A 55,400-nucleotide genomic window follows, 5' to 3' on the forward strand; every position below is an offset into this window, starting at 1 on the left:
CGGGCACCGGCAAGACCCGCGCGCTGACGACGCGGATCGCCCACCTTCTGACGCAGGGCCGCGCGACGCCGGGCCGCATTCTCGCCGTGACCTTCACCAACAAGGCCGCGCGCGAGATGAAGGACCGCGTGGCCCGCCTGCTGGGCGAGACGGTCGAGGGGATGCCGTGGCTCGGCACGTTCCATTCCATCAGCGTCAAGATCCTGCGCCGCCATGCGGAACTGGTCGGCGCGGGCGACCTGCACCTGAAGCCCGGCTTCACGATCCTCGACACGGACGACCAGCTCCGCCTGCTGAAGCAGCTGATCGCGGCCGAGAACATCGACGAGAAGCGCTGGCCCGCGCGGATGCTGGCGGGGCTGATCGACGGCTGGAAGAACCGCGCGCTCACGCCTTCGCGCGTGCCGGCGGGCGAATCGCAGGCCTATGACGGCCGCGGCGCGGCGCTCTACGAACAATACCAGCGGCGTCTGCTGGAGCTGAACGCGGCCGACTTCGGCGACCTGCTGCTGCATTGCGTGACGATCTTCCAGGCGCACCCGGATGTGCTGGCGCAGTGGCAGGACCGCTTCCGCTACATCCTCGTGGACGAATACCAGGATACGAACGTCGCGCAGTACCTGTGGCTGCGCCTGCTGGCGCAGGCGCACCGAAACATCTGCTGCGTGGGCGACGACGACCAGTCGATCTACGGCTGGCGCGGGGCCGAGGTCGGCAACATCCTGCGGTTCGAACAGGACTTCCCCGGCGCGCAGGTGATCCGGCTGGAACAGAACTACCGCTCCACCCCCCACATCCTCGCCGCGGCCTCGGGGCTGATCGCCGCGAACAAGGGCCGGCTCGGCAAGACGCTGTGGACCGAAGCGCAGGGTGGGGAGAAGGTGCGCCTGATCGGCCACTGGGACAGCGAGGCCGAGGCGCGCTGGATCGGGGAGGAGATCGAGGCGTTCCACGGGGGCCACCGCCATTCCGTCGGCAAGCGCAGCCTCAACGACATCGCGATCCTCGTCCGCGCCACCCACCAGATGCGCGCCTTCGAGGACCGCTTTCTCACCATTGGCCTGCCTTACCGCGTGATCGGCGGCCCCCGCTTCTACGAGCGGCAGGAAATCCGGGACGCGATGGCGTATTTCCGCCTCGCCGTCTCGCCGACCGACGACCTCGCCTTCGAGCGGATCGTGAACGTCCCCAAGCGCGGGGTGGGGGAGAAGGCGATCCAGACCATCCAGCGCGAGGCGCGGGCCGAGGGCCTGTCGCTGATCGAGGGCGCGGCGTCGGTCGTCGCAAGCGGCGCGCTCGGCGGCAAGGGCGGCGCCAACCTGCGCGCCTTCACCGCCCAGATGGGCCGCTGGCACGCCGACGCGCTCGACACGACCGTGAACCACGTCGAACTGGCCGAGAAGATGCTGGATGAATCCGGCTACACGGCGATGTGGCAGAACGACAAGTCGCCCGACGCGCCCGGGCGGCTGGAGAACCTCAAGGAACTGGTGAAGGCGCTCGAGGGGTTCGAGAACCTGCAGGGCTTTCTGGACCACGTGGCGCTGGTCATGGACGCGGCCGAGGGCGAGCAGGCCGAGGAGGTGTCGATCATGACGCTTCACGCCGCGAAGGGGATGGAATACCCCATCGTGTTCCTGCCGGGGTGGGAGGACGGGCTGTTCCCGTCCCAGCGCAGCATGGACGAATCCGGCCTGAAGGGGCTCGAGGAGGAACGGCGCCTCGCCTATGTCGGGATCACCCGCGCCGAGGAGCTGGCGACGATCACCTTTGCCGGCAACCGGCGGATGTACGGCCAGTGGCAGTCCTCGCTGCCCTCGCGCTTCATCGACGAGCTGCCCGAGGATCATGTTGAGGTCCTGACCCCGCCGGGGCTCTACGGCGGCGGCTTCGGGGCGGCAGCGCAGTCCTTCGGCCAGCCGTTCGCGCCCTCGATGATGCACGAACGGGCGGCAAGCGCAGACGTGTACAATTCGCCGGGGTGGAAGCGGATGCAGGAACGCGCGGGCGCGCGGCCCGCCCCGGTCCACCGCACGCCCGTCGTCATCGACGCCGAACCTGCGGCGCGGTTTTCCGTGGGCGACCGAGTCTTCCACCAGAAGTTCGGCACCGGCACCATCATGGGCATCGCCGAGGACACGCTGACGGTGGAGTTCCCGGCAGGGTTCAAGAACGTCAAGGCGTCCTACGTCCAGCCCGCCGCGGCTTCCGCCGACGACGTGCCGTTCTGACGCCGCCGGCCGCGCCGGATCAGCGGAACAGCGTGATGCCGGGCGCCATGCCCGTGTCCGTGCGGTGGCGGGTCAGCGCGAACAGGAACAGGATCACGCCCAGCCCCTCTGCCCCTTCCTCGAGGTTGACGAGCAGCCGGTACGGCCGCGCAAGGACGTCTTCGCCCGCGGCCAGCAGGACCTCGCCGCCGATCGCCTCGACGCCCAGGGCGCCGAACAGGAACACGCCCGCCGCCACCAGCATCATCAGCCGCACCCGCGGCCCGAGCTGCCGCAGAAACGGCACCGCCGCGGCGAGCCCTGCCGCGCAGATGATGGCGGCCGGCATCACCCAGGCGAAATGCAGCCCCCTGACCCCGGAAAGCCGCGTCGAGGCCGCTTCGTGAAAGCTCAGCGCCTCGTCGGCGGACAGCAGGAAGAAGATGCCGCCCAGCAGGACGAACTCGACGCCGGTCACCCGGCTCTGGCCCGCGGCCTTGACGCCCGTATCGACCAGCATGAGGCCGGTAAACGCCAGCAGCAGTTGCGAGAACCAGGTGTAGAAGCTGCGTTCGACGTCGACGTCGAGGAACCAGACGCGGGCCTCGTGATCCAGCCCCAGCGCGTCCTGGAACACGCTCGCCGCCAGAAGGATGCCCCACGCGGCGACAAGCACCGGCAGCCCGGGATGCGCGACGATGGACGGGATGCGCCCGGCATGCGGTCGGACAGGGGAACTCGGAAACAGAAACGCCAACTCGGCCTCCAGACACACGAATGTAACAGACGCATGACAGTAAGACATGGTTTGCGCCCGGACGAAAGCGTTCATTCCGGCAAGCCGCCGCGGATGCCGCCGCCCTGCCGCGCTTGACCGCCGCCGGGCGCCCGCTTATCTGCCCGGGTGCGCGGATGGCCGGATGACCGCGGGCGGCTGGTCCGTTCGAGGAAAGTCCGGGCTCCATGCAGGCACGGTGCCGGGTAACGCCCGGCGGGGGCAACCCCAGGGAAAGCGCCACAGAGAACAGACCGCCGCGCAGCCTATCGCGCGGCAAGGGTGAAACGGTGGGGTAAGAGCCCACCGCGGGACGGGCAACCGGACCGGCAAGGCAAGCCCCACCGGGAGCAATGCCGAATAGGGATCGCGCGCGGGGCTTCGGCCCCGCAGGGCCGCCTGCGCCCCAGCAGATCCGGGTTGGCAGCTAGATCCCGCCGGCAACGGCGGGGCCAGAGGAATGGTCATCCACGGGCAGTCCCGCAAGGGGCGGCCCCGGACAAAACCCGGCTTACAGGCCGTCCGCGCAAATCTCGCCTGCCTGTCCGGCCGAAATCGGGAACGATCCGCGAATGTTCGCGCCGGGGCTGTTGACTCTGTCCTGCGCTTGCGTAAAAGGCGGGCTTCACGGAATTACAGGGTGCCCGACGGATCATGACGGCCGCGCCCGAGCAGGAGCGACGACCATGGCGAAGCCGACCACCATCAAGATCCGCCTGAACTCCAGCGCGGGCACCGGCCACTTCTACGTGACCAAGAAGAACGCGCGCACGATGACCGAGAAGATGACGGTCAACAAGTACGACCCGGTCGTGCGCAAGCACGTCGAATACAAGGAAGGCAAGATCAAGTAAGGTCTGCCGTCCCAGCCGATCCGAAGGCCGCGCCCGGTGCGCGGCCTTCTGCATTTCCGGGCACCTGTCACGCAGCGTTCATCCTGCGGTCACGGGGACGTTGCGGCGGTACGGCATGCTGTCGCCACCGCAATGGACAGGAAGACGGCCATGGCGCTTCACGCCATCAACGCAGGCCAGCCCCTTACCCCCGCGATCCGCGCCGCCGCCGCGGGTCTCGCCCCCGGCGCCCCCGTCGTCGCCATGGTCCACGGCTTCCGCTTCTCGCCCGCCTCGACCCAGCACGACCCCCACCGCCACATCCTGTCGCTGACCCCCACCGCCGGCGAGCGCCGGGCGGTGTCCTGGCCCGCGGGGCTGGGCTTCACGGCCACGGGGGACGAGGGGCTTGCGCTCGCCTTCGGCTGGGAAGCGCGCGGCAAGCTGCGCCATGCCTATGCCCGCGCGGGCGGGGTGGGCGCGGATCTCGCGGCGCTGATCGACGGCGTGGCGGACATCGCCGGCCGCCCCGTCGCCGTGATCGGCCATTCGCTGGGGGCGCGGGTCGCGCTCAGCGCCATGGCGCAGGTGCGGCCGGGCAGCATGGGCCGGGTCGTCCTTCTGGCCGGGGCCGAGTTCCGCGACCGGGCCGAGGCGGCGCTCGCCGCGCCCGGCGGCACCCGGGCCGAGGTCATCAACGTCACCACGCGCGAGAACGACCCGTTCGACTTCGCGATGGAGTTGCTGCTGCGCGGCGGCCTTGGCGCGACGATCGGGCTGGGCCTGTCGGAGCGGGCGCGGAACTGGATCGACCTGCAGATCGACCAGCCCGAGGTGCTCGCGGGGCTTGCCGCGCTCGGCTTCGCCGTCTCGGCCAGGGGATCGCGCGCCTGCCACTGGTCGCCCTACCTGCGCGAGGGGATGTTCGATCTTTACCGCGCGGCGCTGTGCCATCCGTGGTCGCTTCCGCTGCCCCTGATCGCGCGGCACATCCCCGACCGGCAGGCCCCGCGATGGTCGCGGCTGCTGCGGCTCCGCCCGGCTCAGTCGCCGTCCTTGGGAAGGGCGTGACGGGAAAAGAGCCTGCTGTTCGCGATGAAGAACAGGAAGGTGGCGGCGGTCAGGCCGAAGGTCTTGAAGTTCACCCAGGCCTGGTCGGTCAGCACCAGCCCCATGAACCCGCCCGGATCGGTCGCGCGCCGCAGGACCTCGTTCAGCGCCGCCAGCGCGACGAAGAACCAGATCAGCCGGATGGTCAGCGTCCGCCAGCCCTCGTGCGTCAGCGGCAGCGCGCCGCCCATGACCAGTTCCAGCCAGTTGCGCCCGAGCGCGAGGCCGAGCGCCAGCAGCCCCGCGAAGATCGCGTAGATGATCGTGGGCTTCATCTTGAAGAAGCGCGGGTCGTTGAGCCAGATCGACAGCCCGCCGAACACCACCACCAGAACCAGCGTCAGCACCTGCATGACCGACAGCTTCCCCGTCAGCGCCCATTGCGCCAGCGTGCAGACGACCAGCACCGGCACGAACACGAGCGTTGCGCCGACGACGCCGCCATAGTCGTTCCCGCCGAGACTGATGGTGCGTTCCTTGAGCAGCAGGAAGGCCAGGAAGAAGACCACCAGCGGGCCGTATTCCAGCGCCGCCTTCAGGCCCGGATTGATGTTTCGCATCGCGTGTCCTTCCTCGGCCGCGTTCCTGGGGTCAGTCCGCGACCTTGTGGCCCGGACGGCGCGGGCCCGCAAGGCTGCGGCCCGCGGTCAGTCCAGCCGCACCGCGGCAAGGATGGGGCCGGGCAGGTCGCCCTTTCCGGGCAGCGCCTGCTGGGCGATGATCGCGTGCAGCGTGTCGGCGGGCATGTCACCGGCCTTGCCGCCGCCGGGCGACACGGTCAGGCGCAGCGGCGCATGCGCGTCCCAGCGGGTCAGTTCCTGGGTGCCCAGCACCACGTTGGCATAGACGACCGTGCGGCCGCGGTTCTCGCCCGCCCGCACCGTCACTTCGCGCCGCGGCGCATAGCGCACCAGCACGATGCGCACACCGCCCGGAATGGCAGCGCGCGGGGTGAGCTGGATCACGTGGCGGGCGCCGTCGCGGGTCGCCGTGACCATGACCTCTGCCGGGCGGCCCTGATGATCGCCGATCAGCGCCATCAGCTCGGCCGGCCGCACGCTCAGAAGCGTGTCCTGCCCGCCCACGATCATCTGCGGGGTGTAGACGCCCTGCTCGCCCACGGCGCGGGCATAGCCTTCCTGGCGTTCGGTGTTCTGGGGAAGGGCGAACTCGTCGGTCCAGCCCAGGTAATCCCAGTAATCGACGTGCCAGGACAGCGGCAGAACGTCGACGCGCCCGGACAGGTCGGCCAGCAGCCGGTCGGCGGGCGGGCAGGACGAACAGCCCTGCGCGGTGAACAGCTCGATCACCACCGGGTTGGCGTTGAGCGGGTCGGCGTTCAGCGGGTCGGTGTCCGGCTCGTCCAGGGGGCCGGACGGGGATCCCCCCGCAGCGCCGGCATTCGCGCCGTTGCCGAGCAGCGCGGCCGCGCCCCAGCCCTCGGGCGAGGCGCGCCGGGGCGCCGCCGCCGCGTCGCCCGACAGGATGCCGGCAAGGCCCGCGTCCGCGTCCCCGACTACGCCCTCGTCCATCAGCGACATCGCGGCCGCGTCGGAGCCCGACAGCATAGCCGCCCCCTCGGGCGCCTCGATCACGCCAAGATCGCCGTCGTCGGGCGCAACATCGTGGCCGGCGGCCAGCTCCGTCGCTGCGGACGCGTCCGCCGCGACCTCGCCGACCTGCGGCCCGGATGCGGCCAGGTCCTGCGCGAAGCCGGGGCCTGCTGCCAGGCAAGAGGCCAGCGCCGTTGCGGCAAGCGCGGCCTTGAAGCGCGCGGACAGGGCCCAGGCGCGATCCGAAGGAATGTAGGCGGGGTTCGATTGCATACCCACGGAAGTCGTGCCTTCGGGCGCGGATCGCAAATCAACGCTTCGTTAGGGCGCGGCCATCCGCCGGCCCCCGTGCGGCACCGCCACACCGGGGGCGGGCCGCCGCCGCGGGGCCGGGCGAGAACCCATGGTGGCCCGCCCCGCCCCCGGTTGCACCGCCGGACGGGCGGTTGTATACGACCGCATACATTCAGGCCCGACTTGCAGCACCCGGCGATTCCGGGCAATCCGTGGCCAGCGTCATACCAAGCCAGCCGCCAGCCTGCCGGCACCGCCAGAGGGAACAAGCATCATGCCCATTGTCACCGGTTCAGACACCGCCAGGACCCGCCGCGACCTGACCGTCGGCGGCAAGACCGTGTCCTACTATTCGATCCAGGCCGCGACCGAGGCGGGCCTCGGCGACTTCTCGCGGCTTCCCGCTTCGCTCAAGGTCGTTCTGGAGAACATGCTGCGGTTCGAGGATGACGGCCGGACGGTAAGCACCGACGACATCAGGGCCTTCGCCGAATGGGCCGCGAACGCCGGCAACTACCCGCGCGAGATCGCCTATCGGCCGGCGCGCGTGCTGATGCAGGACTTCACCGGCGTTCCGGCGGTGGTGGACCTTGCGGCGATGCGCGACGGGATCGTGGCGCTTGGCGGCGACGCGCAGAAGATCAACCCGCTGAACCCCGTGGACCTCGTGATCGACCACTCGGTCATGGTGGACGAGTTCGGCAACCCCCGCGCCTTCCAGCGCAACGTGGACCTGGAATACGCGCGCAACATGGAACGCTACCAGTTCCTGAAATGGGGCCAGGGCGCGTTCAACAACTTCCGCGTGGTGCCGCCCGGCACGGGCATCTGCCACCAGGTCAACCTTGAATACCTTGCCCAGACCGTCTGGACCGACACCGACCAGACCGGGGCCGAGGTCGCCTATCCCGACACGCTGGTCGGCACCGACAGCCACACGACCATGGTCAACGGCCTCGCCGTCCTCGGCTGGGGCGTCGGCGGGATCGAGGCCGAGGCCGCGATGCTGGGCCAGCCCATTTCCATGCTGATCCCGGAAGTCGTGGGCTTCAAGATCACCGGCGCGCTGCGCGAGGGCGTGACCGCGACCGACCTGGTGCTGAAGGTCGTCAAGATGCTGCGTGACCACAAGGTCGTCGGCAAGTTCGTGGAATTCTACGGCCAGGGCCTCGACAACATGCCGCTGGCCGACCGGGCGACGATCGCCAACATGGCCCCCGAATACGGCGCGACCTGCGGCTTCTTCCCGATCGACGACGAAACACTGCGCTACCTGCGCCAGACCGGCCGCGACGAGGACCGCATCGCGCTGGTCGAGGCTTACGCCAAGGCCAACGGCATGTGGCGCGATGCGGCCTACGAGCCGGTCTATACCTCGACGCTGTCGCTCGACCTGGGCGACGTGGTGCCGGCGATCTCGGGGCCGAAGCGGCCCCAGGACCACGTCGCGCTGGACGCCGCGGCCCAGACCTTCCGCGACTACATCGCCAGCCTGCCGCCCGCGCCGACCGCGCCGGCCGCGCAGAAGGCCAGGATGACGTCCGAGGGCGGCGCCCCCATGCCCGCGCCGGAAGACATTCCCGGTGGCGACCGCGACGGCATGCTGGGCCGCGCCGCCGTCGAGGGACGGGACTTCACCCTGCGCGACGGATCGGTCGTGATCGCGGCGATCACGTCCTGCACCAACACGTCGAACCCCTATGTGCTGATGGCGGCGGGGCTTGTGGCGAAGAAGGCCAACGAACTGGGACTGACCCGCAAGCCGTGGGTCAAGACTTCGCTCGCGCCCGGGTCGCAGGTCGTGGCCGAATACCTGGAAGCCGCGGGGCTGCAGAGCGAACTCGACGCGCTGGGCTTCAACCTCGTCGGCTTCGGCTGCACCACCTGCATCGGCAACTCCGGCCCGCTGGAGCCCGAAATCTCGAAGGCCATCAACGACAACGACCTGGTCGCCGTGTCGGTCCTGTCGGGCAACCGCAACTTCGAGGGCCGGATCTCGCCCGACGTGCGCGCGAACTATCTCGCCAGCCCGCCGCTGGTCGTGGCCTACGCGATCGCGGGCGACATGAACATCGACATCACGCGCGAGCCGATCGGCACGTCGAAGGACGGCAACCCGGTCTATCTGAAGGACATCTGGCCGTCTTCGCGCGAGGTGGCGGAACTGGTCGAGAAGATCGTCACCCGCGAGATGTTCCAGACCAAGTATGCCGACGTCTTCAAGGGCGACGAGCGCTGGCAGGCGGTGGGAACGACCGACAGCGAGACCTACGACTGGCCGGCGGCGTCGACCTATATCCAGAACCCGCCCTACTTCCAGGGCATGCCGCGCGAGGCGGGCGTCATCAGCGACATCAGGGACGCGCGCGTGCTGGCGATCCTCGGCGACATGATCACGACCGACCACATCAGCCCCGCAGGCTCGTTCAAGCCGACCACCCCGGCCGGGCAGTACCTGACCGAGCGCCAGGTCGCGCCCGCCGACTTCAACAGCTACGGCTCGCGCCGCGGCAACCACGAGGTCATGATGCGCGGCACCTTCGCCAACATCCGCATCAAGAACGAGATGCTGGACGGCGTCGAGGGCGGCTACACCAAGGGCCCGGACGGCGGCCAGACGTCGATCTACGACGCGGCGATGGCGTGGAAGGACATGGGCGTTCCGCTGGTCGTCGTGGGGGGCGTGGAATACGGCGCGGGGTCGAGCCGCGACTGGGCGGCCAAGGGCACGAACCTGCTGGGCGTCAAGGCCGTGATCGCGGAATCGTTCGAGCGCATCCACCGCTCGAACCTCGTCGGCATGGGCGTGATCCCGTTCGAGTTCACCGGCGGGGACAACCGCAAGTCGCTGGGGCTGACCGGCGACGAGGTGATCTCGATCGACGGGCTGGCGGGCGATTTCAAGCCGCTGTCGCTGGTCCCGGCGACGATCCGCTTCGCCGACGGCACCGTGAAGACGGTACAGCTGAAGGCCCGCGTCGATACCGAGGTCGAGATCGAATACCTGCAGAACGGCGGCGTGCTGCACTACGTGCTGCGCAACCTCGCCCGCGCCTGATCGGCAGGCCATCGGATCGGCCACCGGATCGGCAGGCTACCCGATCGGCAGGGCCCTGCATCGGCAGACCGTAGAAGAAACGAACCCCCGGCCTTTCGGCCGGGGGTTTTTCCTTGGGGCGGGGCGGGTCGCCTCAGCCGCCGATCGCGATCCCCTCGCGCCGGGGATCGGCGCCGCCTTCCAGCCCGTCGGGCGTGATGACGATGCCGTGGAGACCGGACGTCAGCGTCGCCTCGTCGACTTCGAAGCCCATGTCGGCCAGCGCGGCGGCGAGTTCCGGGGCGCGGCCCTCCTCCACCTCCATCGTGCCGAAGCGGTTGACGAGATGGGGCGCATCCAGCGCCTGCTGCACGTTCATGCCCCAGTCCAGCTGCGCGATCAGCGCGCGGGCGACGTAGCCGATGATCCGGCTGCCGCCCGGCGAGCCGATGGTCATCACGGGCTTGCCGTCCTTCAGCACGATGGTGGGCGACATCGACGACCGCGGGCGCTTGCCGGGCGCGACGGCGTTGGCGATGGCGTAGCCGTCGTTGTCATGCGTCTCGAACGAGAAGTCGGTGAGTTCGTTGTTGAGCAGGAACCCCGCCGCCATCATCCGCGACCCGAACCCGTTCTCGATCGTCGTCGTCATCGACATGACGTTGCCGTAACGGTCCACGATCGAGATGTGCGACGTCGAGGGCAGTTCGAGCGCGCTGTCCTGCCCCCAGTTCAGGGCGTGGGTCCAGCCCGGCGTGCCCGCGCTGACCTCGGGCAGGCTGTCGTCGCCGGCAAGAAGCTTGCCCCGCTCGGCCAGATAGCCGGGATCGACCAGCCCGGACGTCGGCACCGGGACGAAGTCCGGGTCGGCCATGTAGCGGCCCCGGTCGGCGAAGGCCAGGCGCGAGGCGTCCCCGATCAGCCGCCAGCTTTCCGGGTTCTCGGCCCCCAGCGACGCAAGATCGTAGCCGCCGAGCATCCCCAGGATCTGCCCCACCGTCAGCCCGCCGGACGACGGCGGCCCCATGCCGCAGACGTCGTGGGCGCGGTATTCGACGCAGACCGGCGCCCGCTCGATCACCCGGTAGCCCGCAAGGTCGTCCATCGACAGCGTGCCCGGGTTGTCGGTGGCGCCCCGCACCGCCGCGACGATCGCGCGGGCCGTGTCGCCGCGGTAGAACGCATCCGCGCCACCCTGCGCCAGCTGCCGCAGTGTCTCGGCATAGGCCGGGTTCTTCAGCTGCGATCCCGCGGCGATCGGCTGCCCGCCGGGGAAGAAATAGTCGGTGGTCGACGGATAGCGCTTGAGGTCGTCGCCTTCGTCCGCCACCAGCTTCGCGAGCTTGGGCGAGACGGTGAAGCCTTCGTCCGCCAGCCGGATCGGGTCATCGAACAGCGCGGCCCAGTTCATCCGGCCCCAGCGGCGATGCGCCTCCTCCATCAGGCGCGGCGTGCCGGGCGTGCCGACCGAGCGGCCGCCGACGACGGCGTCCATGAACTCCAGCGGCTCGCCCTTGTCGTCGAGGAAGAGCTGCGGCGTGGCCCCGCGCGGCGCGGTCTCGCGCGCGTCAAGCGTGGTCACCTGCCCGCTTTCCGCGTCGTACCAGACGACGAACGATCCGCCGCCGAGCCCCGAGCTTTCCGGCTCGACGAGGCCGAGGACGCTCTGCACCGCGACCATCGCGTCGGCGGCGCTGCCGCCCGCGCCCAGGATCTTCGCGCCCGCCTCGACCGCGAGCGGGTTTGCGGCGGCGACCATCCAGTCCTTGCCGGTGGAGGGGCGTCCCTCGGCCTTTGCGGTCATCGCGGCTTTCGCGGCATCCGACAGGGGACCGAACGCGTCGAGCGGCGGGGCAACGGTGGCGGCGTCGGCGACCGCGGGCGCGGGCGCGTCGCTCGCCGGTGCGGTTGCCGCGGGTTCGGACGTTGCCGGCGCGGGCGCTGCCGCCGATGCCGGCGGGGTTTCCGGCGCTGCCGTCGCCTCTGGCGCCACCGTCGCCTCTGGCGCCGTCGTCGTCTGGGCGAACGCCGCCGCGGTGCTTCCCAGCAGGATGGCGGTCATCAATCCGTAACGCATCCGGTCTTCCTCCTCTCGTGATCGAATGGGGAAACCATGCGGCCCCGCGCCCGGTCGCGCAACCGTTATCGCCGACCGCGCGACCGGCCGGGGCTCTAGCCAACCGCGCGGCCGCGGCTTACCTAGGCGTCCATCGCACGAACGGGGACGGCCGATGATCCATGACTCGGGACGGGACTGGCGCAACGCAAGCGCGCGCCGCGTCATGCTTTTCGGCATGTCGGGCCTCGGCAAGACCCACATCGCGTCGATGCTGCGGCGGTCGGGCGACTGGTTCCACTACAGCGTCGACTATCGCATCGGCACCCGCTACATGGGCGAGCTGATCGCCGACGACTTCATGCGCCACGCCATGCAGGTGCCGCTGCTGCGCGAGCTGCTGCTGACGGATTCGGTTCGGATCGAATCGAACATCACCTTCGACAACCTCGCGCCGCTCTCGACCTATCTGGGCAAGCCCGGCGACCCCGCGCGCGGGGGGCTTGAGTTCGACGACTACATGCGCCGGCAGAACCAGCACCGCGCGGCCGAGATCGCGGCGATGCTCGACAGCGCGCATTTCGTCGAGCGCGCGCAGGCGATCTATGGCTATCCGCATTTCGTCTGCGACACCTCCGGGTCGATCTGCGAGGTCGTGGACCCGGACGATCCCGCCGACCCGGTGATGACGGCGCTGTCGGGGCTGCTGCTGCCGGTGTGGATCGAGGGAAGCGCGGCGCACACGGCCGAGCTGGTGCGCCGTTTCGACCGCGCGCCGAAGCCGATGTACTACCAGCCCGCGTTTCTGCGCGCCGCCTGGGCCGACTACGGGCGCGAGCATCCCGGCCCCGTCGATCCCGATGGCTTCATCCGCTGGGTCTATGCGCGCGCGCTGGCGCACCGCCAGCCGCGCTATGCCGCGATGGCCCGGCACGGCGTCACCGTGGCCGCCGACGACATCGCGCGGGTGGAAACGCCCGGTGACTTCATCGACCTGATCGCCGACGCGATCGACGCGCGCGCCTGCGCCGCGCAACCGCTTCACCTGCAAGCCAAGGGAACCGCCTGATGCCGATCACCCTGCCCGAAGACCTGCCCGCCTACGACATCCTGTCGCGCGAGGGCGTCATGGTCATGTCGCCGGGGCGGGCGGCGACGCAGGACATCCGCCCGCTCCGGATCGCGCTTCTCAACCTGATGCCGAAGAAGATCCAGACCGAGAACCAGTTCGCCCGGCTGATCGGCGCGACGCCCCTGCAGATCGACCTGTCGCTGATCCGCATGTCGGACCATGAAAGCCGCAACACCGCGGCCGACCACCTCGCGTCGTTCTACCGGCCCTTCGCCGAGGTCGCGGCCTCGGGCGAGCGCTTCGACGGGCTGATCGTCACCGGCGCCCCGGTCGAGCACCTGCCGTTCGAGGAGGTCACCTACTGGGACGAGCTGCGCCGCGTCTTCGACTGGTCGCGCAGCCACGTCCATTCCAGCTTCGGCGTCTGCTGGGGCGGCATGGCGATGGGGTGGCATTTCCACGGGCTGCCCAAGCACATGCTGGACCGCAAGGCCTTCGGCTGCTTCCGGCACGACAACCTGCAGCCCGCCTCGCCCTTCGTGCGGGGCTTTTCCGACGAAGTGCTGGTGCCCGTGAGCCGCTGGACCGAGGTGCGCCAGTCCGACGTGGACGCGCGTCCCGAGCTCACGACGCTGCTGTCATCGCCCGCCGTGGGCCCGTGCCTGCTGGAAGATCGCGCGGCCCGGACGCTCTACATCTTCAACCACCTGGAATACGATTCCGGCACGCTGAAGGAGGAATACGACCGCGACGTCGAGGCGGGAAAGCAGATCGACGTGCCCGCGAACTACTACCCCGACGACGATCCGCGCCTGTGCCCGTCGAACCTGTGGCGCGCGCACGCGCACCTGCTTTACGGCAGCTGGATCAACGAGATCTACCAGACGACGCCCTTTGACCTGCGCGACATCGGCGCGCGCTGAGGCGGACGGCGGCGTCAGTAGGTCGAGAAGCTGACGCCCAGGAAGGTTTCCCTTTCGGTGGGTTTGTGCCCCAGCCGGATCGACAGGCCGGTCTTGCGGATGGGCGCGGACAGCATGACGGCGGGGACGGTGTCCCCCTCGTCGTCGTCATAGACCGACAGCTGCCCGCCGAGGCCCGTCTTCAGATGCGTCAGCCCGGCCACAGCGAGCCTGGCCTGCGCGATGCTGTTGTAGTCGGCCATCAGGTAAAGGCCCACGCGGTCATAGGACTTCCACCGCTCGGCCTGCAGCCGCACCCCCGCCCGAGCGGCCTTGCAGTCGTCCGCCATGTCGTCGCACCAGCGATAGCGGTAGTCCATGACCTCGTGGACGCCGATCTTCTCGACCTTGAGGCCCGTCCCGGCACGCAGCTTCCACGGCGCCCCCTCGTCGCCCACGGCCCAGGTCCGCAGCAGCGAGACGGCCAGCCACGCCTCGTCGCCGTCCTTGCCCGCGACCAGACCGTAGACCTGCCGCCCGCGCTCGGCGTTCGCGACCAGCAGCGCCCCGTCCTTCGACAGGTCGAACTGCGTCCACGTGCCGTCCCCCGCCGCAGCGCGAAGCGGCAGGATGAGAAGCGCGACAAGGATGAGGACGAGTTGACGCACGCGGAGCCCCGGCTTTCCTGCGCCCATCATGCCGGGCCAAGTCCTTAGAAATGGTTAACGCGGCCGAGAGATGGTTGCGGCCGGCGCGGCGCGCGATCGCGCTTGCCTCGGGCGTGACCCGGCCTAGGATCGCGCCGCATCAACAAGGGGGAAGACCATGGACCTGACGACGACCCGCGCAATCGTGACCGGCGGCGCATCCGGCCTTGGCGCAGCGACGGCGCAGCACTTCCGCGACATCGGGGCGCAGGTCACGATCCTGGACCGCGACCCGGCGGGCGAGGCGTTCGCCGACTCGATCGGGGCGGGCTTCGCGCAGACCGACGTGACCGATGAGGGCAGCGTCGCCGCCGCCGTCGCCCGCGCGGTGGATCAGATGGGCGGGATCGACGCCTGTGTGAACTGCGCGGGCATCGCCATCGGCGAAAAGACGGTGGGCCGCGACGGGCCGCACAAGCTCGACACCTTCCGCCGCGTGATCGACATCAACCTGGTCGGCAGCTTCAACGTGCTGCGGCTCGCCGCCGCGGAAATGGCGCGCAACGGGCGCGAGGAGAATGGCGTGATCGTCAACACCGCCTCGGTCGCCGCGTTCGACGGACAGGCCGGACAGGCGGCCTATGGCGCGTCCAAGGCGGGGATCGCCGGCATGACCCTGCCGATCGCGCGCGACCTTGCCCGGTCGGGGATCCGCGTCTGCGCCATCGCGCCCGGCATCTTCGGAACGCCCATGCTGCGCGGCCTGCCCCAGGACGTGCAGGACAGCCTGGCCGCCGAGGTGACCTTCCCAAAGCGGCTGGGCCAGCCCGAGGAATACGCCCGCCTCGCCGCCTTCATCGTCAGCTGCGGCTACCTGAACGGCGAGACGATACGGCTGGACGGCGCGCTGCGGATGCGCTGAGCGGCAGTTTCCGGTGGACAGGGATCGGGCAGGCGCACCCTGCCCGACGGGCCCTGGCCCGGTCCGGCCGGGTCACGCGAGAGCGGATTTGCAACAACCGAAAACGTGACGTAGCGTGGCGCGGATGCCTGAACTCCCACTCGGCGCGCCGACCGGCTGCTGACAGACAAGAGGTTCTCACGTGTTCAATCTTCGCACCCCCATCCTTGCCGGCTCGCTGCTGCTGGGCACCGCGCTCGCCGGATCGATGGCGCTGGCCGCCACGCCCCCCGACACGCTGGTCATCGCCACCTCGATCGACGACATGCTGTCGATGGATCCGGCGCAGAGCTTCGAAATCTCGGGCGGCGACCAGATCAACAACGTCTACGAGACGCTGGTGGACGTGGACCCGGTGAGCCTGCAGCCGATCCCGGGCCTCGCCAGCGAATGGTCGGTGTCCGAGGACGGCCGGACCTTCACCTTCAAGATGCAGGAAGGCCGCAAGTTCGCGTCGGGCAACCCCGTCCGCGCGCAGGACGCCGCCTGGTCGCTGCAGCGCGTGGTCAAGCTGGACCTGACGCCCGCGTTCATCATCACGCAGTTCGGCCTGACCAAGGAGAATGTCGACCAGAACGTGCGGGCCACCGACGACATGACGCTGGTGATCCAGACGGACCGCCCCTTCGCGCCGACCTTCCTGACCAACGCGCTGACCGCATCGGCGGGCTCGGTCGTGGACATGGAAACGGTCATGCAGCACGCCGAGGGCGAGGACCTCGGCAACAAGTGGCTCAGCCAGAACTCGGCCGGGTCCGGCGCCTACACGCTGCGGTCGTGGACCCCGAACGAGGCCATCATCCTCGAGGCGAACCCGAACTGGGACCGCGCCGCCGACCTGCAGATGAAGCGCGTCTTCGTGCGCCACGTGGCCGAACCCGCGACCCAGCGCCTGCTTCTGGAACAGGGCGACGTGGACATGGTCCGCAACCTGACCCCCACCGATATCGAGGCGATCTCGAACGTCGAGGGGCTGAAGGTGCAGGACAGCCTGCGCGGCCTGATCTACTATCTCGGCGCCAACCAGAACAACGAGATCCTGAAGAACCCGAAGGTGGTCGAGGCGATCAAGTACCTCGTGGACTACGAGGGGCTGACGAACACGCTGCTGAAGGGCCGCGACGTGGTCCACCAGTCGTTCCTGCCCCAAGGGTTCCTGGGCGAGATCAAGGACAATCCCTACAAGCTCGACGTGGAAAAGGCCAAGGCGCTGCTGGCCGAGGCCGGCTATCCCGACGGCTTCCCGATCGAGTTCCTGATGCGCAACGAGCAGGAGCGGATCGACATCGGGCAGGCGCTGCAGGGCACCATGGCGCAGGCCGGCATCACCCTGAACCTGCGCCCGGTCGTGGGGTCCGAGGCGCTGGAAATCTACCGCGCCCGCAACCACGAGCTGACGCTGCAGACCTGGGGCACCGACTATCCTGACCCGCACACCAACGCGTCGGTCTTTGCCTCGAACCCCGACAACTCGGCCGACGCGAAGCTGGTCGGCAATCTCGCGTGGCGCAACGCCTATGCCGCGGCCGAGACGACGCCGATGGTCGAGGCGGCGGTGGTCGAACAGGATGAGGCCAAGCGCCGCGCCATGTACGAGGAGATGCAGCGGGTCGCGCAGGCGACCTCGCCGCTGATCCCGCTGTTCCAGCAGATCGAGCAGACGGCGATGCAGGCGAACGTCAACGGCTTCCAGGCCGGCGGCGCGGTCGAGTCCGCCTATTACTGGCCGGTCACCAAGGCTGCGGCGCAGTAATCCCGGCCGATGACCTCAGCCAACATCGAAGATCCGCGCGGGCCGGGCCGCGCGCGGATCCCGTCGTCCCGAGGCCTGTCACGCGCGGCAAGGCGCGTCGCCAGCTTCGTCTTCTCGCTTGCCGTCACGCTGTTCGGGCTGCTGCTGGTGACGTTCCTGATCGCCCGCGTGGTGCCGCTCGACCCGGTGCTGGCGGTCGTGGGCGACCGCGCGACGCAGGCCCAGTACGAGGCGGCGCGGGTCGAGCTCGGCCTCGACCGGCCCCTGCCCGAGCAGTTCGTCCGCTACGTGGGCGACGTGCTGACGGGCGACCTGGGCACCGCGAACCTCACCGGGCAGCCGGTGCTGAGGGACATCCAGCGCACCTTCCCCAACACGCTCGAGCTTGCGACCTTCGCCACGATCCTGGGGATCGTGCTGGGCATCCCCGGCGGCGTGGTCGGCGCGGTTTTTCAGGGCAGGTGGCCCGACCAGGTGATCCGCGTCGTGGGCCTTCTGGGTTATTCCATGCCGGTGTTCTGGCTGGGGCTGGTCGCGCTTCTCATCTTCTACGGCATCCTCGGCTGGGCGCCGGGGCCCGGGCGGCTGGACGTGACGCAGCAGTTCACCTACGAGTTCGACGTCACGCGCTACACCGGATCGGTCATCCTCGACAGCGCGCTGTCGGGCGCGTGGGACGTGTTCCGCAACGCCGTCGCGCACCTGATCCTGCCGGCCGCGGTGCTGGGCTATTTCTCGATGGCCTACATCTCGCGCATGACGCGGTCGTTCATGCTGGAACAGCTGGGGCAGGAATACATCACCGCCGCCCGCGTGAAGGGCGTTCCCGAATGGCGCGTGATCTGGGTCCACGCGCTCGGCAACGCGATGGTGCCGCTGATCACCGTGATCGTGCTGTCCTACGCCTCGCTGCTGGAAGGATCGGTGCTTACAGAAACGGTGTTCGCGTGGCCCGGCCTCGGGCTTTACGTGACGCAGGCGCTGTTCGCGGCCGACTTCAACGCCGTCCTCGGCGGCACGCTGGTGATCGGGGCGATGTTCATCGTGCTGAACCTGCTGTCGGACATCCTGTACGCCATCGTCGATCCGAGGGCGCGATGAGCGGCGCGCCAACCCCGGCGGGCCTGCGCGCGTGGCTCGACACGGACACCCCGCAGTCGCGCCTGCAGGCGCGCAGCATCTCGGCGTGGAACGCGTGGCGGACGCTGTCGTCGAACGCGCTCGCGATGGTGGGGCTGGGGATCATCGTCGTGCTGATCCTCATGGCCATCTTCGCGCCGGTGATCGCGACGCACGCGCCCAACGCGCAGAACCTCGCCGGCCGGCTGAACCCGCCGGGGTGGGAGGGGCACATCCTCGGCACGGACGAGCTGGGGCGCGACATCTTCTCGCGCATCGTCCACGGCGCGCGGGTGACGCTGTACATCGTCGCGCTGGTGGCGGTGACGGCGCCGGTGTTCGGGCTGATCATCGGCACGGTCGCGGGCACGCTGGGCGGCTGGACGGACCGCATCCTGATGCGGATCACCGACATCTTCCTGGCCTTTCCGCGGCTGATCCTCGCGCTCGCGTTCGTGGCGGCGCTGGGACCGGGGATCGTGAACGCGGTCCTCGCGATCGCCCTGACCGCGTGGCCCGCCTATGCCCGCGTGGCCCGGGCCGAGACGCTGACGGTGCGCCGGTCCGACTACATCGCGGCGGCGCGGCTGCAGGGGGCGTCGACGCTTCGGATCATCACCGGCCACATCATGCCGATGTGCCTGTCGTCCGTCGTGGTGCGGGTGACACTGGACATGGCGGGGATCATCCTGACCGCGGCGGGCCTGGGCTTCCTGGGGCTCGGCGCGCAGCCGCCGCTGGCGGAATGGGGCGCGATGATCTCGACCGGGCGGCAGTATCTCCTGTCGCACTGGTGGGTGGCTACCGTCCCCGGCATCGCGATCCTGCTGGTCAGCCTCGGCTTCAACCTTCTGGGCGACGCGCTGCGCGACGTCCTCGACCCGCGGGCGGCATCGAAATGACCCACGCGCCGGAACGGGTGAAAGGCGAAACGCTGCTGTCGGTCCGCGACCTGTCGGTGACGTTCGACACCCGCCGCGGCCCATTCCAGGCCGTGCGCGGCACGTCGTTCGACGTGGGCCGCGAGCGGGTGGGGATCGTAGGTGAATCCGGGTCGGGCAAGTCGATGACGGGCCGCGCTATACTCGGCCTCGTCCGCCCGCCCGGGCGGGTCACGGCCAGCCGCCTGACCTTCGACGGGATCGACCTGCGCGCCCTGCCCGACCGGCAGATGCGCAGGATCCGCGGCCAGCGCGTGTCGATGGTGATGCAGGACCCGCGCTATTCGCTGAACCCGGTGATGACCGTGGGCCGCCAGATCGCCGAGGCGCTGCGCGTCCACGGCCGCCCCTCGCGCGAGGAAATCCGCCGCCGATCGCTCGACATGCTGACCGAGGTGCAGATCCGCGACCCCGAGCGCGTGCTGAAGGCCTATCCGCACGAGCTGTCGGGCGGCATGGGCCAGCGCGTCATGATCGCGATGATGCTGGTCACTGAACCCGAACTGCTGATCGCGGACGAGCCGACCAGCGCGCTTGACGTGACGGTGCAACTGGACGTGCTGCGGATTCTCGACGATCTCGTGCGCCGCCGCGGCATGGGGCTGATCTTCATCAGCCACGACCTGCGGCTGGTCTCGACCTTCTGCGACCGGGTGCTGGTGATGTATCGTGGCCGCATCGTCGAGGAGATCGAGGCGCGCCGCCTGCACGAGGCGAGGCACCCCTATACGCAGGGGCTGCTGAACTGCCTGCCCCGGATCGGCGGCGGCCACGGCGACCTGCCGACGCTGCAACGCCAGGAAGCCTGGAACGACGCATGACCAACGCACCCGCCCCCCGGATCGAGGTCCAGGACCTCACCGTCGTCTTCGGCGAGGACGAGCGCCGCGTCGTCGCGGTCGATGCCGTATCGTTCCGGGTCGAGCCGGGGTCGTCTTTCGGGCTGGTGGGCGAGTCGGGATCGGGGAAATCCACGGTGCTCCGCGCGATCTGCGGCCTCGCGCCGGTCGCGGGCGGGCGGATCCTGATCGACGGAAAGCCCCTGACCCTGCGGCGCGACAAGGCGTTCACGCGGCAGGTGCAGATGGTTTTCCAGGACCCCTACGGCTCGCTCCACCCCCGCCACACCATCGACCGCATCCTGTCGGAGCCGCTGGCGATCCACGGGTTCCGCGACCGCGACAGGCGGATCACGCGGGCGCTGTCGGACGTTGGGCTGGACCCGGCCTTCCGCTTCCGCCTGCCGCACCAGCTGTCGGGCGGCCAGCGCCAGCGGGTGGCGATCGCCCGGGCGCTGATCCTGGAGCCGACGATCCTGCTGCTGGACGAACCCACCAGCGCGCTCGACGCCTCGATTCAGGCGGAGATCCTGAACCTGCTGTCGCGGCTGCGGCGCGAGAGGAACCTGACCTACCTGTTCGTCAGCCACGATCTCGCCGTGATCGACCACATGTGCGACCGGCTGCTGGTCATGAAGGGCGGGCAGGCGGTCGAGGAACTGGCCGAGGGCGCGCTGTCGCACCGGCAGGTGGAAAGCGACTACACCCGTGCGCTGATGAAGGCGAGCGAAGGCTTCGTGCGCCCGGACGCCGCGTAAGCGCGAGCCGGTGCCGGCATCCGCGTCGCCCGCGGATGGCCCCGGCGGCACGGACCCTCGCTCACCTGTTGCGGGTGTCCACCGGATAGGCGGTGGTGAACTTGATCCGCTCCATCACGAAATGCGAGGTCAGGTTCTTGATCGGAACCGCGTCGGTCAGCCGCTTGTAGAGCGCGTCGAACGACGCCATGTCCGCGACCGCGACCCGCAGCAGGTAGTCCATCTCGCCGGCCATGCGATGCACCTCGAGGATCTCGGGAATGACGGAGGTGGCCTCGGCGAAGGCCTGCCGCCACGCGGCGGAATGATCCATTGCCTCGATCCCCACGAACACCGTCAGGCCGAAGCCCAGCCGGGCCGGATCGGCAATCGCCACGCGGCCGGTCAGCACGCCGGTTTCCTGCAGTTTCTGGATCCGCTTCCAGCACGGCGTCTGCGACAGGCCGACCTTGTCCGCGATCTGGGCGACGGGGATCGTCGCATCGCGCATGAGTTCCGCCACGATCTTGCGATCGATGAGATCGAGTGCGTCCATCGGCGTCCCCAGTCCTGCTGCTGCGGCGGGCCAGGCTGCCCGCGTGCTTCGGGCCGAACATGACAGAGGCCGGCCGATTGTCTATGGTCAGGATCGTGTATTTCCCCGTGCCGGAACAACGTGATTCCAGTCGGTTGAGCCGACGCGCACGCACCCTGCGCGCATGGCCCCGCCGATCCGGTCCTTGATCCGCCCCGACCCGTCTGCTTAGGTCGCGCCATGATCACCCAGAAGATGAAGTATGCGCTGAAGGCCCTGCTGGCGCTGGCGGACGAAGCGGCACGAGACCAGCCCCGGGCGCTCACGATCGAGGAGATCGCGGCCCGATCGGGTGCGCCCAAGCGGTTTCTGGAGCACATCCTGCTCGACGTGCGGAACGCCGGGGTGATCGCGTCGATGCGCGGCCGGTCGGGCGGCTACCGGCTGGCCAAGAACCCGTCCGAGGTGTCGATCTCGGACCTGCTGCGCCGCATTGACGGGCCGATCGCGCCCCTGCCCTGCCTGTCGCGCAGCGCCTACCAGCGCTGCGAGGACTGCACCGACGAGGCGACGTGCCGCATCCGCCGCACCTTCGGCGAAGTGTTCTGGAGCTACCTGCTGATCATCGAGTCCCTCACGCTTGAAGACATGCTGCGCTCGGACGCCTGCGTCGAGCAGATCTTCGGGACCTGAGGCTTCTCCGGCCGGGCGCCGTCTTCGGCAGCGTGTGCGGCCGCCGTTCCGGCGCGTGAAGGATCGCCGGAGAACAAACTTCCAAAATCACGATGAACTTCGACGAGATTTCTTCCTTGTCATAGACGACCCGCTCTGTCGTAATTACCTCGACCGGACGTGATGGACGCCGGGCCGACAGGGAGATCCCGGATGACCGCCCGGATGATGCGCCAGCAACCGCTTACCATCATGGGCATGGGGCCGCTGATGCCCCGCATGATGCCGAAAGACGAACCTTTCACCGCCCCCGGTGGGGCCACGGCACGACAGGAGATTTCCATGCCGACCACCAACACCCCTGCCGCCCGCGCCGCCGCGCAGGGCGCCGCCCGGCGCGCCGGATGGCCGGTGCCGCGCTTTCTCACGGGCGCGCTGTCGGCGCTCGCCATGGGGGCCGTGGTTCTTGGTGCCGCCGAGATCCGCGCCGAGACGCTGCTGAACGTCAGTTACGACCCGACGCGCGAGCTCTACCGCGAGTTCAACGAGGCCTTCGCGAAGCACTGGACCGACCAGGGCCACCCCGCCCCGCAGATCGAGACCAGCCACGGCGGCTCCGGCAGCCAGGCGCGGGCGGTGATCGACGGGCTGGCCGCGCAGGTCGTCACGCTTGCTCTCGCCAGCGACATCGACAGGATCGCCGAAGCCGGCAAGCTGCCCGCCGACTGGCAGTCGAAGCTGCCGCACAACTCATCGCCCTATACCTCGACGATCGTGTTCCTGGTGCGCGAGGGCAACCCCAAGGGCATACTGGACTGGGGCGACCTCGTGAACGACGGCGTGCAGGTCATCACGCCGAACCCCAAGACATCGGGCGGGGCTCGCTGGAACTACCTCGCCGCGTGGGCCTGGGCCGAGAAGAACGGGCAGGATCCGAGGGAGTTCGTGGGCAAGCTGTACAGGAACGTGCCGGTGCTGGATTCAGGCGCCCGGGGCGCCACCACGACCTTCGCGCAGCGAGGGATCGGCGACGTGCTGCTGGCATGGGAGAACGAGGCGTATCTGGCGCTGAAGGAACTGGGCGAGGATCAGTTCGACATCGTCGCGCCGTCCGTGTCGATCCGCGCCGAGCCGCCGGTCGCGCTGGTCGAGGGCAACGTCAGGACGCCGGAATCGCGGGAACTGGCGCAGGCCTACCTCGACTACCTCTACGCGCCCGAAGGGCAGGCGCTCGCCTTCAAGCACTTCTACCGCGCCTGGGACGCCTCGGCCGCGAACCCCGAGGACGTGGCCCGCTTCCCGGAACTGGATCTCGTCGGGATCGAGGACTTCGGCGGCTGGGCCAGGGTGCAGCCCGAGCACTTCGGCGACGGCGGCATCTTCGACCAGATCTACGTCCCGAAGTGAGCAGAGGCGGCGCAAAGCGATGGGCAAGCCCCTGATCCACAGATCCCCGATGCCGGGCCTCGGCCTGTCGATGGGGATCACCCTCACGATGCTTTCGATCGTCGTGCTGCTGCCGATCGGCGCGCTGCTCGCCAAGGGTGCGAGCTTCGGCATCGGCAACATCTGGGATACCGTGAACCGTGACCGCGTGTGGGCCGCGCTGTTCCTGTCGTTCCGCCTGTCGCTGTTCGCGGCGCTGTTCAACCTGGTGTTCGGCGTGCTGCTGGCCTGGGTGCTGGTGCGCTACCGCTTCCCCGGCCGCCGCATCCTCGACGCCGCGGTCGACCTGCCCTTCGCGCTGCCCACCGCCGTCGCAGGCATCGCCCTGACCGCGCTTCATGCCCCGAACGGGGCGTTCGGCTCGATCTTGGGGCAACTCGGCTGGCGCGTCGCCTACACGCAATGGGGCATCCTGATCGCGCTGATCTTCGTCGGCCTGCCCTTCGTCACCCGCACCGTGCAGCCGGTCGTCGAGGAAATCGAGCGCGAGGTCGAGGAAGCCTCCGCCACCCTCGGCGCGAGCCGCTTTCATACTTTGCGGCATGTCGTCCTGCCGATGCTGGCGCCCGCGGCGCTGACGGGCTTCGCGCTCGCGCTCGCCCGCGCGGTCGGCGAATACGGGTCGGTCATCTTCATCGCGGGAAACATCCCGCTGGTGACGGAGATCGCGCCGCTGCTGATCGTGATCCAGCTGGAGGAATTCAACTACGACGCCGCCGCTTCGATCGGCATCGCCATGCTGCTCATCAGCTTCGCGCTTCTGCTTGTCATCAACCTGATCCAGGTCTGGAGCCGCCGGAGAATCGGTCATGTCTGACGCATCCGCCCTTGCCCGCGCAGCCGCGCCGGACGCGCCCCGCGCCCGCGCCTTCCGCGCCGCCACCGACGAATCCCCGCTCGTGCGGTGGATCCTTGTCGCCGTGGCCGTGACGGGTCTTCTGGTCCTCGTCGGCGCGCCGCTGTTCGTGGTCTTCTCCGAGGCGCTGGCCCAGGGCTGGTCGGCGGCGGCGAAGAGCCTGAGCAACCGGGACGCCCGCTCCGCGATCCGGCTGACGCTGACGATCGCCGCCATCGCCGTGCCGCTGAACGCGATCTTCGGGATCGCGGCGGCGTGGTTCATCACCAAGTTCGATTTCCGCGGCAAGGCGGTCCTCATCACGCTGATCGACCTGCCCTTCTCGGTCAGCCCGGTCGTCGCGGGTCTCTGCATCGTCCTGATGTTCGGGGCGAACTCCGCCATCGGCGGCTGGCTGGTGGCGCACGACCTGCCCATCGTCTTCGCCCTGCCCGGCATCGTCCTTGCCACGCTGTTCGTGACCTTCCCCTTCGTCGCGCGCGAGCTGATCCCGGTGATGATCGAACAGGGCCGGGCAGAGGAGGAAGCGGCGCTTACGCTCGGCGCGTCCGGCTGGCGCATCTTCCGCACCGTGACGCTGCCCAACATCCGCTGGGCGCTGTTCTACGGCGTCCTGCTGTCGAACGCCCGCGCCATGGGCGAGTTCGGGGCCGTAGCGGTCGTGTCCGGCAAGATCCGCGGCCAGACCGCGACCATGCCGATCACGATCGAGATGCTCTACAACGAATACCTGTCCGTCGCCGCGTTCAGCATGGCGGCGGAGCTGACGCTGCTCGCGCTCGTCACCCTTCTGCTGAAGGCCGCGCTGGAAATGCGCCACGCCGACCAGCTTGCCGCCTTCCGCCGCCACTGACCCGGCCATGAGGAGCCCGATCATGCATATCGAGATCGACGAAATCGCCAAGGCCTTCGGCGCCACCACCGCGCTGCACCCGGTGTCGCTGGCCATCCCCTCGGGGGCGCTGGTGGGGCTGCTGGGTCCGTCCGGGTCCGGCAAGACGACGCTGCTCCGGATCCTCGGCGGCCTCGAGTACCCCTCCTCGGGGCGGGTGCTGTTCGACGGCAGGGACGCGACCGGCCTTACCGTGCAGGAACGCCGCGCGGGCTTCGTGTTCCAGTCCTACGCGCTGTTCCGGCACATGACGGTGTTCGACAACATCGCCTACGGGCTGAACGCGCGCCCGCGCGCCAGCCGCCCGCCCGGGGCCGAGATCGCGCGCCGCGTGACGAAGCTGCTCGACCTGATCCAGCTGCCCGAGATCGGCAGGCGCTACCCGAGCCAGCTTTCGGGCGGCCAGCGGCAGCGGGTGGCGCTCGCCCGCGCGCTCGCGATCGAGCCGCGGATGCTGCTGCTGGACGAGCCGTTCGGCGCCCTTGACGCCAAGGTGCGCAAGGAACTGCGGCAGGGCCTGCGCCACATCCACGACGAGACTGGCCTGACGACGGTATTCGTCACCCACGACCAGGACGAAGCGATGGAGCTGGCCGACCTCGTCGTGGTGATGTCGATGGGGCGGATCGAACAGATCGGCAAACCCGCCGACATCCGCGCATGCCCTGCGACCGCGTTCGTGCGCGACTTCATCACCGCCTGACGACCAACGCCCGGTCACGCCCCGGCCTGCCCGGCGGCGGACGTCGTCGCGCCGCAGCTTCGAAGGGTTTTCCGCGTCTACACACCGCGGCGACCCGCACCAACGCGATGTCCACGCGGTCGAGGCCCGACGCCGCAGCGGGATCACACCCTGACCCGGCGCGTCCGGAACCTCTATCCGGCAAGCCGCAAGCCCGACCCCGCACGTTCCCGCAGGCTTCCATCTCCGCCCGGAACTCTGCCTGCCTGATTACCGTTCCGCGTCAATGGCCTGCGTGCGGGATGAAGGGGATGCTGCCGGTGAGCATGGGAAGCCTGTTGTCGTACGCCTTCGCGGCCTACCTCGTCGTCACCGGCATCTTCATCATCGCCGAGAACCGGCGTCCCAGCGCCACCTTCGCGTGGATGATGCTGTTTGCGCTTCTGCCCGGCGCAGGCGTGGTGGTGTACCTGCTGTTCGGGCGCAAGGTCTTCGGCCAGACCAGGCGGCTCGCCCAGCAGGATCTCACCAACCGTCTGAAGCCGGTGCTTGAACGGCTGGAACCGGAACACCGCGCCGCGATGGAAGCGCTCGCCCGGGAGGGAGAGCACGACGCGCTGATCGCGCAGCTGATCGCCAGCACCTCCCTGTCCCATGTCTCGACCGGCAACCGGGTCGAGCTTCTGCGGAACGCCGATGCGGCTTATCCGGCGCTGTTCGAGGACCTCAAGCGGGCGCGCCATTCCATCCACCTGCAGTACTTCAGCTGGGGATCGGACGAACTCTGCGAAGGGCTGAAGGACGTGCTGGCGCAGAAGGTCGCCGAGGGCGTGACGGTCCGCATCCTCTACGACCCGCTGGGCTCGCTCACCATGCTGAAGCGGTCCTACCTGCGAGAGATGCGGGCGGCGGGGATCATGATGCGGCCCCTGTCGAAACTGTGGCGCATCCACACGATCAGCTATCGCAACCACCGCAAGATCGCCGTGATCGACGGGCTCGTGGGCCATACCGGCGGGCTGAACATCGGCGGCGAGCACCTGGAGCCGCCGCCCGGCTTCGACCTGTGGCGCGATACCAACGTGCGGATCGAAGGCACCGCCGTGTCGCTGCTGCAGGCCGTCTTCGTCACCGACTGGCGCAACGCCACGGACGAGGACATCCTGACCCTCGACCTGTTCCCGGAACCGCCCGCCGATCTCGCGGGTGCCCGCCTGCCCGTGCAGATGGCGCTGTCGGGGCCGGATTCGCGCTGGGCGTCGATCCGGCAGCTTTATTTCGCAATGATCACCAACGCGCGCGAGCGGATCTGCATCCAGTCCCCGTTCTTCATCCTGGACGACACGATCGCCGAGGCGCTCAAGACCGCGGCGCTGCAGGGGGTCGATGTACGCATCATGATCAGCGAACGGGGAACCGGGCAGTTCCTGCCCTACTGGGCCGCGAACACCTACCTGAAGGACGTGGCGCGGTCCGGGGCGAAGATTCTGCTTTACCGGACGGGCTACCTTCACGCCAAGATTGCCGCCATGGACGGGCGCGTGTGCACCATCGGGTCCGCGAACATCGACATCCGCAGCTTCAGCATCAACTACGAACTGAACGCTGTGTTCTACGACGAGGCGCTGACCCGCGCGGTCGAGGCGGATTTCGACCGTGACGCGCTTGAATGCGTGGAATTCACGGCGCGGGACTATGCCGCGCGCAAGCCGTGGCTGAGGTTCCGCGACTCGCTGGCGAGGCTTCTGTCACCCCTCCTGTGACGGGCCGCCGCTGCCCGGCCAGTCGAGCTCGACCGGCTGCCCCGGCATGAGCGGGCGGAACAGGTCGCGCGGAAGCCCGCGCGCGTCGAGCACGCGGTCGAGTTCCGCCGGGGGCGCCTCGCGCGGCTCGTAGGTCATCTGGAACGTGCCCCAGTGATGGCCGAAGGCACGCCGGGCGCCGCAATCCAGCATGATCTGGACGGCCTCGGCGGGATCGACGTGCTGGTGCTGCATGAACCAGCGCGGCTCGTAGGCGCCGATGGGCAGCAGCGCCGCGTCGGGCGAGCCGTAGCGTTCGCGGATCCGGGGAAAGATGCTTCCGTCGCCGTAGCCGGTGTCGCCGACGTGGTAGAGAACGCCACCCTCCGCGCCGGTGATGACGAACGAACACCAGAGCGTCATGCCCCGGTCGTTGACGCCGCGGCCGGACCAGTGGAACGACGGCTCGAAGTGCAGCGTCAGGCGGTCGGACAGCGACGTGCGGTCGCCCCAGTCATGGGTTTCCACCCGCAACGCGGGATCGTGCCGGCGCAGGATCGTGTCGTTGCCGAGCGGCGCGATGATCCGCGCCCCGTGTTCGCGGGCGATCCGCAGGATCGCCGGCACGTCCATGTGGTCGTAGTGGTTGTGGGTGATCAGCACCGCGTCGATCGGGGGCAGGTCGTCGATCCGTATCCCCGGCGGCTGAGCACGCTTCGGGCCGGTGTTCGGGACCGGCCCGAGACGGGGGGCGTAGACCGGATCGATCAGCAGGTTCGACCCGTCCACCTGCACCAGCACGCTCGCATGCCCGATGGGTCCGATGCGAAGATGCCGGACCCGCCGCGGCGGCACGTCGAACTTCGCGGGCGGCGTCACCACCGGCCAGAACCGCGCCGCCTTGACCGTGTTCATCCACGCGAGCTGCAGGAGCGAGTTCTTCGGCGGCTCGACGGGCGCATGGAAGCGCTGCCCGTCGAAGTGGTCGCTCACCGGCCCCTGGTAGAAGCGGTTCCTCGGCACGATCTCGCCTGCCCCTCAGCGGTGATCGCCGAGGCCGATCCCGAAGAATAGCCACGCGAGCCCCTGCGCGAGCAGGTCGGCCGCCAGCACCACCCCGAGCATCCACAGGCTGTTCAGCGGCCACTGGCCGATCACGACGATCCCGGCGACCACGCTGAGAATGCCGGTGCCGATGACCCAGACCCAGCCCTTCCGGTGCCTTTCGCGAAGCGCCACAATGACCCGAAGGACGCCGGACACCAGCAGCGCGATGCCCAGCATGAGCGTGAGGACGGTCGATGCGAGCAGCGGGTTCATCAGCGTGAACACGCCCGCCACCGCGTAGATCGCCGCCCCCAGCACGAGAAGCGCGGTCCGCCCCCAGCCGCGCACGCGGAACGCCAGCACGACCTGCGCGACGGCGCCGACGATCATCGCCAGACCGATGTAGTAGATCGAGGCCACGCTCGCCAGGAACAGGTTCGCGAAGGCGATGATCCCGAGGATCGTCAGGGCGATGCCCAGCGCGATAAACCATCCGCGATGGGCGCGCAGTTCCCCGGCGACCTCGCGGACGGGTGAGATGCGGGTGCTGACCATGGCCATTCTCCGGCGCTGCGGAATCGTTGCGGGGACACCTGTCCGCCGGTCAACCGCCGGGACGGCGTTGTCGTTCCACCCCCTGCCGCGGTCCCGCTGCGGGGGCGGCCGCGATACTGCGCTTGCCCTCACGGAATGCGCCGTTATAGTGGCCCGAACGCTCGTTGGGGCGCCCCGCGCGGGGCTGAGATGTGCCAGGCACAGCACCCATCGAACCTGATCCGGGTCATGCCGGCGAAGGGAACGGGCAATGTCGCGGCTGACCGCGGGCATTCCTTTCCCTCGACCGCGTGGCCCCCTGACGTGGGGACGACATGGCCATTGCGCTGACCATCGCGGGATCCGACAGCGGCGGCGGGGCCGGCATCCAGGCCGACCTCAAGTCGTTCTCGGCGCTGGGGATCTATGGCGCGAGCGTCCTGACCGCGATCACCGCCCAGAACACCCGCGCCGTGACGATGGTCGAGGCGGTGTCCCCCGCCATGATCCGGGCGCAGCTGGACGCGGTGCTGGACGACCTCGACGTGCGCGCGGTCAAGATCGGGATGCTGGGCACGGTCGATGCGACGCTCGCGGTGGCCGGGGCGCTGGCTGGCCGCGGGATGCCGGTCGTGCTTGACCCCGTGATGGTCGCGAAATCCGGCGACGCGCTGATCGACGAGCCCGCGATCGCGGGCTTGCGCGAACATCTTCTGCCGCTTGCCACGGTGCTGACGCCGAACCTGCCCGAGGCGGCCCTGTTGCTGGGCACCGACCTTGCGACCGACGCGGCCGGCACCCTGCAACAGGGCCGCGCGCTGGCGGCCCTAGGGCCGGAATGGGTGTTGATGAAGGGCGGCCATGCCGAAGGAGCGACCTGCGTGGACCGGCTGGTCGGGCCCGAGCCGCGGGACTTCGCCGCCCCGCGCCTTGCCACCCGCAACACCCACGGCACCGGCTGCTCGCTGTCGGCCGCCATCGCCGCCGGGCTGGCGCGCGGCCTGTCCGTCCCGAGGGCCGTGGCCGAGGCGCACGACTGGCTGCAGGGCGCCATCGCCGCCGCCGACAGCCTGCGCGTCGGATCGGGCCTCGGTCCGGTCCACCATTTCCACCGCTGGTGGCAGCCATGACGGGCCATGTCGTCCTGGGCGCCGGCGTGGCAGGCCTGGCCGTGGCGACCGAGCTTGCGGCCCGCGGCATCCCGGTCGCCCTCGTCGATCGGGCGGGCGGCCCCGGCACCCATGGCTGTTCCTGGTGGGCGGGCGGGATGCTCGCCCCCTGGTGCGAGTTCGAGAACGCCGAGGAGCCGGTGCTGCGCCACGGGCAGGCCGCGATCGGCTGGTGGGACCGGCACGCGGGCGGCGTCGCCCGCAACGGCACGCTGGTCGTGACCCCAGCCCGCGACCGCCGCGAGCTCGACCGCTTCGCCCGCCGCACGGAAGGCTTCGACCAGATCGGCGCCGACCGCATCGCAGAGCTGGAGCCCGACCTTGCCGGGCGGTTCGACCGCGCGCTGTTCTTCCCCGACGAGGCGCATCTCGATCCCCGCCGCGCCATGGGCGCGCTGCGCGACCGGCTCGCGGCGAAGGGCGTGGCGGTGCAGGCGGAAGCCGCCGCCGCGACGATCGACTGCCGCGGCCTTGCCGCCCGCGACATCCTTCCCGACCTCCGCGGCGTGCGGGGCGAGATGCTGGTCCTTCGCTGCCCCGACGTGACGCTGTCACGCCCCGTCCGCCTGCTGCACCCGCGCGTCCCGATCTACCTCGTCCCGCGCGGGGACGGCCTCTACATGCTCGGCGCGACGATGATCGAAAGCGACCGGCGGGGCGTCGTGACCGCGCGCTCGGTGCTGGAACTGCTCAGCGCGGCCTTCGCGCTGCACCCGGCCTTCGGCGAGGCCGAGATCGTCGAAATGGGCGCCGATGCCCGCCCGGCCTTTCCCGACAACCTGCCCCGGATCGGGCGTGCCGGCGGGCGGATCTACGCCAACGGGCTTTACCGCCACGGCTACCTGCTGGCGCCCGCGCTCGCGGTGCAGGTGGCCGACCACATCGAAAACGGAACCAAACCGGAGTTCTGGCATGAAGCTGACAATCAACGGTGAGCCGCGCGACGTCGATGCCGCGACCGTGGCAGAGGCGCTGGCGGCGCTCGGCATGGCCGACGCCCGGGTCGCGACCGCGCTGAACGGCAACTTCGTCGCGGCGACCTTGCGCGGGGCGGCGCGCCTGTCGCCCGGCGACGCGCTGGAAATCGTCGCGCCGATGCAGGGGGGCTGAGATGCCGGTCTTCTACGGAACCGAGGTCGCGTCGCCCCTGATGCTGGGCACCGCGCAGTACCCGAGCCCGGCGATCCTGGCCGAGGCCTTCCGCGCGTCGGGCGCGGGGATCGCAACCGTCAGCCTGCGCCGCGAGGCGGGCGGCGGTCAGGACTTCCTGCGGCTGGTCGAAAGCCTGGGCGCGAGGCTGCTGCCCAACACCGCCGGGTGCCACAGCGCGCGCGAGGCGGTCACGACCGCGCAGATGGCGCGCGAACTTCTCGGCACCGACTGGATCAAGCTTGAGGTGATCGGCCACGCCGACCTGCTCGCGCCCGACGTGTTCCAGCTGGTCGAGGCAGCGCGGACGCTTTCCGCCGACGGCTTCAAGGTGTTCCCCTACTGCACCGAGGACCTGTCGGTCTGCGAACGCCTGCTCGATGCGGGCTGCGAGGTGCTGATGCCCTGGGGCGCGCCGATCGGGTCCGGTCTCGGGCTTGGCAACCCGCACGGGCTTCGCGCGCTCAGGGCGGCGTTCCCGGACGTGCCGCTGGTGGTGGACGCAGGCATCGGCCTGCCGAGCCACGCGGCCGCGGCGATGGAGATGGGGTTCGACGCGGTCCTGCTGAACACCGCCGTGGCCCGTGCAGGCGACCCGGTTGCGATGGCGCGCGCGATGGCGCAGGCCGTCGAGGCAGGGCGCGCCGCGCACGGGGCCGACCCGATGGAACCGCGCGAGATGGCGGTCCCGTCCACCCCCGTCATCGGTAAGGCGTTTCTCGCATGACCGGCCCCGGCGCATCGCGGGCGGCGCTGCCGCGCTTCTACCCGGTCTTCGACAGCGCGGCCTGGGTCCGGCGCGCGGTGGCGGTCGGCGTCCGCATGGTGCAGATCCGGCTGAAGGGCATGGCCGAGGCCGCGCTGCGGGCCGAAATCGCGGCCGCCCGCGACGCCGCGCGCGCGGGCGGCGCGATCCTCGTCGTGAACGACCATTGGCGGATCGCCATCGACCTCGGCTGCGACTGGCTGCATCTGGGGCAGGAGGATCTGGACGAAGCAGACCTGCCCGCGATTGCGCGCGCGGGGCTGCGGCTGGGCGTTTCGACCCACGACGACGCGGAACTGGACCGGGCGCTGTCGGTCGGACCCGATTACGTGGCGCTGGGGCCGGTCTATCCGACGATCCTGAAGAAGATGCCGTGGGCGCCGCAGGGGCTGGACCGCGTGACAGGCTGGAAGCGGCGCGTGGGCGACGTACCCCTTGTCGCCATCGGCGGGATGAGCGTGGAACGCGCGCCGGGGGCCTTCGCGGCGGGTGCGGACATCGTGTCTGCGGTGACGGACATCACGCTGCACGCCGACCCGGACGCGCGCATGCGCGAGTGGCTGCGGGTGGCGGGATGAGCGGGGGTTCGTCAGCGGCCACGCAGGCCGGGGACCTTGCCCAGCCATCGACGGGGTCGGAACCCCACCGGTCCGGCGGGATGCGCCAGACGGAAGATGCCCGCCACGCGCGGCAGGTCGTGCTGCCGGAGGTCGGACCCGGCGGCCAGGCGCGGCTGTCGCGGGCGCGGGTGCTGGTGGTGGGCGCGGGCGGCCTCGGGTCGCCGGCCATCATGTATCTGGCCGGGGCGGGCATCGGGTCGCTGACCCTCGTCGATCCCGATGTGGCAGAGGTGTCGAACCTGCACCGCCAGCCGATCCACGCGGGCCGCGTGGGGCTGTCGAAGGCTGCCTCGGCGGCGGCGTTCGTGGCGGCGCTCGACCCGTCCGTGACGGTGAGCGTGCGCGAGGAGGTGCTGACGCCCGCGAACGCCGGTGCGCTGGTCGGCGGCGCCGACGTGGTGCTGGACTGCGCTGACAGCTTCGCGGCCAGCTACATTTTGTCGGACGCCTGCCTTGCCGCCGGTGTGCCGCTCGTCTCGGCCTCGGCCCTGGCGCTCGAAGGATATTGCGGCGGCTTCTGCGGCGGCGCGCCCAGCCTGCGGGCGGTGTTTCCCGACCTGCCTGCCCGCGCGGCGACCTGCGCGACCGCGGGCGTCTTGGGGCCGGTCGTGGGCATGCTGGGCGCGATGCAGGCGCAGATGGTGCTTGCCGTGCTGTTGCAGCTTGAACCGTCGCCGCTGGGGCAGCTGGTCACGCTCGGGCCCGGCCTGCGCTGGGGCGGGTTCCGCTTCGACAACGCGGTCGAGCCGGCGACGGGCTGGCGCTTCATCGACGCGACGGACATCCATCCCGGCGACTTCGTGCTAGACCTGCGCGGCCCCGACGAGGCGCCGCTGCCCGTTCATCCCGACGCGCTGCGCGCCGATCCCACCTGCCCGCCGCTGCCGCCGCCGGGCGCGCGCGCCGTCCTCGCCTGCCGGTCCGGCCTGCGCGCGTGGCGCGCGGCCGACCTGCTTGCCCCCGACCACCCGAATATCGTCCTGATCGCCACCGGAGGAGACCGATGAAACACCTGCTGACCGCCGCCCTGATGACGCTGGCAACCCCCGCGCTTGCCGCCGACGACATGACCCTGATGCTCGACTGGTTCGTGAACCCCGACCACGCCCCGATCGTGCTGGCGCAGGAAAAGGGGTTCTTCGCCGACGAGAACCTGAAGGTCGAGATCGTGGCGCCAGCCGACCCGGCCGACCCGCCGAAGCTTGTCGCGGCCGGGCGCGCGGACCTGGCCGTCACCTACCAGCCCCAGCTGCACCTGCAGGTCCACGAAGGGCTGCCGCTGGTGCGCGTGGGCACGCTGGTCGGCACGCCGCTCAACTGCCTGATGGTCAAGGCCGACGGGCCGGTCAAGACGATCGCCGACCTGAAGGGCCGCAAGATCGGCTTTTCCGTCGCGGGCGTCGAACAGGCCGTGGTCGGCGCGTTGCTGTCCAGGGCGGGGCTGACGCAGGACGACGTGGAGATGGTGAACGTGAACTGGTCGCTCACGCCCGCGCTCCTGTCGGGCCAGGTCGATGCGACCATCGGCGGCTATCGCAACTTCGAGTTGACGCAGATGCGGCTGGCCGGGGGCGAGGGGCGCTGCTTCTTCGTCGAGGAAGAGGGCCTGCCTGCGTATGACGAGCTGATCTTCGCGGCCAACCGCGACCGGATGGACCCGGACCGGATCAACCGCTTCATGGCCGCGATTGAACGCGCGACGCAGTACATGCTGAACCACCCGGAGGACGCGCAGAAGGAATTCGCGGCCTACGCCCCCGACCTGTCGGACGAGTTGAACACGCAGGCATGGGCCGACACGTTCGGGCGCTTCGCCATTTCCCCGGCGGCGCTGGATCACGGGCGCTATGCGCGGTTCGAGACGTTCCTGAAGGACGCGGGGCTGATCGGCGAGGCGTGGCCGGTCGAGCGGCTGGCGATCGATCCGGGCGCCGCGCAATGACCGGCTACGGGCGCTGCTTCGCCGCCTGGCGGGACGATGCGGGCGCGGCGTGGGACGACTACGTCCGCCACGATTTCGTGCAGGGGATGGCCGACGGCACCCTGCCCCGGCAGGCGTTCCTGGCCTATCTCGTGCAGGACTACCGCTTCCTGATCCATTTCAGCCGCGCCTGGGCGCTCGGCGTGGTCAAGGCCGGCACGCTGGCCGAGATGCGGGCCTGCGTGGCGACGGTGGATGCGCTGCTGAACCACGAAACCTCGCTGCACGTGCGTGTGTGCGGTGATGCCGGCATCACCGCAGAGGCGCTGGAGGCGGCCGAGGAAGCGCCCGAGAACCTCGCCTACACGCGCTACGTGCTCGAGGCGGGCTACAGCGGCGACTTCCTCGACCTGCTGGCGGCGCTCGCGCCCTGCGTGCTGGGCTATGGCGAGATCGGCGCGCGGCTGGCGCGGGAAGCCGCGCCGGGCACACCCTATGCCGACTGGATCGCCACCTATGCGGGCGAGGACTACCAGCGGACCTGCCGGTCGGTCGGGGCGCTTCTCGACGCCGCCGTCGCCGGGCGGCTGGGCGACGCGCCGACGCTGCTGCCGCGCTGGGGCGAACTGTCGGCGCGGTTCCGCACCGCGACGCGGCTGGAAGCCGCGTTCTGGGGCCTCGGCCGCGCATGACCGCCGCCGCGCCACGGGTCCGGGGCGAGGCGCCGGGGCTGTTCGCGCCCCTTGACCTGCAGTTGGCGCCGGGGCGGATCACCTGCCTTCTGGGCGCGTCGGGGGTGGGCAAGTCGACGCTTCTGCGCCTGCTTGCGGGGCTTCCGACCGGGGTCAGCTTCCGGGGCCGCGTGGACACATGGCCCGCGGCGCTGATGGGGCAGGATCCGGGGCTGTTCCCGTGGCTGACCGTCGGACGCAACGTGGCGCTTGGCGCCCGGTTGAGGGGAGAGCGGGCCGATCCCGCGCGCACGCGGCACCTGATCGAGGCGGTGGGTCTTGCGGGGCTCGAGGATCGCCTGCCCGGCCAGCTTTCGGGCGGGCAGCGGCAGCGGGTCGCGCTTGCGCGGACGCTGGCCGAGGACCGCCCGCTCGTGCTGCTGGACGAGCCGTTCTCGGCGCTGGATGCGCGGCTGCGCCTGATGATCGGGGACATGGCGGCTCGGCTGCTTGACGGGCGTACCGTGCTGGTGGTGACGCACGACCCGGCCGAGGCCGCGCGGCTCGGCGACCGGATCGCGGTGATGACCCCGGCGGGGCTGGCCGACCACCCTGCCCCGCCGGGCCGCGTTCCCCGTCGCCACGACGCGGCCGACGTGCTGGCGGCGCAGGCCGCCCTGACCGGACGGCTGCTCGCATGAGGGCGCTTCTCGCCATCGCCGCCGCGCTGGTCCTGTGGGATGCGGCCGTGCGGATCACGGGGCTGCCACCCTATCTCCTGCCCGGTCCCGTGGCGGTGGCGCAGTCGCTGTGGGTCAACCGCGGCGAGATCTGGCCCGCGGCCTTGCTCACGGCCTACGAAACGCTGCTCGGGCTCGCCATCGGCGCGGGGCTCGGGATCGCGGTCGCGGCGGCGATGGCGGCATGGCCGCGGCTCGGCCGGGCGCTGTCGCCGGTGCTGGTCGTCAGCCAGACGATCCCGGTCTTCGCGCTCGCGCCGATCCTGACGCTGTGGCTGGGCTTCGGACTTGCCCCCAAGGTCGCGATCGTGGTGCTGATCGTGTTCGTGCCGGTGGCGCAGGCGCTGCATGACGGGCTGATGGCGCCGCCCACCGCGCAGCTGGACGTCGCGCGGACGATGGGCGCGGGGCGCTGGTCCGAGTTGCGCCACCTGCGGTTCCCGGCCGCGCTGCCGAGGCTTGCCTCGGGCCTGCGGCTGGGGGCGATCTATGCGCCGGTGGGGGCGGTCATCGGCGAATGGGTGGGCGGCGCGCGCGGGCTTGGCGCGCTGATGATCCAGGCGAACGGCCGGATGAAGACCGACCTGATGTTCGCGGCGCTGATTGTGGTCGTGGCGCTGTCGCTGACGATCTACGGGATCATCGACCGGCTGCTGGCGCGGGCGCTGGCGCGGCGCGGGTTCTGACGCCTACAGCAGCGCCTTCAGGTCCAGCGCCGGGTCGGACAGCTGCGCGGGCGCGGGCGAGCGCCCGGCCTCGATCAGGCGCTTGCCGACCATGTAGGCGCGCGGGTCGTTCATGGCGTCGATCGCCAGAAGCTCGGACCCGCGGAAGTACCAGTGCGACCGGGCCGGACCGGCGCCGGCCCGGACGGCGACGTGATCGTAGCCGGCGTTCAGCCCCGCGATCTGCAGCTTGACGTCGTACTGGTCCGACCAGAACCACGGCTGCGGGACATAGGGCCGCCCCACGCCCAGCATGTTCGCGGCCACCGCCTCGGCCTGGTCGATGGCGTTCTGCACGCTTTCCAGCCGGATCATCTCGCCCCGATAGGGAAGCCGGGTGCAGTCGCCCGCGGCCCAGATCGCCGGATCCCCGGTCCGCCCCTCGGCGTCCACCACGATCCCGCCGTCGCAGGCGAGCCCCGCCGACCGGGCGAGCGCGTCGTTCGGCGCGACCCCGATGCCGACGATCACGAAGTCCACCGCCAGATCGCGCCCGTCGCCCAGATGCGCGGCGATCGTCCCGCCCGGCAGGGCTTCCATCCCCAGAAGTCCCGTCGCTTCCAGCACCTCGACGCCGCGCCCGGCATGCAGCGCGCGGAAATAGTCCGACGTCTGCGGCGCCGCGACGCGCTGCAGGATGCGCGAGGTCGCCTCGACCAGCGTGACCCGCAGCCCGAGGGTCGAGGCGACCGCCGCCGCCTCGAGCCCGATATAGCCGCCGCCGACGATCAGGACACGGCCCCCCGCCTTGAACATGGGGGCCATGCGGTCCACGTCGGCGAGCGTGCGGACCAGGTGGACGCCGGGCAGGTTGCCGCCCAGCGCCGCGGACAGCGCGCGGGGCGAGGCGCCGGTCGTCAGCGCAAGCTGGTCATAGGCGAGATCCCCATCCTCCAGCAGCAGCCGCGAGGCCGCGCGATCGATGCTTGCCACGCGCCGGCCCGTCACCACCAGGATGCCATGTTCGTCGTAGAAGCGCTGCGGGCGCAGCAGCAGCTGGTCCGCCGCCATGTCCTTCATCAGGTATTTCTTGGACAGGGGCGGGCGCTGGTAGGGCAGCACCGGCTCGTCGCCCACTAGCGTCACGCCGCCCTGGAAACCCAGGGTCCGCAGCTTCACCGCGAGGGACGACCCGGCCTGCCCGGCGCCCACGATCACGACATTGCTCATCGTCGGCCACGTCCTTTCATGGTTCCAGGTTTGGCCGTGCCGCGCGGCGGTCAAGGCGCGAAGCCCGCCGCCGCCCCGCGCGTCCGGGATGACGCGCACGCTAGCCGGTCGGCGCGACCCGCTCAAGAACTGGTTGATAATGCTGGCGCCTGCCCCGGCCGCGGCGACCGGGCCGGCCGGCGCTTCATCCCGTGGTTGCGCGCCGTTCAGGCCACGACCACCCTCGTGCCGCTGTCGGCGCACAGGGAAGCGAGCGGGCCGGGCAGCGGCTGGTCGATGAAGACCGCGTCGAGTTCCGCCAGCGAGACGACGCGGATCGGCGCGCGCTGTTCCAGCTTCGCCACGTCGGTGACCAGCCAGCGTTCGCGCGCCTGCCGCAGGATCGCGCGGCTCACCCGGACCTCGGCCATGTCGAAGTCGAGGATGTCGCCGTCGCCGTCCAGCGCCGAGCAGCCGATGATCGCGAAGTCGGCCTTGAAGTTGGCCATGAACTCGCTGGTGAGGTCCCCCACCAGCCCGCCGTCCGACCGGCGCAGCTGCCCCCCCGCGACGACGACGTCGCAGCTTTCGTTGGCGGCGAGGATGTTGGCGATGTTCATGTTGTTCGTCACGACCGTCAGGTGGCGATGACGAAGCAGCTCGCGCGCGACCGCCTCGGTGGTGGTGCCGATGTTGAGGATCAGCGAGCTGTTGTCGGGGATCTGCGCCGCGCAGGCGCGCCCGATCGCGGCCTTGGCATCCTCGTTCATGCGGCGGCGTTCGTCATAGGCGATGTTGGCCGCGCCGCTGCGAAGGACCGCCCCGCCGTGGACCCTGTCCAGCACGCCCTGGTCCGAAAGCTCGGCGAGATCGCGGCGGATCGTCTGCGGGGTGACGGCGAAACGCCCGGCCAGCTCCTCGACGCCGGCGCGGCCGGTGGCCCGCACGAGATCGAGAATCTGCATCTGCCGCATGTTCATGCTGCGCCCCCCGCCGCCGTGCCGCAGGGAAGCGCCGCGCGCCGCGGCGGTCAAGTGAATATTCGCGCGCGCAAACGAACATCCTCGTTGACAGCCGATGCGCGCGGATGTTCGACTTGGGCGCAAGAAGGAGTTGGCGTTCCGATGTCGGCATCGACGGACCTGTTCATCATCGGCGGCGGGATCAACGGCACGGGCATCGCCCGCGACGCCGCCGGGCGCGGCCTGTCGGTGCGGCTGGCCGAACAGGGCGACCTTGCCGGCGCGACCAGCAGCGCGTCAACGAAGCTGTTCCACGGCGGGCTGCGCTATCTCGAGTTCATGGAACTGCGCCTGGTGCGCGAGGCGCTGCGCGAGCGCGAGGTCCTGCTGCGCGCCATGCCCCACATCGCCTGGCCGATGCGCTTCGTGCTGCCGCTGGATCCGCTGATGCGGTTCGAGGGCAGGACCCCGGTATCGCGGCTGATGTCGGTCGTGATGCCGTGGGCGCGGGGGCGGCGGCCGCGGCTGATGATCCGCGCGGGGCTGTTTCTCTACGACAACCTCGGCGCGCGGACGATCCTGCCGGGGACGTCGGCGCTGCGGCTGAAGGGCACGCCCGAGGGCGCGCCGCTTCAGGACCGGCTGGCGCGCGCCTACGAATATTCGGACTGCTGGGTCGACGACGCGCGGCTGGTGGTGTTGAACGCGCGCGACGCGGCGGCGCGCGGCACCGACATCATCGTCGGCGCCCGGGTCGTGGAGGCGCGGCGCGACGGCGACGGCTGGACGGTGCGGCTGGCCGACGACCGCAGTTTCCGCGCGAAGGTGCTGGTGAACGCCGCCGGTCCCTGGGTCGGCGACGTGATCCGGGACGTGGCGCACCTGCCCTCGACCGAGCGGGTGCGGCTGGTGCGGGGCAGCCACATCATCGTGCCGAAACTCTTCGACCACGCGAAGTCCTACTTCCTGCAGGGGCAGGACGGCCGGATCGTCTTCGCCATCCCCTACGAGAACGACTTCACCCTGATCGGCACCACCGACGTCGACCATACCGGCCCCGCGAACGCCGCCGTCTGCACCCCGGACGAGATCGCCTATCTGTGCCGGTTCGTGTCAGGGTATTTCCGCAGGCCCGTCACCCCGGCCGACGTGGTCCGGACCTTCTCGGGGGTGCGGCCGCTCTATGACGACGGGGCGTCGTCGGCCACGGCGGCGACGCGCGACTATGTGCTGTCTCTGGACGAGAGCGGGCCGGCGTGCCTTCACGTCTTCGGTGGCAAGATCACCACCTATCGCCGGCTGGCGGAAGCGGCGCTTGCGAAGCTGGCGCCGCACCTGCCCCACGCCGGCGGCGACTGGACCGCGGGCGTGCCCCTGCCCGGCGGCGACTTCCCGGTGGACGGCGCGCGCGCGCTGGCCGACGCACTGCGCCGCGACCATCCGTTCCTCACCCCCGGCTGGGCCAACCGCCTCGTCCGCGCCTACGGGACCGAGGCCGCCGTGATGCTGGACGGCGCGACGACCGCGCAGGACCTGGGCCGCGACTTCGGCGCCACCCTGACCGAGACGGAGCTTGCGTGGATGATGACCCGCGAGTGGGCGAAAAGCGGCGAGGACGCGCTGTGGCGGCGCTCGAAGCTGGGGCTTCACATGACACCCGACCAGGTCGCGGCGGTCGATGACTTCGTTTCCAGCAGAAGGGCCGCCGCATGACGCTGGAGCTGCGCGGCGTGACCAAGGACGTGGGCGCGGAGACGTGGATCCACCCGACCGACCTTTCGCTCGCGCCCGGCAGCATGAACGTCCTGCTGGGGCCGACGCTGGCGGGAAAGACATCGCTGATGCGCCTGATGGCAGGGCTGGACCAGCCCGCCGCAGGGCGGATCCTGTGGCAGGGGCAGGACGTGACCGGCCAGCGGGTGCAGGACCGCAAGGTGGCGATGGTCTACCAGCAATTCATCAACTACCCCTCGATGACCGTCTACGACAACATCGCCTCGCCCCTGCGGCTGCAGCGCGTGCCCCGGTCCGAGGTCGATGCCCGCGTGCGGCGCACGGCCGAGATGATGCGCCTGACCCCCCTTCTCGACCGCCGCCCGCTGGAGCTTTCGGGCGGCCAGCAGCAGCGCACGGCCCTGGCGCGCGCACTGGTCAAGGGCGCGGGGCTGGTGCTGCTGGACGAGCCGCTGGCGAACCTCGACTACAAGCTGCGCGAGGAGCTGCGGGCCGAAATCCCCCGCATCTTCGAGGCGTCGGGCGCGATCTTCGTCTATGCCACGACCGAGCCCGAGGAGGCGCTGCTTCTGGGCGGCAACACCGCGACGCTGTGGGAAGGCCGCGTCACCCAGTTCGGGCCGACGCCGCAGGTCTATCGCGCGCCGGTTGACGCGACGACCGCCCGCGTGTTCAGCGACCCGCCGATGAACTTCGCCGACGTGGCGGTGCGCGCGGGAAATGCCACCCTGGACGGCCGGTCCTGGCCCGTGGGCGCGGTCCCGGACGGCACCTACAGCGCCGGCTTCCGGGCCGCGCATCTCCGCCCGGACCCGACCGCCGGCGCGGTGCCGTTGCAGGTCGCGGTGGACGTGACCGAGATCACGGGGGCCGAGACGTTCCTTCACCTGCGCCACGGCGACGCGCGCTGGGTGGCGCTGGTGCCGGGGGTGCGGCGGATGGAGCCCGGAACGCCGCTCACGGTCTGGCTGGACCCGGCGCATGTCTATCTGTTCGACGCGGGTGGCCGGCTGGCCCGGCCCGCGCCCTACGCGGCAGCGGCCTGAAAGGGGGCGGGGATGGCACGCATCACGCTCGACAACCTCGCCCACAGCTACAACCGGCATCCGAAGGATGAATCCGACTTCGCGCTGAAGCCGATGACGCTGACCTGGCGCGACGGCGGCGCCTACGCGCTTCTGGGCAGTTCGGGCTGCGGCAAGACGACGCTTCTCAACATCATCTCGGGCCTCGTGCGACCCTCTCGCGGGCGCGTCCTGTTCGGCGACCGCGACGTGACGGACCTGCCCACGGCCGTGCGCGACATCGCGCAGGTGTTCCAGTTCCCGGTCGTCTACGACACCATGACCGTGCGCCAGAACCTCGCCTTCCCTCTCAAGAACCGGGGCGTTCCCGCGGACGAGATCGCCCGCCGCGTCGAGGGCGTGGCGCGGATGATCGGCATGGAGGAGACGCTCGACCGCCGCGCCCGCGGCCTGACCGCGGACGCCAAGCAGAAGATCAGCCTTGGCCGCGGCATGGTCCGCCACGACGTGAACGCGATCCTGTTCGACGAGCCGCTGACGGTGATCGACCCGCACATGAAGTGGGAGCTGCGGACGCAGCTGAAGGCCCTGCACCGCGAGTTCGGGCACACCATGATCTACGTCACCCACGACCAGACCGAGGCGCTGACCTTCGCCGACGAGGTCGTGGTGATGTCCGAGGGCCGCGTGGTGCAGGCGGGCACGCCGCAATCGCTGTTCGACAAGCCCGAACACACCTTCGTCGGCTACTTCATCGGCTCGCCCGGCATGAACCTGCTGGAGGCAGAGGTGGACGGCGCCACGGCCCGGGTCGCGGGCGCGACGGTGCCGCTTGCCGCGCCCTACCGGCTGAAGCCCGGCCGGGTGCAGATCGGGGTCCGCCCGGACGCCGCGCGCCTGTCGGGCGGGACCGAGGGCGTGCCGTTCCGGCTGGAACGCGTCGAGGACGTGGGCCACCACCGCATCCTGCGCGGCCGCGTGGGCGATCAGGTCTTCAACCTGCTGCAGGACGAAGGCGTGCCGATCCCCGAGGGTGCGAGCCGCGTCACGCTGGACCCGGCCCGGATCGGGGTCTTCGTCGACGACTGGCGGGTCGAGCCGCTGGAAAGGGCCGCGTGATGGAAAAGCCCGTCAACAACCGCGCCTGGTTCCTCGTCCTGCCGGTCCTCGTGCTGGTCGCCTTCTCTGCCGTGATCCCGCTGATGACCGTCGTGAACTACTCGGTGCAGGACACGTTCGGGAACAACGAGTTCTTCTGGAACGGCATCGGCTGGTTCAAGGAGGTGCTGGAAAGCGACCGCGTCCACGCGGCGCTGGGACGGCAGCTGCTGTTCTCGGCCATCATCCTCGCCATCGAGATCCCGCTGGGGATCTTCATCGCGCTGAACATGCCCAGGCGCGGGTTCTGGGCCAGCCTCTGCCTTGTCCTCATGGCGCTGCCGCTGCTGATCCCGTGGAACGTCGTCGGCACGATCTGGCAGGTGTTCGGGCGGGTGGACATCGGGCTTCTGGGCCACACGCTCGCGGCGATCGGGATCGACTACAACTACGTCAACGATCCCGTGGACGCCTGGGCCACGATCATCGTCATGGACGTCTGGCACTGGACCAGCCTCGTCGCGCTCCTGTGCTACGCCGGGCTGCAGTCCATCCCCGACGCCTACTACCAGGCCGCGCGGATCGACCAGGCGAGCCGCTGGGGCGTGTTCCGCTTCATCGAGCTGCCGAAGATGTCGGGCGTCCTGCTGATCGCGGTCCTGCTGCGGTTCATGGACAGCTTCATGATCTATACCGAGCCCTTCGTCGTCACCGGAGGCGGCCCCGGCAACGCCACCACCTTCCTGTCGATCGACCTCGTGAAAATGGCGATCGGGCAGTTCGACCTCGGCCCGGCGGCCGCGTTCAGCCTGATCTACTTCCTCGTGATCCTGCTGATCTCGTGGGTGTTCTACACCGTGATGACCGCCCAGCGGGAGGTGCCGTGATGGCGGCCGCGCGCGACGGCCGGGGCTGGGGACCGGCGATCGTCATGACGATCTACCTGCTGTTCCTGCTGGTCCCGATCTACTGGCTCGTGAACATGAGCTTCAAGACCAACGCCGAGATCACGGGCGCCGTCAGCCTGTGGCCGATGAACCCGACGCTGGACAACTACCGCGTGATCCTGACGGACCCGAGCTGGTACATGGGCTACGTCAACAGCCTGACCTACGTTGTGATGAACACGGTGATCTCGCTGGCGGTGGCGCTGCCCGCGGCCTACGCCTTCAGCCGCTACCGCTTCCTGGGCGACCGGCACCTGTTCTTCTGGCTGCTGACGAACCGCATGGCGCCGCCCGCCGTCTTCGCGCTGCCGTTCTTCCAGCTTTACTCCGCGGTCGGGCTGTTCGACACCCACGTCGCGGTGGCGCTGGCGCACTGCCTGTTCAACGTGCCGCTGGCGGTGTGGATTCTGGAAGGCTTCATGTCCGGCGTCCCGCGCGAGATCGACGAGACGGCTTACGTGGACGGCTATTCCTTCCCGCGCTTCTTCGTCCGCATCTTCATGCCGCTGATCGCAAGCGGGATCGGGGTCGCCGCGTTCTTCTGCTTCATGTTCAGCTGGGTCGAACTGCTGCTCAGCCGCACGCTGACCAGCGTCAACGCCAAGCCGATCGCCGCGACCATGACGCGGACGGTCAGCGCGTCCGGTCTTGACTGGGGGGTGCTGGCGGCGGCGGGGGTGCTGACGATCGTGCCGGGCGCGCTCGTGATCTGGTTCGTGCGGAACTACATCGCCAAGGGCTTCGGCCTGGGGAGGGTGTGATGGCGAACGGGCTGGCCGGCATCATGATGGCCGCAGTCGGCGTCTTCCACGAGGCGGCGGGGCTCTTGATCTATCGCGCCCCCCTGGCCGAGATGCTGGGGGCGGGCCTGGTCAATACCGTGCTGCCGAACCTCGACCCGGCCCATCACGGGCGCCAGGCCGCGTTCTGGTTCCTGGTGGCGGGCCCCGTCCTCGTCATGCTGGGCGCGCTCGCCACTTGGGCCGAGCGGCGGGCGGGCACCCTGCCCCGCTGGCTCGGCTGGTCGCTGCTGGTCCTGACGATCATCGGGACGGCGACGTTCCCGAACTCGGCCTTCTGGGCGCTGTTCGTGCCCGCGTTCATCCTCATCCGCGACTCGCGGCGCACGGGGGCCGCGCTATGACCCGGTCCGTCAATCTAGGCTTCGCCGCCGCGGCCCTGCTGATGCTGGGCTTCCTCAGCTGGCTCGTCAGCCTCGTCCCGGCCGAGGACGGGGTCCGGGAATGGACCGGATCGCTGAGCCCCGGCGGGTGGATGGCGTGGACCTTTCCGACCGCGCTGTTCTTCTGGGTGATCGCGGCGCTGCTGCTCACCCTCACATGGCTCGCGATTCGTTCCCCCGAAACGCCGCGGCGCGGCATCCTCGGCATCCCGACGACCCGGGGCGACCGGCTGTTCATCAGCCTGCTCGGCTCGGCCTTCGTGAACCTCGCCTGGCTCGGCTTCGGGGGATCGCCGGGCTGGGTGGGACTGGTCCTGTCACTGATCTACGCCGCGGCGGTCTTCCGCCGGGTGTGAAAGCCGGGCCGGACGGCCCATTGGGGAGGAAGACATGAAACTGCACCTGACCACCGCCATCGGCCTTGCGCTGCTGGCCACCGGCGCGCCGAACCTAGCCATGGCCGGCATGGAGGAGGCGAAGGCGTTCCTCGACAGCGAGATCGGCGAGTTGTCGTCGCTCGACCGCGCGGCCCAGGAAGCCGAGATGCAATGGTTCATCGACGCGGCCCAGCCCTTCCAGGGAATGGACATCAAGGTCGTGTCCGAGACGATCACGACCCACGAATACGAATCCAAGGTGCTCGCGCCCGCCTTCACCGCGATCACCGGCATCAAGGTCACCCACGACCTGATCGGCGAAGGGGACGTCGTCGAGAAGCTGCAGACGCAGATGCAGTCGGGCGAGAACATCTACGACGCCTACGTCAACGACAGCGACCTGATCGGCACCCACTGGCGCTACCAGCAGGCGCGCAACCTCACCGACTGGATGGCCAACGCGGGCGCGGACGTGACCTCGCCCACGCTCGACATCGACGACTTCATCGGCAAGTCGTTCACCACCGCGCCGGACAACAACCTGTACCAGCTGCCCGACCAGCAGTTCGCCAACCTCTACTGGTTCCGCAAGGACTGGTTCGACGACGAGACGAACAAGGCCGACTTCAAGGCGAAGTACGGCTACGACCTCGGCGTGCCCGTCACCTGGTCGGCCTACGAGGACATCGCCGAGTTCTTCACCGGCCGCGAGATCGACGGCAAGAAGGTCTATGGCCACATGGACTACGGCAAGAAGGACCCCAGCCTGGGCTGGCGCTTCACCGACGCGTGGCTGTCGATGGCCGGGAACGGCGACAAGGGAACCCCGAACGGTCTGCCTGTGGACGAATGGGGCATCCGCGTGGACGAGAACAGCCGCCCCGTCGGCAGCTGCGTGGCGCGCGGCGGCGACACCAACGGCCCGGCCTCGGTCTACGCGATCCAGAAATACCTCGACTGGATGAAGGCCTACGCGCCGCCGGCCGCGCAGGGCATGAACTTCAACGAAAGCGGCCCGGTGCCGGGTCAGGGCGAGATCGCCCAGCAGATGTTCACCTATACCGGCTTCACCGCCGATTTCGTGAAGCCGGGCCTGCCGGTCGTGAACGAGGACGGAACGCCCAAGTGGCGCTTCGCCCCCTCGCCCCACGGCGCCTACTGGAAGGACGGCATGAAGCTCGGCTACCAGGATGCGGGGTCGTGGACGCTGCTGAAATCGACTCCGGACGACCGCGCCAAGGCCGCCTGGCTCTACGCGCAGTTCGTGACCTCGAAGACCGTGGACGTGAAGAAAAGCCATGTCGGCCTGACCTTCATCCGCGAATCCACGATCCAGGACGACAGCTTCACCGAACGCGCCCCGATGCTGGGTGGCCTGGTCGAGTTCTACCGCTCGCCCGCCCGCCTGCAGTGGTCGCCCACGGGCACCAACGTGCCGGACTATCCGAAGCTCGCGCAGCTCTGGTGGCAGGCGATCGGCGACGCCTCGTCCGGCGCCAAGACCGCGCAGGAAGCGATGGACAGCCTGTGCGCGGAACAGGAACGCGTGATGGAGCGGCTGGAACGCGCCGGCGTCCAAGGCGACATAGGGCCGAAGCTGGCCGAGGAGCACGACCTCGCCTGGTGGAGCAACTACGCCGCCGAACACGGCAGCCTCGCCCCGCAGCCCAAGCTGGAGAACGAGGATCCGCAGCCGGAAACCGTCAGCTACGACGAGCTGGTGAAAAGCTGGCAGCAGTGATCTGATCCGATCCAGGGGGAACCCGGGCCGCCCGGGTTCCCCGTTTCCATGAACAGAGCCGCGCGAACGGGAGACAGCACCATGGCCATTCTCGCCATCGACCAGGGCACGACCTCGTCGCGCGCGGTGGTGTTTTCGGACGACGTCGCGCCGATCGCCAGCGCCCAGCAGGAGTTTCCGCAGCATTTCCCGCGATCCGGCTGGGTCGAGCACGACCCCGAGGACCTGTGGGCCACGACGGCCGCGACCGCCCGCGCGGCCATCGAGAAGGCGGGGAACCCGCCGCTCGCCGCCATCGGCATCACGAACCAGCGCGAGACGACCGTCGTCTGGGACCGCCGCACGGGCCGCGCGATCCATAACGCGATCGTCTGGCAGGACCGGCGCACCGCCGACCTGTGCGCGCGGCTGAAGGAACAGGGGCATGAGGCCGCGGTCACGAAGGCGACCGGGCTGCTGCTGGACCCGTATTTCAGCGCGACGAAAGTCGCGTGGATCCTCGACAACGTCGACGGCGCGCGGGACCTGGCGGCGCAGGGGCATCTCGCCTTCGGGACCGTCGACAGCTTCCTGATCTGGCGTCTCACCGGCGGGCGGGCGCACGTGACCGACGCGACCAACGCCTCGCGCACGATGCTCTACGACATCCGCAAGGGCGCGTGGTCGGACGATCTGTGCGCGCTGTTCGGCGTGCCGCGGTCCATGCTGCCCGAGGTCAGGGACAGCGCCGCCGAGTTCGGCATGACCCGCGCCGACCTGTTCGGGCGCGAGATCCCGATCCTGGGCGTCGCGGGCGACCAGCAGGCCGCGACCGTCGGCCAGGCCTGCTTTGCGCCCGGCATGATCAAGGCCACCTACGGGACGGGCTGCTTCGCGCTTCTGAACACGGGCGACACGGCCGTGGAGTCGAAGAACCGGCTGCTCACCACCATCGCCTATCAGCTCGACGGCAAGCCCACCTATGCGCTCGAGGGATCGATCTTCGTCGCCGGGGCCGTGGTCCAGTGGCTGCGCGACGGGCTGGGGCTCATCCGCAAGGCGTCCGAAACAGCGGCGCTCGCCGCCCGCGCGGATGCCGCGCAGCAGGTCATCATGGTCCCCGCCTTCACCGGCCTCGGCGCGCCATGGTGGGAACCCGAGGCGCGCGGCGCGATCTTCGGCCTGACCCGCGCCACAGGGCCGGCCGAGTTCGCCCGCGCCGCGCTGGAAAGCGTGGCGTTCCAGACCCGCGACCTGACCCTTGCGATGCAGCGCGACTGGCCCTCGCTCGGCGAATCGGTGCTGCGGGTCGACGGCGGGATGACCGCGTCGGACCCGGCGATGCAGGCGCTGGCCGACATCCTCGGCGCGCCGGTGGACCGGCCCGTGGACCCCGAAAGCACCGTGCGCGGCGCGGCCTGGCTTGCCGCCCGAAAGGCCGGGCTGCGCGCCGGCCCCGACGTGGGCGACGGCGCCGACGCCGGCTGGCAGCGCGACGCGCGGTTCGAGCCGCAGATGGACCGGGCCACGCGCGATGCCCGCCACGCGCGCTGGACCCGCGCCGTCCGGGCGGTCATCGCCATGCACGACGACAGCGAGGTTCAACCGCCAAGCGCCGGACACCCCGCAGGGGCTTAACCGCAGGCTGTAATTCTGCAGTTTTCCGCCAGCGTTTTCCGCAGCTTGGCTGAAACGCGCCGACGATTCATCACGGTCGTGAACAAGCAGGCCGGCCGGTGCTAGGCATCCGTCGCTCGCGCCTCTGCCCTACGCGGAGAACGCATCGAAGACGCGGTCTGAAGCCGCGCAACAACGTCATGGAACGAGGGACAGACGATGCCGACAGACAGGAACGACGTGATCAGGGGGCCCTTCAATGGCAGGGTCGTCGATGCGCTTGGCGGCGACGACCTGCTGTACTGGGGTCCGGCCGACGGCAACGCCACGCTGCGCGGCGGCGACCGGCTGGAGAGCTACGATCCCAACCCCTACAACGCGGGCAATCCGGGCGGGGACCGGCTGTATCTCACCGGCACGCAGGGGATGAACGTCCGCCTGCTCACCACCGAAAGCGGGACCGCCACGACGGGTGGCCGGACCCTGACCTTCTCGGGGATCGAGCGCCTGCACGGCTCGGACGGCAACGACACCATCTCGGCCGCCGGCGCCACGACCGCCCCGGCCCACGACCGGACGGCGCAGCACGGCGTGTCCATCTACGGCGGCGCGGGCCATGACCGGATCACCGGATCGGGCATCGCCGACGTCCTGGACGGCGGCAGCGGCAACGACACCATCTGGGCAGGCGCCGGGGACGATTTCATCCAGTCGAGCACCGGCAACGACCTGATCTACGGCCAGGCGGGGAACGAGAACATCCGCTGGGGCCTCGGCAACAACGTGGCCGCCGGCAACGACACCATCTATGGCGGCGAGGCCGGCGAGGGCATCGGCGACCTCATCAACATCTGGGGCGTGAACGGCGACTTCCGCACCGGCGTGCGCGTCACCTTCGACGGTGCCGAAAGCGGCACCGCCACCTCGACCATGGGCGGCGTGACGAGCACGCTGCGCTTCTTCGAGTTCGAGAATGCGTGGTCGCACGAAGGCAACGACGTCGTGTCGGCCGCCAGCGCCAGCATCGGCGCCAGCCGGCAGGGCATCCACTTCAACACCCGCTGGGGCAACGACATCCTGCACGGGTCGAGCGGCAACGACACGCTGGAAGGCGGCGCGGGCAGCGACACCATCACCGGCGGGCGCGGCAACGACCTGATCTCGGCCAACGCGGACTATTACAACCTGCGCGCGCCGGGCGACGACGTGCGCGACACGCTGGTCTTCGCGCGGGGCGATGGCGCCGACACGGTGCTGGGCTTCGACACCGGCGTCGACGTGCTGCAGCTCGGCGGGCGGAGCTATCGCGCGACCGAGGTCGCTGGCGGAACGCTGCTGGACCTCGGCAACGGCGACCGCATCCTGCTGAGCGACGTGTTCGACTTCATCTGACAGCGGCGCCGGGCGCGGCGGCCCGTCCGCCGCGCCCTTTGCCCCTGCGACTGTCGCCGAAACGTTTCATGCCTGTCACGCGGCTGTCGCGGGCGGCGGGGACAACGCCTCGACCCGATTGGCGAGGAAGCCCCCATGAAACTGCCCCTGACCTTCTGTTCCGTCCTGGCGCTGGTCGCCGCCGCCCCGGCGCTGGCCGCGCCCACGTTCAACCGCGTGGCCTCGTTCCCGACCGTCGCCAACATGGCCGCGGGCGAGGATACCGCGCGCGAGACCTCGGCCGAGATCATGACCGCGACCGAGGACGGCAGCACGCTGATCTATTCCGACAGCCCGCTGGGCGTGATCGGCCGCATCGACATCACCGATCCCCTCGCGCCGAAGCCGCTCGGCAACATCGACATGGACGGCGAGCCGACCACCACCGTGGTCGCGGGCAACACCGCCTTCGTGGGCGTGAACACGTCGGAATCGTTCACCGAGCCTTCGGGCGCGCTGCGGACGGTGGACCTTGGCACCGGCACCGTCACCGAAAGCTGCGACCTGGGCGGCCAGCCGGACGCGGTCGCGAGGAACGCGGACGGATCGCTTCTGGCGGTCGCGATCGAGAACGAGCGCGACGAGGACGTGAACGACGGCGCCCTGCCCCAGATGCCGGCCGGGTTCGTGGTCACGGTCCCGGTGCGTGACGGCAGGGCGGACTGCGCCGGGCTGACCCGCATCGACCTGACGGGCCTCGCCGAGATCGGGGCCGAGGATCCCGAGCCCGAATACCTGGCGTTCAACGACGCGGGCGAGATCGTCGTCACGCTGCAGGAAAACAACCACATCGTGGTGATCGGCGCCGACGGCAAGGTCGCGTCCCATTTCAGCGCCGGCGCGGTCGACCTGACCGGCATCGACACGGAAGACGACGGCAGGTTCGACTTCACGGGCGAGCAGAAGGGCCGCCTGCGCGAGCCGGACGCGGTTGCCTGGATTGACGGGGACCACTTCGTCACCGCGAACGAAGGCGACTGGAACGGCGGCGCGCGCGGCTTCACCGTCTGGAACAGGGACGGCACGGTGGTCTACGAGGACGGCGGCAGGTTCGAGCAGACGATCGTCGCGACCGGCCACTATCCCGACGGCCGGTCCGACAACAAGGGCGTCGAGCCCGAGGCGGTGATCGTGTCCGACTGGAACGGCACGCCGCTGATGTTTGTCGCGTCCGAACGCGCCAGCATCGTCGGCGTCTACGACATGACGGACCCGGCGGAACCGAAGCAGCTGCAACTGCTGCCGTCCGGCATCGGCCCGGAAGGGCTGGTCGCCATTCCCCGGCGCGGCCTGTTCGCCACCGCGAACGAGACCGACCTGGGCGAGGACGGCGCCGCGCGCGCCCACGTCATGCTGTTCCAGGCGGGCGACGCCCCGGCGGCATGGCCCACGATCACGTCGGAAGGCGCCAGCGACGGCGATGGCGACGGCGACGGCCCGCTCGGCTGGGGCGCCCTGTCCGGCCTGACGGTGGATCCCGCGAACCCGGCGCGGCTGTTCGCCGTCAGCGACAGCGCCTTCGACGCGATGCCCTCGATCTACAGCATCGACGCGGGCCAGACCCTGGCCCGCATCACCGCCCGCATGACCGTCACCCGCGACGGCAAGCCCGCGGGGAAGCTGGACCTCGAAGGGATAGCGGCGGACGGCGAGGGCGGCTTCTGGCTCGCGTCCGAGGGCGACGCCGAGAAGGAGGTCCCGCACGCCGTTCTCCACGTTGACGGCACCGGTGCGATCACGCAGGAATTCCCCCTGCCCGATGCGCTGGCCGTTGACGCCACCCGCTTCGGCTTCGAAGGCGTGGCGCTGGTCGACGGCAAGCTGTGGCTCGCCGTGCAGCGCGAGTGGAAGGACGATCCCGAGGGACGGACGAAGCTTCTGCGGCTGGACCCCACGACGGGCGACTGGGCGGGCGTCCGCTATCCGCTGGAAAGCGGCGACGGCTGGGTCGGGCTGTCGGAGATCGCGGCGCATGGCGGCGACCTCTACCTCCTCGAACGGGACAACCTGATCGGGGATCTGGCGGCGCTGAAGCAGATCACGCGGGTGAGCCTTGCGGACATCGAGCCCGCGGCGCTCGGTGGCGACCTGCCGGTGGTCGAAAAGAAGGTCGTCCGCGACCTGATCCCCGACCTGAAGGCGGCTGGCGGCTATGTCGTTGACAAGGTCGAGGGCATGGCCATCGCGCCGGACGGAACCGTCCATGTCGTCACCGACAACGACGGCACCGACGACAGCTCGGGCGAGACGCTCTACTGGACGTTCAAGCTGCCGTAAGCGGCCCCTGTCCGGAACCGGGAACGGCGCTGAGAGATGCGCCGTTTTCCGTCTCGCGATCATCCGCGCAAAGGTTGCACGCCCGGCTGCGTGTCCCACGGCGCGCCGGGCCTAGGTCAGGCGCCCCGGGCCGGCTCGAAGCGCCTGCCGGTCTCGACGGAGAACAGATGCAGGCGGCTTTCGTGGGGCAGGACGCCCAGGCGATCACCGCGCTTCGCCGCAGAGTTGCCCGGCAGTCTGACGGTCATCGGGACGTCCGTGCCCTCGATCACGCCATAGCCGAACGCATCCGCCCCCAGGCGTTCGAGCGAGCGCAGCTCGACCGGGATCGCGCCCTCCGTGGCCCCGGCAAGCCGCAGGTCCTCGGGCCGCAGGCCCAGCCGAAACTGGCCCCCGGCGGGCAGGCCCGGCAGGGACAGGCGCCGACCGCCCGGAAGGATCGCCGCACCGTCGCCGACGCTTACGGTCAGGATGTTCATGGCGGGCGATCCGATGAACCCGGCCACGAACTCGCTCGCCGGGCGCTCATAGACTTCGAGCGGCGTCCCGATCTGGTCGGCGATCCCGCTGTTCATCACGATCAGCCGGTCGGCCAGCGTCATCGCCTCGACCTGATCGTGGGTCACGTACAGCGTCGTCTGCCCGGTCCGCAGGTGCATGTCCTTGATCTGCAGGCGCATCTGCAGCCGCAGCTTGGCGTCGAGGTTCGACAGCGGCTCGTCCAGCAGAAAGGCCGCCGGCTCGCGCACCAGGGCCCGGCCCATGGCCACCCGCTGGCGCTGGCCGCCGGAAAGCGCGCGCGGCTTGCGGTCTAGGTACGGCTCGAGCTCCAGCATCTTCGCCGCGCGGGCGAGGCGTTGATCGATCTCGGCCCTGGGCAGCTTCGCGATCTTCAGCCCGTAGACCATGTTCTCGCGCACGGTCATGTGCGGGTAGAGCGCGTAGTTCTGGAAGACCATGGCGATGTTGCGGTCGCGCGGTTCCAGCGCGTTGACGACCTTGCCGCCGATCTCGATCGTGCCCGACGAGATCCCCTCCAGCCCGGCCACCATCCGCAAAAGCGTGGACTTGCCGCAACCGGACGGACCCACGATCACGACGAACTCGCCGTCGGCGATGTCCATCGTGATGCCGTGGATGACCTCCTGCCGGTCATAGGTCTTGCGGACGTCATTCAGCAGGATGCGGGCCATTCACTTCTCCGTCTCGACAAGGCCCTTCACGAACCAGCGTTGCATCAGCACGACGACAAGAAGCGGCGGCAGGATCGCAAGGACCGAGGTGACCATGACAAGGTTCCAGGGGGTCTCGGCATCGGCGAAGGAGATCATCTTCCTCAGCGCGATGACGATGGTGTTCATTTCGTTAGAGTTGGTGACCAGCAGCGGCCACAGGTACTGGGTCCAGCCGTAGATGAACTGGATCACGAAGATCGCCGCGACGTTGGTGAGCGACAGCGGCCACAGGATGTCCCGGAAGAAGCGCCAGGGCCCTGCCCCGTCGACGCGCGCGGCCTCCAGCAGTTCGTCCGGGATGGTCATGAAGAACTGCCGGAACAGCAGCGTCGCGGTGGCCGAGGCGATCAGCGGCAGGATCAGCCCCGCATAGGTGTCGATCAGCCCCAGGTCGACCATGACCTTGTAGGTCGGCTGGATGCGCACCTCGACCGGCAGCATCAGCGTGATGAAGATCAGCCAGAAGGCGGCCATCCGCAGCGGGAAGCGGAAGAACACGATCGCATAGGCCGAGGCCATGCTGATCGCGATCTTGCCCACCGCGATGCCGACCGCGATCAGCGCCGTGTTGCCGAGCAGCCGCCACAGGCTGACGCCGCCGATCCGGTCGATCCCGCCCGAGAACGCATCACGGTAGTTCGCTACCCCCTCGGGCCCGGGGAGAAGCGGCAGCGGCGGTCGCAGGATCGTCTGGGTCGAGTGGGTCGAGGCGATGAACACGTAGTAGACCGGAAAGACCACCACGAAGACCCCGAGGATCATCCACAGATGGCCCCAGATCCGCGTCGCGCCGCGCGGCGCCAGGGGACTTTCAGCCATAGTGCACACGACGCTCGATGTAGCGGAACTGGAAGGCGGTCAGCGCGATCACGATCACCATCAGGATCACCGACTGGGCCGCGGAATCGCCCATGTTCAGGTTCACGAAGCCGTCGTTGTAGACCTTGTAGACCAGCGTCTCGGTCGCCTTGCCCGGACCGCCACCCGTCACGGCGTGGATGATCCCGAAGGTGTCGAACAGCGCATAGACCGTGTTGACGACCAGCAGGAAGAACGTCGTGGGAGCAAGCAGCGGGAACACGATCGTCCAGAAGGCGTGCCGCCGGCTCGCGCCGTCGATGGCCGCGGCTTCGAGCAGCGAGCGGGGGATCGCCTGCAGGCCCGCGACGAAGAACAGGAAATTGTAGCTGATCTGCTTCCACGTCGCCGCGGCCACGACAAGGATCATGGCATGGCTGGAATTGAGCAGCGGGTTCCAGTTGATGCCCATCTGCCGCAACGGCCAGGCCAGCGTGCCGAAGCTGGGATTGAACATGAACAGCCACAGCATCCCGGCGATGGCCGTCGCGACCGCGTAGGGCCAGATCATCAGCGTGCGATAGACGCCCCTGCCCCGGACGATCTTCTCGGCCTGCACCGCAAGGAACAGGGCGATGACCATGGGCAGGAACGCGACGAACAGCGAGAAGACCACCGTCACCTGCAGCGCGTTCAGATAGCTCGGATCGCTGAGGACGCGCCGGAAGTTGGCCAGCCCCACGAAGGTGGAGCTGAGCCCGAACGGGTCCTCGCGCAGCGTGGACTGGCGGAACGCCTGCCCTGCCGGCCAGTAGAAGAAGATCAGGGTGACGGCCAGCTG

52 protein-coding genes, 1 other RNA gene and 1 riboswitch (2 of these 54 only partly in view) are annotated in these 55,400 nt (G+C 69.8%); of the genes, 40 read left to right on the forward strand and 13 right to left on the reverse strand.

Annotated features, from left to right (window positions below):
• Positions 1 to 2,231, forward strand: the 3' portion of a protein-coding gene (locus ELI80_RS02990; protein ID WP_136649508.1) for an ATP-dependent helicase. 184 nt of this gene lie to the left of the window's left edge; the window shows 2,231 of its 2,415 coding nt (coding positions 185–2,415); its start codon lies off the left edge, out of view; its stop codon occupies positions 2,229 to 2,231.
• A gap of 19 nt (positions 2,232 to 2,250) precedes the next feature.
• Here ELI80_RS02990 and ELI80_RS02995 read toward each other — a convergent pair whose 3' ends face one another.
• Positions 2,251 to 2,967: a DUF8692 domain-containing protein gene (locus ELI80_RS02995; RefSeq protein WP_136649509.1), complete on the reverse strand. Its 717-nt coding sequence runs from the start codon at positions 2,965 to 2,967 to the stop codon at positions 2,251 to 2,253.
• A gap of 151 nt (positions 2,968 to 3,118) precedes the next feature.
• Here ELI80_RS02995 and rnpB point away from each other — a divergent pair.
• The 3 genes from rnpB to ELI80_RS03010 all read left to right on the forward strand — a co-directional run bounded on the left by rnpB (position 3,119) and on the right by ELI80_RS03010 (position 4,889).
• An RNA gene (gene rnpB, locus ELI80_RS03000) (RNase P RNA component class A) lies at positions 3,119 to 3,515 on the forward strand.
• A 156-nt stretch (positions 3,516 to 3,671) separates the two neighbouring features.
• Positions 3,672 to 3,839, forward strand: a complete 168-nt coding sequence (gene rpmG / locus ELI80_RS03005) for a 50S ribosomal protein L33 (protein ID WP_101752137.1) — start codon at positions 3,672 to 3,674, stop codon at positions 3,837 to 3,839.
• A 150-nt stretch (positions 3,840 to 3,989) separates the two neighbouring features.
• The gene (locus tag ELI80_RS03010; RefSeq protein WP_136649510.1) at positions 3,990 to 4,889 is read left to right on the forward strand and encodes an alpha/beta fold hydrolase; all 900 of its coding nucleotides are present in this window, start codon (positions 3,990 to 3,992) and stop codon (positions 4,887 to 4,889) included.
• Here the strand turns inward: ELI80_RS03010 and ELI80_RS03015 are convergent.
• The gene (locus tag ELI80_RS03015) at positions 4,862 to 5,488 is read right to left on the reverse strand and encodes an inner membrane-spanning protein YciB (protein ID WP_136649511.1); all 627 of its coding nucleotides are present in this window, start codon (positions 5,486 to 5,488) and stop codon (positions 4,862 to 4,864) included. The genes ELI80_RS03010 and ELI80_RS03015 overlap by 28 nt on opposite strands.
• Before the next feature lie 87 nt (positions 5,489 to 5,575).
• Entirely contained in the window at positions 5,576 to 6,754 is a 1,179-nt protein-coding gene (locus ELI80_RS03020) for a DUF1223 domain-containing protein (protein WP_236641306.1), read from the reverse strand.
• A 295-nt stretch (positions 6,755 to 7,049) separates the two neighbouring features.
• Between ELI80_RS03020 and acnA the strand changes: the two genes are divergently transcribed.
• Complete coding sequence (acnA, locus tag ELI80_RS03025) at positions 7,050 to 9,833, forward strand: aconitate hydratase AcnA (protein ID WP_136649513.1); 2,784 nt, start codon at positions 7,050 to 7,052, stop codon at positions 9,831 to 9,833.
• Positions 9,834 to 9,966: 133 nt separating this feature from the next.
• On the opposite strand, the gene ggt is transcribed toward acnA, so the two are convergent.
• A complete protein-coding gene (gene ggt, locus ELI80_RS03030) occupies positions 9,967 to 11,889 on the reverse strand; it encodes a gamma-glutamyltransferase (protein WP_236641297.1) in 1,923 nt (640 codons plus the stop codon).
• A gap of 154 nt (positions 11,890 to 12,043) precedes the next feature.
• Here ggt and ELI80_RS03035 point away from each other — a divergent pair, with 154 nt between their 5' ends.
• Both ELI80_RS03035 and ELI80_RS03040 read left to right on the forward strand, forming a co-directional pair.
• Positions 12,044 to 12,937 carry an ATPase gene (locus ELI80_RS03035; protein WP_136649514.1) on the forward strand — a complete coding sequence of 298 codons (894 nt, stop codon included), beginning with the start codon at positions 12,044 to 12,046 and terminating at the stop codon, positions 12,935 to 12,937.
• Entirely contained in the window at positions 12,937 to 13,863 is a 927-nt protein-coding gene (locus tag ELI80_RS03040) for a homoserine O-succinyltransferase (RefSeq protein WP_136649515.1), read from the forward strand. The genes ELI80_RS03035 and ELI80_RS03040 overlap by 1 nt, the downstream gene beginning before the upstream one ends.
• A gap of 14 nt (positions 13,864 to 13,877) precedes the next feature.
• Here the strand turns inward: ELI80_RS03040 and ELI80_RS03045 are convergent, their stop codons facing one another.
• Positions 13,878 to 14,540, reverse strand: coding sequence for a hypothetical protein (locus tag ELI80_RS03045; RefSeq protein WP_136649516.1), 663 nt, complete (start codon positions 14,538 to 14,540; stop codon positions 13,878 to 13,880).
• Between the two features lie 127 nt (positions 14,541 to 14,667).
• On the opposite strand from ELI80_RS03045, the gene ELI80_RS03050 reads away from it, so the two are divergent.
• The 6 genes from ELI80_RS03050 to ELI80_RS03075 all read left to right on the forward strand — a co-directional run bounded on the left by ELI80_RS03050 (position 14,668) and on the right by ELI80_RS03075 (position 20,860).
• Positions 14,668 to 15,411: an SDR family oxidoreductase gene (locus tag ELI80_RS03050; protein ID WP_136649517.1), complete on the forward strand. Its 744-nt coding sequence runs from the start codon at positions 14,668 to 14,670 to the stop codon at positions 15,409 to 15,411.
• A 181-nt stretch (positions 15,412 to 15,592) separates the two neighbouring features.
• The gene (locus ELI80_RS03055) at positions 15,593 to 17,203 is read left to right on the forward strand and encodes an ABC transporter substrate-binding protein (protein ID WP_236641298.1); all 1,611 of its coding nucleotides are present in this window, start codon (positions 15,593 to 15,595) and stop codon (positions 17,201 to 17,203) included.
• A 9-nt stretch (positions 17,204 to 17,212) separates the two neighbouring features.
• Positions 17,213 to 18,304 (forward strand): ABC transporter permease, encoded by a 1,092-nt coding sequence (locus tag ELI80_RS03060; protein WP_136649518.1) that lies wholly within the window; start codon positions 17,213 to 17,215, stop codon positions 18,302 to 18,304.
• The gene (gene nikC / locus ELI80_RS03065; RefSeq protein WP_136649519.1) at positions 18,301 to 19,224 is read left to right on the forward strand and encodes a nickel transporter permease; all 924 of its coding nucleotides are present in this window, start codon (positions 18,301 to 18,303) and stop codon (positions 19,222 to 19,224) included. The genes ELI80_RS03060 and nikC overlap by 4 nt, the downstream gene beginning before the upstream one ends.
• On the forward strand, positions 19,221 to 20,084 hold the full coding sequence (locus ELI80_RS03070; RefSeq protein ID WP_136649520.1) for an ABC transporter ATP-binding protein: 864 nt from the start codon (positions 19,221 to 19,223) through the stop codon (positions 20,082 to 20,084). Before nikC ends, ELI80_RS03070 begins: the two co-directional genes overlap by 4 nt.
• Positions 20,081 to 20,860, forward strand: a complete 780-nt coding sequence (locus ELI80_RS03075) for an ABC transporter ATP-binding protein (RefSeq protein ID WP_136649521.1) — start codon at positions 20,081 to 20,083, stop codon at positions 20,858 to 20,860. The genes ELI80_RS03070 and ELI80_RS03075 overlap by 4 nt, the downstream gene beginning before the upstream one ends.
• Positions 20,861 to 20,921: 61 nt before the next feature.
• Here ELI80_RS03075 and ELI80_RS03080 read toward each other — a convergent pair whose 3' ends face one another.
• Positions 20,922 to 21,395 (reverse strand): Lrp/AsnC family transcriptional regulator, encoded by a 474-nt coding sequence (locus ELI80_RS03080; RefSeq protein ID WP_136649522.1) that lies wholly within the window; start codon positions 21,393 to 21,395, stop codon positions 20,922 to 20,924.
• A 219-nt stretch (positions 21,396 to 21,614) separates the two neighbouring features.
• Here ELI80_RS03080 and ELI80_RS03085 point away from each other — a divergent pair, with 219 nt between their 5' ends.
• The 6 genes from ELI80_RS03085 to cls all read left to right on the forward strand — a co-directional run bounded on the left by ELI80_RS03085 (position 21,615) and on the right by cls (position 27,685).
• Positions 21,615 to 22,067 (forward strand): Rrf2 family transcriptional regulator, encoded by a 453-nt coding sequence (locus tag ELI80_RS03085; protein WP_136649523.1) that lies wholly within the window; start codon positions 21,615 to 21,617, stop codon positions 22,065 to 22,067.
• Positions 22,068 to 22,496: 429 nt separating this feature from the next.
• A complete protein-coding gene (locus tag ELI80_RS03090; RefSeq protein ID WP_201740543.1) occupies positions 22,497 to 23,453 on the forward strand; it encodes a sulfate ABC transporter substrate-binding protein in 957 nt (318 codons plus the stop codon).
• Positions 23,454 to 23,472: 19 nt separating this feature from the next.
• On the forward strand, positions 23,473 to 24,309 hold the full coding sequence (cysT, locus tag ELI80_RS03095; protein ID WP_136649524.1) for a sulfate ABC transporter permease subunit CysT: 837 nt from the start codon (positions 23,473 to 23,475) through the stop codon (positions 24,307 to 24,309).
• A complete protein-coding gene (gene cysW, locus ELI80_RS03100; protein WP_136649525.1) occupies positions 24,302 to 25,201 on the forward strand; it encodes a sulfate ABC transporter permease subunit CysW in 900 nt (299 codons plus the stop codon). The genes cysT and cysW overlap by 8 nt, the downstream gene beginning before the upstream one ends.
• 22 nt (positions 25,202 to 25,223) lie before the next feature.
• Positions 25,224 to 25,943 carry a sulfate/molybdate ABC transporter ATP-binding protein gene (locus tag ELI80_RS03105; RefSeq protein ID WP_136649526.1) on the forward strand — a complete coding sequence of 240 codons (720 nt, stop codon included), beginning with the start codon at positions 25,224 to 25,226 and terminating at the stop codon, positions 25,941 to 25,943.
• 305 nt (positions 25,944 to 26,248) lie between these two features.
• A complete protein-coding gene (cls, locus tag ELI80_RS03110; protein WP_236641307.1) occupies positions 26,249 to 27,685 on the forward strand; it encodes a cardiolipin synthase in 1,437 nt (478 codons plus the stop codon).
• On the opposite strand, the gene ELI80_RS03115 is transcribed toward cls, so the two are convergent.
• Positions 27,671 to 28,687, reverse strand: a complete 1,017-nt coding sequence (locus ELI80_RS03115; protein ID WP_201740535.1) for an MBL fold metallo-hydrolase — start codon at positions 28,685 to 28,687, stop codon at positions 27,671 to 27,673. The genes cls and ELI80_RS03115 overlap by 15 nt on opposite strands.
• Positions 28,688 to 28,702: 15 nt before the next feature.
• Complete coding sequence (locus ELI80_RS03120) at positions 28,703 to 29,266, reverse strand: HdeD family acid-resistance protein (protein WP_201740536.1); 564 nt, start codon at positions 29,264 to 29,266, stop codon at positions 28,703 to 28,705.
• A gap of 155 nt (positions 29,267 to 29,421) precedes the next feature.
• A riboswitch (TPP riboswitch) is annotated at positions 29,422 to 29,526 on the forward strand.
• A 54-nt stretch (positions 29,527 to 29,580) separates the two neighbouring features.
• On the opposite strand from ELI80_RS03120, the gene thiD reads away from it, so the two are divergent.
• The 10 genes from thiD to ELI80_RS03170 all read left to right on the forward strand — a co-directional run bounded on the left by thiD (position 29,581) and on the right by ELI80_RS03170 (position 36,967).
• The gene (gene thiD / locus ELI80_RS03125) at positions 29,581 to 30,375 is read left to right on the forward strand and encodes a bifunctional hydroxymethylpyrimidine kinase/phosphomethylpyrimidine kinase (RefSeq protein WP_136649530.1); all 795 of its coding nucleotides are present in this window, start codon (positions 29,581 to 29,583) and stop codon (positions 30,373 to 30,375) included.
• Positions 30,372 to 31,349, forward strand: a complete 978-nt coding sequence (locus tag ELI80_RS03130) for an FAD-dependent oxidoreductase (protein WP_136649531.1) — start codon at positions 30,372 to 30,374, stop codon at positions 31,347 to 31,349. Before thiD ends, ELI80_RS03130 begins: the two co-directional genes overlap by 4 nt.
• Positions 31,327 to 31,524 (forward strand): sulfur carrier protein ThiS, encoded by a 198-nt coding sequence (thiS, locus tag ELI80_RS03135; RefSeq protein WP_136649532.1) that lies wholly within the window; start codon positions 31,327 to 31,329, stop codon positions 31,522 to 31,524. The genes ELI80_RS03130 and thiS overlap by 23 nt, the downstream gene beginning before the upstream one ends.
• A gap of 1 nt (position 31,525) precedes the next feature.
• Positions 31,526 to 32,290 carry a thiazole synthase gene (locus tag ELI80_RS03140; RefSeq protein WP_136649533.1) on the forward strand — a complete coding sequence of 255 codons (765 nt, stop codon included), beginning with the start codon at positions 31,526 to 31,528 and terminating at the stop codon, positions 32,288 to 32,290.
• The gene (locus ELI80_RS03145; RefSeq protein WP_136649534.1) at positions 32,287 to 32,907 is read left to right on the forward strand and encodes a thiamine phosphate synthase; all 621 of its coding nucleotides are present in this window, start codon (positions 32,287 to 32,289) and stop codon (positions 32,905 to 32,907) included. The genes ELI80_RS03140 and ELI80_RS03145 overlap by 4 nt, the downstream gene beginning before the upstream one ends.
• An 80-nt stretch (positions 32,908 to 32,987) precedes the next feature.
• The gene (locus ELI80_RS03150) at positions 32,988 to 33,956 is read left to right on the forward strand and encodes a HesA/MoeB/ThiF family protein (RefSeq protein ID WP_136649535.1); all 969 of its coding nucleotides are present in this window, start codon (positions 32,988 to 32,990) and stop codon (positions 33,954 to 33,956) included.
• Positions 33,953 to 34,891, forward strand: a complete 939-nt coding sequence (locus ELI80_RS03155; RefSeq protein WP_136649536.1) for an ABC transporter substrate-binding protein — start codon at positions 33,953 to 33,955, stop codon at positions 34,889 to 34,891. The genes ELI80_RS03150 and ELI80_RS03155 overlap by 4 nt, the downstream gene beginning before the upstream one ends.
• Complete coding sequence (gene tenA, locus ELI80_RS03160; RefSeq protein WP_136649537.1) at positions 34,888 to 35,562, forward strand: thiaminase II; 675 nt, start codon at positions 34,888 to 34,890, stop codon at positions 35,560 to 35,562. Before ELI80_RS03155 ends, tenA begins: the two co-directional genes overlap by 4 nt.
• The gene (locus tag ELI80_RS03165; RefSeq protein WP_136649538.1) at positions 35,559 to 36,242 is read left to right on the forward strand and encodes an ABC transporter ATP-binding protein; all 684 of its coding nucleotides are present in this window, start codon (positions 35,559 to 35,561) and stop codon (positions 36,240 to 36,242) included. Before tenA ends, ELI80_RS03165 begins: the two co-directional genes overlap by 4 nt.
• Positions 36,239 to 36,967 carry an ABC transporter permease gene (locus tag ELI80_RS03170; protein ID WP_136649539.1) on the forward strand — a complete coding sequence of 243 codons (729 nt, stop codon included), beginning with the start codon at positions 36,239 to 36,241 and terminating at the stop codon, positions 36,965 to 36,967. The genes ELI80_RS03165 and ELI80_RS03170 overlap by 4 nt, the downstream gene beginning before the upstream one ends.
• 3 nt (positions 36,968 to 36,970) lie before the next feature.
• On the opposite strand, the gene ELI80_RS03175 is transcribed toward ELI80_RS03170, so the two are convergent.
• Positions 36,971 to 38,176, reverse strand: a complete 1,206-nt coding sequence (locus tag ELI80_RS03175; RefSeq protein WP_136649540.1) for an NAD(P)/FAD-dependent oxidoreductase — start codon at positions 38,174 to 38,176, stop codon at positions 36,971 to 36,973.
• 206 nt (positions 38,177 to 38,382) lie between these two features.
• Positions 38,383 to 39,135 (reverse strand): DeoR/GlpR family DNA-binding transcription regulator, encoded by a 753-nt coding sequence (locus ELI80_RS03180; protein ID WP_136649541.1) that lies wholly within the window; start codon positions 39,133 to 39,135, stop codon positions 38,383 to 38,385.
• A gap of 144 nt (positions 39,136 to 39,279) precedes the next feature.
• Here ELI80_RS03180 and glpD point away from each other — a divergent pair, with 144 nt between their 5' ends.
• From glpD to ELI80_RS03235, 11 genes are all read left to right on the forward strand, one after another.
• A complete protein-coding gene (glpD, locus tag ELI80_RS03185; RefSeq protein WP_136649542.1) occupies positions 39,280 to 40,830 on the forward strand; it encodes a glycerol-3-phosphate dehydrogenase in 1,551 nt (516 codons plus the stop codon).
• The gene (locus ELI80_RS03190; protein WP_136649543.1) at positions 40,827 to 41,897 is read left to right on the forward strand and encodes an ABC transporter ATP-binding protein; all 1,071 of its coding nucleotides are present in this window, start codon (positions 40,827 to 40,829) and stop codon (positions 41,895 to 41,897) included. Before glpD ends, ELI80_RS03190 begins: the two co-directional genes overlap by 4 nt.
• A 12-nt stretch (positions 41,898 to 41,909) precedes the next feature.
• Entirely contained in the window at positions 41,910 to 42,995 is a 1,086-nt protein-coding gene (locus ELI80_RS03195; RefSeq protein ID WP_136649544.1) for an ABC transporter ATP-binding protein, read from the forward strand.
• Positions 42,995 to 43,861 (forward strand): carbohydrate ABC transporter permease, encoded by an 867-nt coding sequence (locus ELI80_RS03200; RefSeq protein ID WP_136649545.1) that lies wholly within the window; start codon positions 42,995 to 42,997, stop codon positions 43,859 to 43,861. The genes ELI80_RS03195 and ELI80_RS03200 overlap by 1 nt, the downstream gene beginning before the upstream one ends.
• Complete coding sequence (locus ELI80_RS03205; protein ID WP_136649546.1) at positions 43,861 to 44,682, forward strand: carbohydrate ABC transporter permease; 822 nt, start codon at positions 43,861 to 43,863, stop codon at positions 44,680 to 44,682. The genes ELI80_RS03200 and ELI80_RS03205 overlap by 1 nt, the downstream gene beginning before the upstream one ends.
• On the forward strand, positions 44,682 to 45,065 hold the full coding sequence (locus tag ELI80_RS03210) for a DUF6463 family protein (protein WP_136649547.1): 384 nt from the start codon (positions 44,682 to 44,684) through the stop codon (positions 45,063 to 45,065). The genes ELI80_RS03205 and ELI80_RS03210 overlap by 1 nt, the downstream gene beginning before the upstream one ends.
• Positions 45,062 to 45,460, forward strand: a complete 399-nt coding sequence (locus ELI80_RS03215; RefSeq protein ID WP_136649548.1) for a DUF2160 domain-containing protein — start codon at positions 45,062 to 45,064, stop codon at positions 45,458 to 45,460. Before ELI80_RS03210 ends, ELI80_RS03215 begins: the two co-directional genes overlap by 4 nt.
• A 34-nt stretch (positions 45,461 to 45,494) precedes the next feature.
• A complete protein-coding gene (locus ELI80_RS03220; protein WP_136649549.1) occupies positions 45,495 to 47,222 on the forward strand; it encodes an ABC transporter substrate-binding protein in 1,728 nt (575 codons plus the stop codon).
• Between the two features lie 48 nt (positions 47,223 to 47,270).
• Complete coding sequence (gene glpK / locus ELI80_RS03225; protein WP_438943048.1) at positions 47,271 to 48,839, forward strand: glycerol kinase GlpK; 1,569 nt, start codon at positions 47,271 to 47,273, stop codon at positions 48,837 to 48,839.
• A gap of 198 nt (positions 48,840 to 49,037) precedes the next feature.
• Entirely contained in the window at positions 49,038 to 50,210 is a 1,173-nt protein-coding gene (locus ELI80_RS03230) for a calcium-binding protein (RefSeq protein WP_136649551.1), read from the forward strand.
• A 135-nt stretch (positions 50,211 to 50,345) separates the two neighbouring features.
• Complete coding sequence (locus ELI80_RS03235; protein ID WP_136649552.1) at positions 50,346 to 52,526, forward strand: esterase-like activity of phytase family protein; 2,181 nt, start codon at positions 50,346 to 50,348, stop codon at positions 52,524 to 52,526.
• 116 nt (positions 52,527 to 52,642) lie between these two features.
• On the opposite strand, the gene ugpC is transcribed toward ELI80_RS03235, so the two are convergent.
• The 3 genes in view from ugpC to ugpA are tightly spaced (each overlapping or abutting the next) and all read right to left on the reverse strand, a layout consistent with a single transcriptional unit that may run on beyond the window.
• On the reverse strand, positions 52,643 to 53,719 hold the full coding sequence (gene ugpC / locus ELI80_RS03240; protein ID WP_136649553.1) for a sn-glycerol-3-phosphate ABC transporter ATP-binding protein UgpC: 1,077 nt from the start codon (positions 53,717 to 53,719) through the stop codon (positions 52,643 to 52,645).
• A complete protein-coding gene (ugpE, locus tag ELI80_RS03245) occupies positions 53,720 to 54,580 on the reverse strand; it encodes a sn-glycerol-3-phosphate ABC transporter permease UgpE (RefSeq protein WP_136649554.1) in 861 nt (286 codons plus the stop codon).
• A protein-coding gene (gene ugpA / locus ELI80_RS03250; RefSeq protein WP_136649555.1) for a sn-glycerol-3-phosphate ABC transporter permease UgpA crosses the window boundary here: on the reverse strand, positions 54,573 to 55,400 show its 3' portion. Its footprint extends 54 nt past the window's final position; the window shows 828 of its 882 coding nt (coding positions 55–882); the start codon falls outside the window, past its right edge — the gene reads right to left on this strand; it ends in the stop codon at positions 54,573 to 54,575. The genes ugpE and ugpA overlap by 8 nt, the downstream gene beginning before the upstream one ends.

The organism is Paracoccus aeridis, from assembly GCF_004923205.2.
GTDB classification, from domain to species: domain Bacteria; phylum Pseudomonadota; class Alphaproteobacteria; order Rhodobacterales; family Rhodobacteraceae; genus Paracoccus; species Paracoccus aeridis.

What these genes read in the sequence shown, in the direction of transcription:
- rpmG (WP_101752137.1), top strand. Translation starts at nt 3,672, where the DNA reads ATGGCGAAGCCGACCACCATCAAGATCCGCCTGAACTCCAGCGCGGGC.
- ELI80_RS03010 (WP_136649510.1), top strand. Translation starts at nt 3,990, where the DNA reads ATGGCGCTTCACGCCATCAACGCAGGCCAGCCCCTTACCCCCGCGATC.
- ELI80_RS03015 (WP_136649511.1), bottom strand. Translation starts at nt 5,488, where the DNA reads ATGCGAAACATCAATCCGGGCCTGAAGGCGGCGCTGGAATACGGCCCG.
- ELI80_RS03020 (WP_236641306.1), bottom strand. Translation starts at nt 6,754, where the DNA reads ATGCAATCGAACCCCGCCTACATTCCTTCGGATCGCGCCTGGGCCCTG.
- acnA (WP_136649513.1), top strand. Translation starts at nt 7,050, where the DNA reads ATGCCCATTGTCACCGGTTCAGACACCGCCAGGACCCGCCGCGACCTG.
- ggt (WP_236641297.1), bottom strand. Translation starts at nt 11,889, where the DNA reads ATGCGTTACGGATTGATGACCGCCATCCTGCTGGGAAGCACCGCGGCG.
- ELI80_RS03035 (WP_136649514.1), top strand. Translation starts at nt 12,044, where the DNA reads ATGATCCATGACTCGGGACGGGACTGGCGCAACGCAAGCGCGCGCCGC.
- ELI80_RS03040 (WP_136649515.1), top strand. Translation starts at nt 12,937, where the DNA reads ATGCCGATCACCCTGCCCGAAGACCTGCCCGCCTACGACATCCTGTCG.
- ELI80_RS03045 (WP_136649516.1), bottom strand. Translation starts at nt 14,540, where the DNA reads ATGATGGGCGCAGGAAAGCCGGGGCTCCGCGTGCGTCAACTCGTCCTC.
- ELI80_RS03050 (WP_136649517.1), top strand. Translation starts at nt 14,668, where the DNA reads ATGGACCTGACGACGACCCGCGCAATCGTGACCGGCGGCGCATCCGGC.
- ELI80_RS03060 (WP_136649518.1), top strand. Translation starts at nt 17,213, where the DNA reads ATGACCTCAGCCAACATCGAAGATCCGCGCGGGCCGGGCCGCGCGCGG.
- nikC (WP_136649519.1), top strand. Translation starts at nt 18,301, where the DNA reads ATGAGCGGCGCGCCAACCCCGGCGGGCCTGCGCGCGTGGCTCGACACG.
- ELI80_RS03070 (WP_136649520.1), top strand. Translation starts at nt 19,221, where the DNA reads ATGACCCACGCGCCGGAACGGGTGAAAGGCGAAACGCTGCTGTCGGTC.
- ELI80_RS03075 (WP_136649521.1), top strand. Translation starts at nt 20,081, where the DNA reads ATGACCAACGCACCCGCCCCCCGGATCGAGGTCCAGGACCTCACCGTC.
- ELI80_RS03080 (WP_136649522.1), bottom strand. Translation starts at nt 21,395, where the DNA reads ATGGACGCACTCGATCTCATCGATCGCAAGATCGTGGCGGAACTCATG.
- ELI80_RS03085 (WP_136649523.1), top strand. Translation starts at nt 21,615, where the DNA reads ATGATCACCCAGAAGATGAAGTATGCGCTGAAGGCCCTGCTGGCGCTG.
- ELI80_RS03090 (WP_201740543.1), top strand. Translation starts at nt 22,497, where the DNA reads ATGGGGGCCGTGGTTCTTGGTGCCGCCGAGATCCGCGCCGAGACGCTG.
- cysT (WP_136649524.1), top strand. Translation starts at nt 23,473, where the DNA reads ATGGGCAAGCCCCTGATCCACAGATCCCCGATGCCGGGCCTCGGCCTG.
- cysW (WP_136649525.1), top strand. Translation starts at nt 24,302, where the DNA reads ATGTCTGACGCATCCGCCCTTGCCCGCGCAGCCGCGCCGGACGCGCCC.
- ELI80_RS03105 (WP_136649526.1), top strand. Translation starts at nt 25,224, where the DNA reads ATGCATATCGAGATCGACGAAATCGCCAAGGCCTTCGGCGCCACCACC.
- cls (WP_236641307.1), top strand. Translation starts at nt 26,249, where the DNA reads ATGGGAAGCCTGTTGTCGTACGCCTTCGCGGCCTACCTCGTCGTCACC.
- ELI80_RS03120 (WP_201740536.1), bottom strand. Translation starts at nt 29,266, where the DNA reads ATGGTCAGCACCCGCATCTCACCCGTCCGCGAGGTCGCCGGGGAACTG.
- thiD (WP_136649530.1), top strand. Translation starts at nt 29,581, where the DNA reads ATGGCCATTGCGCTGACCATCGCGGGATCCGACAGCGGCGGCGGGGCC.
- ELI80_RS03130 (WP_136649531.1), top strand. Translation starts at nt 30,372, where the DNA reads ATGACGGGCCATGTCGTCCTGGGCGCCGGCGTGGCAGGCCTGGCCGTG.
- thiS (WP_136649532.1), top strand. Translation starts at nt 31,327, where the DNA reads ATGAAGCTGACAATCAACGGTGAGCCGCGCGACGTCGATGCCGCGACC.
- ELI80_RS03140 (WP_136649533.1), top strand. Translation starts at nt 31,526, where the DNA reads ATGCCGGTCTTCTACGGAACCGAGGTCGCGTCGCCCCTGATGCTGGGC.
- ELI80_RS03145 (WP_136649534.1), top strand. Translation starts at nt 32,287, where the DNA reads ATGACCGGCCCCGGCGCATCGCGGGCGGCGCTGCCGCGCTTCTACCCG.
- ELI80_RS03150 (WP_136649535.1), top strand. Translation starts at nt 32,988, where the DNA reads ATGCGCCAGACGGAAGATGCCCGCCACGCGCGGCAGGTCGTGCTGCCG.
- ELI80_RS03155 (WP_136649536.1), top strand. Translation starts at nt 33,953, where the DNA reads ATGAAACACCTGCTGACCGCCGCCCTGATGACGCTGGCAACCCCCGCG.
- tenA (WP_136649537.1), top strand. Translation starts at nt 34,888, where the DNA reads ATGACCGGCTACGGGCGCTGCTTCGCCGCCTGGCGGGACGATGCGGGC.
- ELI80_RS03165 (WP_136649538.1), top strand. Translation starts at nt 35,559, where the DNA reads ATGACCGCCGCCGCGCCACGGGTCCGGGGCGAGGCGCCGGGGCTGTTC.
- ELI80_RS03170 (WP_136649539.1), top strand. Translation starts at nt 36,239, where the DNA reads ATGAGGGCGCTTCTCGCCATCGCCGCCGCGCTGGTCCTGTGGGATGCG.
- ELI80_RS03175 (WP_136649540.1), bottom strand. Translation starts at nt 38,176, where the DNA reads ATGAGCAATGTCGTGATCGTGGGCGCCGGGCAGGCCGGGTCGTCCCTC.
- ELI80_RS03180 (WP_136649541.1), bottom strand. Translation starts at nt 39,135, where the DNA reads ATGAACATGCGGCAGATGCAGATTCTCGATCTCGTGCGGGCCACCGGC.
- glpD (WP_136649542.1), top strand. Translation starts at nt 39,280, where the DNA reads ATGTCGGCATCGACGGACCTGTTCATCATCGGCGGCGGGATCAACGGC.
- ELI80_RS03190 (WP_136649543.1), top strand. Translation starts at nt 40,827, where the DNA reads ATGACGCTGGAGCTGCGCGGCGTGACCAAGGACGTGGGCGCGGAGACG.
- ELI80_RS03195 (WP_136649544.1), top strand. Translation starts at nt 41,910, where the DNA reads ATGGCACGCATCACGCTCGACAACCTCGCCCACAGCTACAACCGGCAT.
- ELI80_RS03200 (WP_136649545.1), top strand. Translation starts at nt 42,995, where the DNA reads ATGGAAAAGCCCGTCAACAACCGCGCCTGGTTCCTCGTCCTGCCGGTC.
- ELI80_RS03205 (WP_136649546.1), top strand. Translation starts at nt 43,861, where the DNA reads ATGGCGGCCGCGCGCGACGGCCGGGGCTGGGGACCGGCGATCGTCATG.
- ELI80_RS03210 (WP_136649547.1), top strand. Translation starts at nt 44,682, where the DNA reads ATGGCGAACGGGCTGGCCGGCATCATGATGGCCGCAGTCGGCGTCTTC.
- ELI80_RS03215 (WP_136649548.1), top strand. Translation starts at nt 45,062, where the DNA reads ATGACCCGGTCCGTCAATCTAGGCTTCGCCGCCGCGGCCCTGCTGATG.
- ELI80_RS03220 (WP_136649549.1), top strand. Translation starts at nt 45,495, where the DNA reads ATGAAACTGCACCTGACCACCGCCATCGGCCTTGCGCTGCTGGCCACC.
- glpK (WP_438943048.1), top strand. Translation starts at nt 47,271, where the DNA reads ATGAACAGAGCCGCGCGAACGGGAGACAGCACCATGGCCATTCTCGCC.
- ELI80_RS03230 (WP_136649551.1), top strand. Translation starts at nt 49,038, where the DNA reads ATGCCGACAGACAGGAACGACGTGATCAGGGGGCCCTTCAATGGCAGG.
- ELI80_RS03235 (WP_136649552.1), top strand. Translation starts at nt 50,346, where the DNA reads ATGAAACTGCCCCTGACCTTCTGTTCCGTCCTGGCGCTGGTCGCCGCC.
- ugpC (WP_136649553.1), bottom strand. Translation starts at nt 53,719, where the DNA reads ATGGCCCGCATCCTGCTGAATGACGTCCGCAAGACCTATGACCGGCAG.
- ugpE (WP_136649554.1), bottom strand. Translation starts at nt 54,580, where the DNA reads ATGGCTGAAAGTCCCCTGGCGCCGCGCGGCGCGACGCGGATCTGGGGC.